Origin of the sequence: Arcobacter suis CECT 7833 (assembly GCF_003544815.1) — a bacterium.
GTDB lineage: Bacteria > Campylobacterota > Campylobacteria > Campylobacterales > Arcobacteraceae > Aliarcobacter > Aliarcobacter suis.
In genome coordinates, this window is sequence record NZ_CP032100.1 from 2,534,336 (window position 1) to 2,592,006 (window position 57,671).

Here is a 57,671-nt window from a genome sequence, read left to right on the forward strand (position 1 = left end):
GAAATTTTTGGAGATGATTTTTATTTAGAAATTATGAGACATGGAATTAGTGACCAACATTTTGTTGATGACCAAATTTTACGAATCTCAAAAGAGACAGGAATAAAAGTAGTTGCTACAAATGACACTCACTATTTAGAGCAAAAAGATGCCGATGCTCACGAAGCTTTCATGTGTATTGCCATGAATAAACTTTATGATGATCCAAAAAGATTAAGACATAGTGTTCATGAATTTTATTTAAAATCACCAGAACAAATCGCAAAATTATATGCTGATATTCCTGAAGCGTTAGAAGCCACTCAAGAGATAGCTGATAAATGCAATTTGGAAATAAAACTAGGAAACCCAACTCCTCCAAATTTTAAATTTACAAGACAAAAATCAGAAATTTCAAATTTAGTTTTACCAGAACCAGATGTTGAATATTCCCTTGAAAATGACAAAATTTTATTTATTCATGAGTGCAGAATTGGTCTTGAAGATAGATTAAAAATTGTTCCACCAGAACATCATCAAGAGTATCGAGATAGACTTGAAGTAGAAATTGAAATCATAAATAATATGCGGTTTCCAGGATATATGCTTATCGTTTGGGATTTCGTAATTGTTGCAAAACAAATGGGAATTCCAGTAGGTCCAGGACGGGGTTCGGCGGCTGGAAGTTTAGTTGCTTTTTCTTTAAAAATCACAGATATTGACCCTATTCCTTATGGTCTGCTTTTTGAGAGATTCCTAAATCCAGAAAGGGTTTCAATGCCCGATATTGATATGGACTTTTGTCAAGCAAGACGGGGTGAAATTATTGATTATGTTGTTCAACAATATGGTCGAGCGAACGTTGCACAAATTATCACCTTTGGTAAACTCTTAGCAAAAGGGGTAATTAGAGATGTTGCAAGGGTTCTTGATATGCCTTATGCAAGAGCTGATGCGATGGCAAAACTTATTCCCGATGAATTAGGAATAAATCTAACAAGTTCTTATGAAAAAGAGCCAAAGATAAAAGAACTTTGTGATGCAGATCCACAAGCAGCAAGAGTTTGGGAATATGCTTTAGCGTTAGAGGGATTAAATAGAAATGCTGGAACTCACGCAGCGGGAGTTGTTATTTCAAATGAGCCTTTATGGAAAAAAACTCCGCTTTTCAAACCTTCAGGACTAGATACTCTTGCTACTCAATATAATGGAAAGTATGTTGAGGATGTGGATTTAATCAAATTCGACTTTTTGGGTTTAAAAACCCTAACAGTTATTGAAGAAGCAAATAAACTAATTGAGCAAAGACATGGAAAAAGAGTAGATTTTATCACAGCAGATGTGAATGACAAAGGTGTTTATGATCTGATTCAAACTGGAAATACAATGGGACTATTTCAAATCGAGTCCGATGGTATGCAAGATTTATGTAAAAGACTTAAACCTTCAAATTTTGAGGATATTATCGCCGTTCTTGCCCTTTATAGACCAGGTCCAATGGAATCAGGAATGCTTGATGACTTTATTGATAGAAAACATGGTCGTGCTGAAATAAACTACTTTTATGATGAATTTGATGCACCTTTAAGACCAATTCTAGAAACTACCTATGGAGTTATTGTTTACCAAGAGCAAGTTATGCAAATCGTTCAAACTATTGGAGGTTTTTCACTTGGAGGCGCTGACTTAGTTAGACGGGCAATGGGTAAAAAAATCAAAGAAGAGATGGATAGACTAAAAGGTGAATTTGCAGATGGTGGAGTTAAAAAAGGTTATCAAAAACCTCACTGTGAAGAGTTATTCGACCTAATCGTAAAGTTTGCTGGATATGGATTTAACAAATCTCACTCGGCAGCTTATGCACTAGTTACTTTTTATACTTCATATCTAAAAAAATATTATCCATCAGAATTTATGGCAGCACTTTTAACTCTTGAAAAAGATAATACAGACAAAGTTGTTAAATATGTGGATGAAGTAAAAAGATTGGGACTTGACCTATTCCCACCTGATATTAATAAATCTGATTTAGTATTTTCAGCAAAAAAAATAGAAGATAAAGAAGTTGTAATGTTTGGAATGGGTGCCATAAAAGGTGCAGGTGATGTTGCAATTAACTCTATTTTAAAAGCTAGAAATGAAGGTGGATTATTTACAGATTTACCAGATTTTATCTCAAGAATTGATGGAAGTAAAGTAAATAAAAGGGTAATTGAATCTTTAACAAAAGCTGGAGCTTTTGATGGTTTTGGATATTCAAGACAAGCTTTACTTAATCAAATAGAAAAAATAGTTGAAACAGTTGGAAAAGCTGCCGTTGCAAAAAAAATGGCAACAGGTTCACTTTTTGGAGATAGTGATGAACTTACAAAAATAGATATTGAACTTGAACATCTTCCCGAATTTGAAGCAAAAGAGATTCTTGAACTTGAAAAAGCCTCTTTAGGATTTTATGTATCTGGGCATCCGCTTGATGAATATAGGGAACAACTTGATAAGATTAATTATACTTTATCATCTCAAATTGATGAACTTGAAGATGGAAGCCAAGCTTTATTTGTAGGAAAAATTGAAAATATCACTGAAAGAATTTCAAAAAAAGGTAATAAATTTGGAATTGCAACTATCATGGATTTTCACGGAACTATCGAACTTATGCTTTTTGAAGATAGATTAAAAGAATTAAAAGATGATTATGATTTAAATGAACCAATAGCTTTTAAAGTAAGAATTTCAAAGGATGAAAACTTCACAAGAATGAATATTCTAAAAATTGAAAGCATCAAAGAAGCAAAAAACGAAAAAATTAAAACAAAACAAAAAGAAGTTGTTGAACCACCACTAACAATAGCAATACCTTTTTCGAATGACGAAAATTTGATGTACAAATTATTTGATATTGTGGCAAATAATCAAGGAAAAAGAGAATTAAAAATTTTGATTAAATCAAAACTTGCTGATTTAGAACTAGAAACTGGATTTAAAGTAACTTCTCAAGTGGAAAATTTAATACAACAACTAGAGGGAGTATATATAGTAGCATGAAACATATCCTACTAACAAATGATGATGGTTTTGATGCAGTTGGATTAAAAGCCTTAATTGAGGCCTTAAAACCAATTGCTAAAATAACAGTTGTTGCACCAGCACGTAACAAATCTGCTTGTGGTCACTCATTAACTTTGGATAAACCATTAAGAATGGTTTGGGTTGATGATGATTTTTATAAAGTTGATGATGGAAGTCCAACGGATTGTGTATTTATTTCAATAAGTGATTTATTCAAAGAAGGAAATATTCCTGATTTAGTAATTAGTGGAATAAATATTGGTGCAAATATGGGTGAAGATATTACATATAGCGGAACTGCCTCAGCTGCAATGGAGGCTGTAATTCATGGAATTCCTGCAATTGCAATCTCTCAAGTATGTAATGATAGATGTCAAGATATACAAAATAATTGGGATTTTGAACTGGCAAAGAGTGTAATTGAGGAACTTGCTAGCAAAATATTAGATAAAAATTTCCCATTAGATGAAAGAAAGTTTTTAAATGTTAATATTCCACCTATAAAAGCCAAAGACTGTAATGGTATAAAAGTTACAAAAGCAGGATTTAGAGAGTATGGAAATGATACTCATAGGCATCTAAATCCAAGAGGTGAAGAGTATTATTGGATTGGATTGCATCCATTACTTTGGAAACCATCAGAAAATAAAGATTGTGACTTTGAAGCAATAAAAGCTAATTATGTATCAATTACACCGATTATGCTTGATATGACTTCTTATAATGATATAAAATCAGTTGAAAACTGGTTAACTAAATAAAAGGAAACAGATGAATTTTACAAACTCTTTACTAAAACATATTGACAAGTTAGTTGGTACGTTAAGATCAGATGAACAATTACAAGAGATATTAAAAAGAAAATTTACAAAAAAAGAGTATAAAATTTTTGTAGCTTTTGAAGAAGGAAAATCTATTGAAGAGATTAAAACTCTTGTAAAAGATGATGAAGAAACAATTGAAAAACACTATAAAGTTGCTTGTAAAAAATTAAATCAAGAAAAATTTAAACAAGAATTAGTATCTTACGAATAAGATACTAATTAATTATAAAACCATTTTAATATTAGAATGGTCACCTAACATTTTATAAATCTCTGTTCTATCATCGTCATTATGAACCAAAAGTTCAAGAGTATAACTTTTATATTTACCTTTACTACTAACTTTTGACTCTTTAACTTTATGTTCTCTACTTGAAACAACTTCTTTTACAGTTACATGTATATCAATATGTTCTAAAACAACTAGTTTATATTCCCAAGAACATGGATAATTTAGAACTAATTTTTCTTTGCTTAAATCAATCATTATTTAAATCCTCTCTAATAAAATCACCACTTTTACCACCTGATTTTTTCTCTAATTGCACATTAGAAATAACCATAGATTTATCAATTGCTTTTACCATATCATAAATAGTCAATAATCCAATAGAAACACCTGTTAAGGCTTCCATTTCAACACCAGTTTGTCCATTTAGTTTAGCTGTAACAATTAGTTTAAAGCCTGGTAATTCAGCTTTTTCTTCAACATCACAATTTATTCCACTCAATAACAAAGGATGACACATAGGAATTAAATCACTTGTTTTCTTCACACCCATAATTGCGGCAACTACAGCTGTTTGTAAAACTGGACCTTTTTTTGTATTATTTGAAATAATCGCTTCAAATGCATCTTGTGACATAGAAATTTCACCACTTGCAATTGCAACTCTTCTAGTTTCATATTTATCAGAAACATCAACCATTTTAGGTCTGTTATTATCATCTAAGTGTGTTAAATTCAAAATATTCCTTTGTATTAAAAGTCAATTATATTCTAATATTTGTTAAAGTTAAATAAGGATTAAGTAAACTTTAAATATAATGCAAACCTAAAATTTTAAAAAGAAAGTGGGTGATTTTAGTGCCAGGCATAAAAGTTAAAGATAGCGAATCTTTCGACGAAGCTTATAGAAGATTTAAAAAACAATGTGATAGAAATCTTATTGTTACAGAAACTAGAGCTAGAAGATATTTTGAACCAATGACAGAAATTAGAAAAAAACAAAAAATATCTGCTAGAAAGAAAATGTTAAAAAGATTATATATGTTAAGAAGATACGAATCAAGATTATAATATTTTGATTTGTAAAAGCAAAACTCTATTTATAGGGTTTTGTTTCTTACATAAGCTAAAAAACAAAATTCAAATTGAAGATTTACTTCAACTCAAACTGAGAAATATACTCTTTTCCCCTATAAATTATTTTAAAATCCCATTTACCATTTTCTCTACCATCAATATATCGGTAATCATATGCAGAACTATCACCTGCTGGAATCAACATTTCTCTTGTTCTTGAAATTTCACCAGTTGGACTAACCCAATGAATTATAATTTGTTGCTCATTTTCATCTCTAATTATTTCAAATTTACATATAATTGAATTTTCATCTTCTAAAATTAAACAATCCACATTAGGATTGTAAGGAATATTTCCACTTACTTCTTGTTTATTTAATAAATTATCTTCTGCAAATAGTACATTAATAAGTAATAAAAAAGAAACTATATACTTAGTCATTTTTCTCTCTTTCTTTTATATTTATATATTTAATAAAATGTTGTCATTAATACTATTGTTAATGTTGAGCCATTAAAAAAATTGCTCTTTAGTAAATTTTACTAAGTAATAGCTAATAAACTACGAGATTATAACACAAAATATTCTACTTACTATAAACTCTATATTATAATTTATTATTTTCCCAAATTGATGTTTCATTAAGAGTTGGTCTATTCTTTAATATCTCAAAAGGAGAATACGCCTCTTTATATCCCATAGAAAAATGATCTTTTATCCAATATCCTAAATATATATATGGAATATTTAACTCTTTTGCAATTTTGATTTGTGCAAGAATAGAAAATTTACCTATTGATAAATCACCATAAGAGTGATCATAATAACAATAAATTGCTGAAATTGAATTTGGCAAAATATCAACCAAAGCAACACCTATTAATTTATCATCTTTAATATACAAAAACTCTTTTGCATACTCTTCTTTTGCTTCCACATAAGACTTCATATAATCATCTGGTTCAATTGGAGTATAGGGCCAATCTTTTTTATCATTCATGAATCTGTGATATTTATCATAAAGATTTAGATGTTCCATTGTAAGAGATGGTGGTCTTATATAAAGTTTTGTATCTTTATTTTTTGCTATTACTCTTTTTTCTGATTTTGAGAATTTATAATTCTTTACATCAATTCTCATCGAAACACATTTATTACAAGATTTACATTCTGGTACAAAATGCATTCTACCAAATCTTCTCCAACCTCGCTCTAACATATCTTGATAACTTGAAGTTGAACAAGAATAAATATATCTATATCTAATATCAGATATTTTATCTTCAAAATAAGAACAGTTTCTATTCTCTTCTAAAAATTCAATATCTGGATTCTGTATTTGCATAATTATTCGTTTATTTTTTCTTTTATTTCTTTTGCAACGCAAGAGATTTTTTTAATTTTTTCATCATTTGATAAACTATCATCAATTATATGTTTTACAAATGCACTTCCAACAATTACTCCATCAACACCCATAACTTTTTCTTTACAACTGTTTTCATCAACACCAAAACCAATATATAAAGGTGTGTTAGAATATTTTCTTATATTTTCAATAATTTTTGATAAATCTTCTTTTTGTCCACTTCCAGTAATTCCAGCATAAGCAACCATATAAATAAACTTTTGTGACTCTGTAACAATTTGTTTAATTCTCTCTTCACTATCAGTTGGTGCAACAAAAGAAACATTTACTTTATTATATTTTTTAAATAAATCTTCAAAATTTTGAGCCATTTCATAAGGTAAATCAGGAATTATTGTTCCTTTTATCCCAAACTCTTGCGCTTTTTGTAAGAATTTTTCCATTCCATAATGATAAAATGGATTTAAATATCCCATCCATAAAGTATCTATATCTTTAGCTATTTTTGAAGAAACTTCAAATAAATCTTTTAACTTAAATCCATTATTTAAAGCTATTAGATTTGCTTTTTCAATAACAGGACCATCAGCGACTGGATCTGAAAATGGAATTCCAAGTTCAAGTGTATCAACTCCAGCTTCTTTCATACTATATGCTAAATCTATTGTAAAATTATTATTTGGAAAAGATGAAGTGATATATCCAACTAGCTTTTTATCATTTTGTTTCATTAAAAAAAATCCTATTTTATATTTGCTTTCTATTTTAACAAAATTCATCTTTATTTATAAAACAAATCCTTAGAATAACTTATATTTTGATATAATCAAGACTAAATACAAATAAATTTATTAAGGTTTTTAAATGAGTATTATAAAAAATGATTTTGAAAAGATGAACATCACAAAAATTAGAAATTCAAAAAATAATAAAAAACTTACAGTAATTACAGCATATGATGCACTTTTTGCAAAACTTTTTGAAGAAATAGCTGATATGATACTTGTAGGAGATAGTTTAAATATGAGTTTTGCAGGTCGGGAAGACACTCTTTCTGCAACTTTAAACCAAATGATTTATCACACAAATGCTGTTTGTACAGGCGCTCCAAAAGCCTTTGTAATTACAGATATGCCTTTTGGAACTTATATTAATAAAGATGAAGCTTTAAAAAATTGCATAGAAGTATATAGACAGACAAAAGCTGCTGCGGTTAAAATTGAAGGTGGAGCTGATAAAGCTGACATTATTAAACATCTAACTACAAATTCAATAGCTGTTATGGGACATATTGGACTAATGCCACAATATGTAAGAAGTGAAGGTGGATATAAAGTTAGAGGAAAAACTCACCAAGACGAAAAACAATTAATTGATGATGCAATTGCCGTTGAAAAAGCTGGAGCTTTTGCTATTGTTGTTGAAGGTGTAATGAGCAATGTTGCAAAAAAAATCACTGAAGCGGTAAATATTCCAATAATTGGAATTGGAGCTGGAAATGTAACTGATGGTCAAGTTTTGGTTTGGTCTGATATGTTAGGATTTTTTGAAGAGTTCAAACCAAAATTTGTAAGACACTATTTAAATGGAGCAGATCTTGTAAAAGAAGCTGTAAATCAATATAGAAATGATGTTCAAGATAGTTCATTTCCATCAGCAGAAGAAGAGTATTAACATGAAAATTTTAAGCGGAGCTTTAGTGTGGAGAGATTAGTAGAAGTTGAGTCAGTATCTTTTGAAGAAGAAAATAGTGAAGTAAGTCTGCGTCCTTCAAACTGGGATGATTATATAGGTCAAGAAAAAATCAAAAAAAATTTAAAAGTATTTATAGAAGCAAGTAAAAAAAGAAAAGAAGCCTTAGACCACATACTTTTTTATGGACCTCCAGGACTTGGGAAAACTACACTTTCTTATCTTATTTCAAATGAAATGAACACAAATATCAAAGTAACAGCTGGACCAATGATTGAAAAAAGCGGTGATTTAGCTGCAATTTTAACAAACCTTGAAGAGGGAGATATTTTATTTATTGATGAAATTCACCGACTTTCACCTACAGTTGAAGAGATTTTATATCCTGCAATGGAAGATTATAGATTAGATATTATAATTGGTTCAGGGCCTGCTGCTCAAACTGTAAAAATTGATTTACCAAGATTTACATTAATTGGAGCAACAACAAGAGCTGGAATGTTATCAAATCCTTTAAGAGAAAGATTTGGAATGCATTTTAGAATGCAATTTTATAATCAAGATGAATTATCAAAAATTATTCAAAAAGCAGCATTTAAATTAACTAAATCTTGTGAAAATGATGCAGCCTTTGAAATATCAAGAAGAAGTAGAGGAACTCCAAGGGTGGCTTTAAGACTTTTAAAAAGAGTAAGAGATTTTGCAGAAGTTGAAAATGAAAATACAATTCATCTTTCAAGATGTAAATATGCTCTAGATGAGTTAGGAGTAAATGAGAGTGGTTTTGATGAAATGGATATAAATCTTCTTGAATTATTAGTTTCAAATAGAGGAAAACCAATGGGACTTTCTACAATGGCAGCAGCTTTAAGTGAAGATGAGGGAACAATTGAAGATGCAATTGAACCATATTTACTAGCAAACGGTTATATAGAGAGAACAGCAAGGGGAAGAATAGCATCTTTGAAGACTTATGAAATGTTTAGACTTTCATATCCAGAAAGTCCAAAACTTGATGATGATTTAAACCAAGGAAAACTATTTTGAAAGCAGCTTATTTTTTAATTGCAATTGCAATTGTTATGATTTTTTTTATGGTAGAACTTTTTAATCCATTTTTAAAAGCAATTTGTGTATCACTTTTATTAGCTGTTGCAACAAGTTCTTTAACTTTATACTTAGAAAATAGATTGAAAAGCCGTTTTTTTGCTACATCAATTATGACAATAGCATTAACATCCCTATTCTTTATACCAATTTTATATTGTATATTCTCTTTTGCTGATTTTTTCAATAAAGTTGACCAAGTTTCTTTAATTAAAAATCTGGATGACATGAAAATATTTGTTCAAAAATCATTAGAAGATTTAAGATTTTTGAATGATTTATTAAATCAAATCATATCAAAATTTGATGTTGGTAAAACGGTTCAAGATATGCTAACATTTGGTGCTTATTTAGGTAAAAATTCCGCTAAGTTTATGATGGATATGATTATGATTTTAATATTCTTCTTTTTCTTTACACTTTATTCAACATCTATTTCAACTTTTATCAAAGAGTTATTACCAATAAAAAAAGATGATTCTATTATTTTATTTTATGAATCATCAAATGTAATGACTGTTGTTTTATATTCAATTCTTGTTACAGCAATTTTTGAAGGATTTTTGTTTGGATTTTTTTTAACATTCTTTGGTTATGATGGATTATTGTTTGGAGTTTTATATGGTTTTGCATCTTTAATTCCAGTAATTGGTGGAATTATAATGTGGCTTCCTATCGTAATATTTGAAGCAACTACAAATTTAACAAATGCTTTAATTATTGCAGTTTATTCTATTTTAGTGATTTCTATAATTGCAGATACTTTTGTAAAACCTATGATTATAAAATACATTAATCAAAAAGTAGTAAAAACACCTACAAATGTAAATGAACTTTTAATTTTCTTTTCTATTGTTGCTGGTCTTTCAACATTTGGTTTTTGGGGAATGATAATTGGACCTGCAATGGTGACATTTTTTATATCAATTATGCATTTACTGAAAAAATATTCTGATGATTTTAAAGATAATGTATCCTAAAAGGATACATTAAAATCAAATATCTCCTCTTTCTTTTTCACCACTATAAGATGAAATCCCATAATCTAAATTAGCAACTGATTTAAAACCTAAGTCTTTCATTATTCTTTGACAATAAGCACTTCTACTACCACTTAAACAATAAACAACTACTGGTGTCTTTCTTTGATTCATTATTCTCTCTAATGCATCATAAAATGATGTTGTAGGGATTAAGTAATCTGTTCCTTTGATTCTGTTAGAAACCCATTCCATCCATTCTCTTGTATCAACTAAATTAAAATTAATAAAACCTAATTCTCGTGCTTCTAATAAAGATTCTAATTCTATAGAATTTATTTCATCTTTTGTCAATATCTTCTCACACTCTTCTTTACTTAAGCCTCTTGAATGAGTTGCAATAGCATCATGTAAATTATTATCTTTTGCAAATTCTAAAGCTTTTTCATTAGTACAAAAAATTCCACAGTGACATGAACCTTTTGTTGGTATTTCATTAGTTAATGCAGGAGTGCATGGACAAAGTCTATTTTCAGTTGATTCTTGTTCCTGAGCAGTTTGTCCAACTACCATAAAACATGGACAAAACTTTTTCCCATAAATCATTTGATTTCTAGTAAGTCCCATTTGAATTGATTGATTTACTTCTGAATCTGGGTTGTAAACTAAATTATGATTAGAAATTACATCATCAGTAAATTTCTTTGTTATTTCTAATTCTTTTAAAAATTCTTCACTATTCGTATCTATTTTTCTTATCATTTAAAATCCTATATTATTATAAAAAAGAATAATAGTGTAATAATGATTAGATATGTATATAGTGAATTTTATTTAAGTATTGATAAATATAAATTTTCTACTTTTTTCCTAGCCCATGGTGTTTTTCTAAGAAAAGTCAAACTTGATTTTATTGATGGATCACTATAAAAACATCTTATATTAATACGATTAGATAATTCATCCCATCCAAAATGCTCAACAAGTGAATTTAGTATCATTTCTAATTTAATACCATGTAATGGATTATTTGGCTGTTCTATCAATTTTAATTCCTATAATATTTAGTTAATCTAGGATTATACAGAAAAAGACAAGAAAATACAAAGAAGTAAAAAAGAGATAATCAAAAGAAAAGGGGATTTAGTTTAAAGAAGTAAAAGGGTGGTGCTCACAATCGGAATCGAACCGATAACCTCTTCCTTACCATGGAATTGCTCTACCGTTGGAGCTATGCAAGCAGAATAAAAAGAAACATATATAAATAAAAGTATAAAAAACAATAAGATCAATTATAGCAAGATTAATAGGATAAAAAGCAAGCTAAAAACAAGCCCCAGAAAAAAGCGGAGCTAAAAAAAAAGCTTCTTCCTAAAAGAACTTGGAAAGTTCAGATAGGAAAAAGCTTAGTGTGTAAAAACTCAAGAGCTGGCAGCGGCCTACGTTTCCACCAGGGGACCCGGCAGTATTATCGGCGATGAAGTGCTTGACTTCCAGGTTCGGAATGGGACTGGGTATTTCCACTTCTCTATAGCCACCAGCAAAGTTGAGTGTAAAAAGTAAGAATAGGTACTCTTTACACTCAACTCAAACTAGAGTTAAGAAAAAATAATGTTAAAGTCTTTTGTTCTTTCTAAAAAAAAACACAATGTGTCTTAAAAATATATATAGTATATATTTAATAAGATAGTAAACCAAAGAATTGTTTTAAATAAGCCAAACGTTCTATTAGTACTGGTCAGCTAAACGACTTACATCGCTTACACATCCAGCCTATCAACCAGCTAGTCTTGCTGGGAACTTCAGGGAAAGTTAATCTTAGAGTTGGCTTCGAGCTTAGATGCTTTCAGCTCTTATCACATCCGTACGTAGCTACCCAACGATGCTCTTGGCAGAACAATTGGTACACCAGTGGTACGTTCATCCCGGTCCTCTCGTACTAGGGACAAATCTCTTCAACTTTCCTACGCCCACGGAAGATAGGGACCGAACTGTCTCACGACGTTCTGAACCCAGCTCGCGTACCGCTTTAAATGGCGAACAGCCATACCCTTGGGACCTACTTCAGCCCCAGGATGCGATGAGCCGACATCGAGGTGCCAAACCTCCCCGTCGATGTGAGCTCTTGGGGGAGATCAGCCTGTTATCCCCGGCGTACCTTTTATCCTTTGAGCGATGGCCCTTCCACACAGAACCACCGGATCACTATGACCGACTTTCGTCTCTGTTCGACTTGTATGTCTCACAGTCAAGCTAGTTTATGCCATTATACTCAACTGGCGATTTCCATCCGCCATGAACTAACCTTTGTAAGCCTCCGTTACTTTTTAGGAGGCGACCGCCCCAGTCAAACTACCCACCAGACATTGTCCTGATACAAGATAATTGTACGCAGTTAGTAACTCAAATATTCAAGGGTGGTATCTCAAGGATGGCTCCGACTCTACTTGCGTCTAGTCATCATAGCCTCCCACCTATCCTGCACATGAATATCCAAGCTACAGTGTCAAGCTGTAGTAAAGGTGCACGGGGTCTTTCCGTCTTTCCGCGGGTAGGAGGAATTTTCACCTCCACTACAATTTCACTGGATCCCTGGTTGAGACAGCTCCCATCTCGTTACGCCATTCATGCAGGTCGGTATTTAACCGACAAGGAATTTCGCTACCTTAGGACCGTTATAGTTACGGCCGCCGTTTACTCGGGCTTCAATCAAATGCTTCGCTTGCGCTGACATCATCAGTTAACCTTCGAGCACCGGGCAGGCGTCACACCTTATACATCCACTTACGTGTTAGCAAAGTGCTGTGTTTTTGGTAAACAGTCGGGAGGGACTCTTTGTTGCAACCTCTCTAGCTTTTTGGAGCAAGTCCATATACCAAAGTAGGCACACCTTATACCGAAGATACGGTGCTAGTTTGCAGAGTTCCTTAACCAGGGTTCTTCCACGCGCCTTAGAATACTCATCCCACCCACCTGTGTCGGTTTACGGTACGGGCAACATACAATATACTTAGTGGCTTTTCTTGGCACGACAGTATCATCGATTCTCCATCTCCTCCGAAGAGTGTCAAGAGCCTGTAAGATCTCGGTCTTATGATACCCGGATTTGCCTAAGTATCAACCTACGTCCTTCGACCCACTATTCCATCAGTGAGCTCGATTAACTCTATGCGTCCCCACATCGCGCTTGTATGTTGGTATTGAAATATTAATCAATTTGCCATCGTCTACCCCTTTCGGACTCGACTTAGGACCCGACTAACCCTACGATGACGAGCATCGCGTAGGAAACCTTGGGTTTTCGGCGTTGAGGATTCTCACCTCAATTATCGCTACTCATGCCTGCATGCTCACTTCTATCCGCTCCAACGCTCCTTGCCGGTACATCTTCAACGCTGAATAGAACGCTCTCCTACCACTCGAATAAATTCGAATCTAAAGCTTCGGTGCACATCTTAGCCCCGTTATATTTTCCGCGCAGAATCACTAGACCAGTGAGCTGTTACGCTTTCTTTAAAGGATGGCTGCTTCTAAGCCAACCTCCTGGTTGTCACAGTAACTCCACATCGTTTTCCACTTAGATGTGACTTAGGGACCTTAGCTGTTAGTCTGGGTTGTTCCCCTCTCGACGGTGGATTTTATCACCCATCGCCTGACTCCTGTGATTCCACATATAGTATTCATAGTTTGATAGGGTTTGGTACCGCGGTAAGCAGCCCTAGCCCATTCAGTGCTCTACCCCTATATGCTACAACACAAGGCTATACCTAAATATATTTCGGAGAGAACCAGCTATCACGAAGTTTGATTGGCCTTTCACCCCTATCCACAAGTCATCCGGAGACTTTTCAACGCCTATCGGTTCGGTCCTCCACTGGCTCTTACACCAGCTTCAACCTGCTCATGGATAGATCACTTCGTTTCGGGTCTGCAGCATCTGACTAATTCGCCCTATTAAGACTCGCTTTCGCTACGGCTTCGTACTTGACTTAACCTTGCCAGACACCACAACTCGCAGGCTCATTATGCAAAAGGCAGTCCATCACCCTGATAAATCATAGGGCTCTGAATGATTGTAAGCTAATGGTTTCAGGTTCTATTTCACTCTCCTCGCTGGAGTACTTTTCACCTTTCCCTCACGGTACTTGTTCACTATCGATCTGTAAGTAGTATTTAGGATTGGAGGGTGGTCCCCCCAGTTTCAGTCAAAATATCACGTGTTCCGACCTACTCAGGATACCATTAGAGCTATTGAAAATTTAAATTACAGGAGTTTCACCTTCTATGCTACACTTTTCCAAGTATTTCATCTATCTTCTTTAGTCTCACGTTATGGTCCTACAACCCCCAATGCAAGCATTGGGTTTGTCCTAATCCGCTTTCGCTCGCCGCTACTGACGGAATCTCGTTTGATTTCTCTTCCTCTGGCTACTGAGATGTTTCACTTCACCAGGTTAGCTCCCCGTAGGGTAATATAGCTCTCACTATACTGGGTTGCCCCATTCAGAAATCCCCGGATCAAAGCTCTTTGGCAGCTCCCCGAGGCTTATCGCAGCCTAATACGTCTTTCATCGCCTCTTACAGTCTAGGCATCCACCATTAGCCCTTAATAGCTTATTAATAAACAGAATTAAATTCTGTCGCATTTTTGATAATATTCTTTGGCTACTATCTTATTAAACATATTATTTAAAATATATCAATAAAATAAGTTGTGTTCTATCTATTTCTAGATAATTAAAATTTTTGTTTTTAATTATTAGTTCTACTTTGAATAAATTCTCATAGTTCTTTTAATTAAACGAAAAAATTAAAGACTTTAACATTATATTTTTAAATATCATTTTGATTCGAAAATCAAATATAAATTCAAACTCTATTTGAACTTATATTTAACTTTTTTTCAAGTTTCTTAATTTTAATTATAAACTTCTAAACTATTTAAAGGTGGTGGAGAATAGCGGGATCGAACCGCTGACCTCCTGCGTGCAAAGCAGGCGCTCTCCCAGCTGAGCTAATTCCCCACACTGATTAATCTTTAAGATTATTTAATGGTGGGCCTATCAGGACTTGAACCTGAGACCTCACGATTATCAGTCGAGCGCTCTAGCCAGCTGAGCTATAGGCCCTTAAACCTATTTTAAATAATCTTTATAAACCGAATATAAAATCTCATATATTTTTTAGTTTTAAGTTAAGAAACAAATCTTAACTTAATTCTCTGAAAGGAGGTGATCCAACCGCAGGTTCTCCTACGGTTACCTTGTTACGACTTCACCCCAGTCGCTGAATCCACTGTGGAAGGTAGCTATTTTAGCATCCCCGCTTCGAATGAGTTCAACTCCCATGGTGTGACGGGCGGTGAGTACAAGACCCGGGAACGTATTCACCGTAGCATAGCTGATCTACGATTACTAGCGATTCCAACTTCATGTAGTCGAGTTGCAGACTACAATCCGAACTGGGAGATATTTTTGAGATTTGCTCCACATCACTGTATTGCGGCTCTTTGTATACCCCATTGTAGCACGTGTGTAGCCCTGGACGTAAGGGCCATGATGACTTGACGTCGTCCTCACCTTCCTCCTACTTGCGTAGGCAGTCTCATTAGAGTTCTCAGCCGAACTGTTAGCAACTAATGACGAGGGTTGCGCTCGTTGCGGGACTTAACCCAACATCTCACGACACGAGCTGACGACAGCCGTGCAGCACCTGTATATAAGTTTCTGCAAGCAGACACCAATCTATCTCTAGAAAGTTCTTACTATGTCAAGTCCAGGTAAGGTTCTTCGTGTATCGTCGAATTAAACCACATGCTCCACCGCTTGTGCGGGTCCCCGTCTATTCCTTTGAGTTTTAATCTTGCGACCGTACTCCCCAGGCGGCACACTTAATGTGTTAACTGCATTACTGCAAGGTCTAGCCTCACAACAACTAGTGTGCATCGTTTAGGGCGTGGACTACCAGGGTATCTAATCCTGTTTGCTCCCCACGCTTTCGCGTCTCAGCGTCAATAATGTTCCAGTAGATCGCCTTCGCAATCGGTATTCCTTCTGATCTCTACGGATTTTACCCCTACACCAGAAATTCCATCTACCTCTCCCACATTCTAGATATACAGTTTCAAAAGCAGTTCAATAGTTAAGCTATTGGATTTCACTTCTGACTTATATATCCGCCTACACGCTCTTTACGCCCAGTGATTCCGAGTAACGCTTGCACCCTCCGTATTACCGCGGCTGCTGGCACGGAGTTAGCCGGTGCTTATTCATATGGTACCGTCATTATCTTCCCATATAAAAGGAGTTTACGCACCGAAATGTGTCATCCTCCACGCGGCGTTGCTGCATCAGACTTTCGTCCATTGTGCAATATTCCCCACTGCTGCCTCCCGTAGGAGTCTGGACTGTGTCTCAGTTCCAGTGTGACTGATCATCCTCTCAAACCAGTTAGGCGTCATAGCCTTGGTGAGCCATTACCTCACCAACAAGCTGATACCATACAGACCCATCCTCAAGCACTAAAGCGTTTCCCTTGCATACTTATGTATTAAAGGCATATAGGGCATTAGCAGTCGTTTCCAACTGTTATTCCTTTCTTGAGGGCAGGTTATCTATATATTACTCACCCGTGCGCCACTTAGCTGACAATTATAGCAAGCTATAATCCGTTCTCGTTCGACTTGCATGTGTTAAGCACGCCGCCAGCGTTCACTCTGAGCCAGGATCAAACTCTCCATAAATTGAAGTTTTTGAACTTGACTTTTTCTGTATTATTTTACTAACACAAAATTATCACTCATTGTTATAGACAAGATTTCTATGTTTTACCATTTCTCTCTTGTTATATGTATATATTTTATATTAACATTTATTCTTATTTTACATCTGTAATAAACAACAGATTATATTACAAGAATTCTATATTCGGTTTATAAAGATTACTTCACAAACGTTTATAATTATTTTTAAAGATCATCCTAGCTTCGATTACAACGTCTCTCATCATTCTCTCGTTTGATGCGTTCCAGTCAAATTGGACGGGAATTATAATAGATTCTTTTGGCTTTGTCAAGAGGTTTTTTCCCAAATTTCTAAATTTGTAAGTTTTTTACTTCTTTTCCTCTATTTAACTATAATTTACATGTATTTAGATTAGAAATCTTCATTTTAATTCTTAATTTGATAATTTTTATCCCACATATTAATCTTTTATTTACTTTTTTACTATATTATAATGTTTATATCGTCATATATAAGAATACAACTTCTTATATAATGACGAATTAAAAAATATAAAAGGAAAAGTATATGTACAATAGAGATTATTTATCAAATCAATCTTCACAATATACACAAGAATCATCGCAAGTTCAGTTAATGAGCTTTTTAAAAGCTACTTACCAACTATTTGCTGGTTCTTTATTAGCTGCAACTGCAGGATCATATATTGGATTAGGAATTGTTTCAATATTAATGGGTCCAGTTAAATGGGTTTTATTTGCTGTTGAACTTGCATTAATTTTCTTTGTTATTCCGAGAGTTAAACACACTCCTGGTGTTAACTTAGCTGTATTATTTGCATTTACATTTATAACAGGGTTAACAATTGCTCCATTATTAACTTCAATTTTTGCAATGCCAGGTGGTGCTTCTATTGTTGGTCAAGCATTTTTAATGACTTCAGTTGCATTTGGTGGAATTTCAATGTTTGCAATGACAACTAAAAGAGATTTCTCTTCTATGGGTAAATTTTTGTTTATTGCTTTAATTATTATGATTGTTGCTGGTATTTCAAATATCTTTATTCAATCTTCAATGATGCAATTAGCAATCGCAAGTGTTGGTGCTTTATTATTTTCTGCGTTCATTTTATATGACACACAAAATATAATTAAAGGTGCTTATGATTCTCCAATTGAAGCAGCTCTTGCTTTATATTTAGATTTCTTCAATTTGTTTATATCTTTATTACAAATTTTAGGAATTATGAATAGTGGAGATAAAGAATAAAACTAACTCGAAAGAGTTAGTTTTAAACTAGAATATTCTATGAATGAAAACTACTTAAGACTTATTGATGCAAATTTAAATAGACTACGAGAAGGAATTCGAGTTGTTGAAGATATTTTTAGATATGTTTATAACGATAAACAAACCGCTACTGCACTAAAAGAACTTAGACATTTATCAAGATTAGAAAACTATATTGAATTGCTTGAAACAAGAGATGTTAAAAATGATGTTTTGAGAAGTTCTATAAAAAGTGAACAAAACCGAACTGATTTATACTCAATTTTAATAGCTAATTTTAAAAGAGCCCAAGAAAGTTCAAGAGTTCTTGAAGAATTTTGTAAACTTATATCTATTAAAGATAGTGAAAACTTCAAATATGTTAGATATGAACTTTATAATTTAGAAATTGTTTTAACAAAAATAACTTCAAATTCTAAATAATTCAAATTATACTCTTTATATAGTTTTTTAGCATCCTTAAAATCTAAAGAAGATTCTCCACTTACACCTGATTTTTTAATGTAATCAAATAAATCTTTTTTATTATCAAACTCTAATTTATACATTATTGTTTCAAATTCACAAGTAAAATATTTTGAAAATGCTTCTTTTATAGATAATTCATCTAAAATTGGAGATTTTGTATTTGTGATTTTTTGTATTGTTTTAAAAGTATTTGATGTAAATAAAACTGCATTTATTTCATTTGTATTAAATGAAAGATGTTCTATTATTTTTGATAAATCCTTTGACCACTGTAAAGCAGAAGATGATAAAACAATATCATAGCTATTATTTTTTATTTCATCTAAAAACTCTTGTGTATCAAAATCAAAACATTTTACTTCTATATTTTCACCCTTTGGATGCAATTCACACATTGAAGGTGAAAAATCAATTGCTTTATAAAATTCTATTTCCCATGGAATATGATTGTAAACTTGTCCTGAACCACAACCTAACTCTAAAATTCTTTTTGGTTGAAATTTCAATTCTCTTACAAGTGATTTTGCAACAATTTGTTGAATGATATTGTGATTTTTATACTCTTTTGCATATTTCGAAAATTGGTTTTTAACTGACAAATTTACTCTTTATAAAATTTCTTTGGAAGTGCTTTAATATCCATTTTAACTTATTCTTAATAAGTTTTAGATAAAATAACTACCATTTTTAAAAAAGGAAATAGATAATGACATCTACACTTTTAATCGTTCAGTTTGTATTAGCAATTTTACTAACAATAATAATCTTACTTCAAAAAAGTTCAAGTATTGGTCTTGGAGCTTATAGTGGAAGTAATGATTCATTATTTGGGGCAAAAGGTCCTGCAAACTTTTTAACAAAAGCTACAATGGCTTTAGGTTTGATTTTTGTTATAAATACTGTTGTTTTAGGTTATTTATATAATGAACAAAGAAATCAAAGTGCTGTTGATTCAGTTAAAACAGACTCTTTAATTCCGGCAAATCCTGTAACGAAAACAGAATCACAAGCGCCAGCTGCTCCTGTAACAGCACCGGTTCCTACAACACCTGTAAGTAAATAAAAATCAAATAGAAGTAAATTTTTTACTTCTATTTATCTTGTTTTATTTATCAATTTAAATAAAAATTACTAATCACAATAAAGGAGAATAAATGTTAGAAGAAATATATGCTCAAACAAAAGATCATATGGAAAAATCTATTGAAGCATTAAAAAAGGATTATAAATCTTTAAGAACTGGAAAAGTTAATGTTAATATTTTAGATGGAATTAGAATTGATTATTATGGAACACCAACTGATTTAAGTCAAGTAGGTTCTGTTTTAGCTCCTGATGCAACTACAATTGTTATTAATCCTTGGGAAAAGAATCTTTTAGGAGCAATTGATAAAGCTATTCAATCTGCAAATATTGGAGTTAATCCAAATAATGATGGTGTTGTAATCAAATTATTTTTCCCACCAATGACTGTTGATCAAAGACAAAATACTGCAAAACAAGCAAAAGTTATGACTGATAGTGCAAAAGTTGCAATTAGAAATATTAGACAAAATGCTAATACAAAAGCAAAAAATCTTCTAAAAGATAAACTAATCACTGAAGATGAGAATAAAAGAGCTCAAGATGAAATCCAAAAGATAACTGATTCTTATGTTATTAAAGCTGATGAAACTTTAAAAACAAAAGAAAAAGAAATATTAACGGTTTGATTATGAATGTAGAACAAATATATAAAGACGCTTCTGCCCTACTAGAAGGTCATTTTAAATTAAGTAGTGGAAATCATTCAAAGTTTTATTTACAATCTGCAAAAGTTTTAGAAGACCCAAAAACTGCAAAATTATTAGCTGAAGCATTGGCAGAGCAAATTAAAAACTCTGGTATTAAAGTTGATGCTGTTTGTTCACCTGCACTTGGTGGATTAATAGCTGGGTTTGCCCTTGCAACTGCTTTAGATGTAAGATTTATTTTTGCAGAACGAGCTGAGGGTGAAATGGTTATTAGAAGAGGTTTTGAAGTTAAAGAAGGTGAAAACTACATTATTTGTGAAGATATTATCACAACTGGTGGAAGTGCACTTGAAGCTGCAAAGCAAGTTGAAAATGCTGGTGGAAAAATAGTTGCTTATGCAGCACTTGCAAATAGAGGATTTTGTTCTAGAGTTGGAAGTACAGTAGAAGCTAAAGACAACTGTAAGTTGCCACTTGATAAACCACTTTTTGCACTTGCAGATTTTACTTTTGAGATGTATGCACCAGATAATTGTCCTATGTGCAAAGAAGGAAGTGTAGCTTATAAACCAGGAAGCAGAGGAAACTAATGGCTAAATGGAGAGATGTTAAACAAAATAGAGTTCAAGAAGAAAAATCTAATAGGCTTAAAAATAAATTCTCAAAAGATAATTTAGCATCTCTTCCATCAAGACTTAAAGCTTTTTTAACCGATACTTTTTTAATTACTACTCCTATTTTTTATATAGTTATCTATTTAATTATGGGAAGTGGTGAAGAGTTTGCACAAAATAGAATAATGGGCTGGGGAATAATATTTGGTGTTCATGCAGCAATTATTTTAATCTTTTGGCTAAAAAATGGTCAAACGCCAGGACTTAAAGCCTACGATATAAAACTTGTAGATAATATGACAAAACAAGGAGTTTCTGTAATACAAGTTATTGTTAGATACTTAACAACTTTGATTGCTGTTGTATCAATTTTTTTACTTTTTATTCCTTTTTTTAATAAAGATAAAAAGACCTTTCAAGATATTCTTTCAAACACAATTATAATCAACGACAAATAATGCTTTTTTTCAATCTATCTGCATTTTACTTTTTTTATTTTGCAGCTGTTGGAGTTTATGTAATATTTTTACCAAAGGTACTTCACGATATTGGATATGGTACTTTTGATATAGGTATTATTTTAGCGCTTGCACCATTAATGAGATTCTTAACTCCTTTTATGTTTTTAAAACATATTAAATTAAATCAAAAAATGTTCAAAACAGCTCTTTATTTATCTATTGTTTCATCTGCATGTTTTTATTTAACTATTGAGAATTTTTATTTATTTATGATTAATAATACTTTTTTAGGAGTTTGTTTATCTTTGATTTTACCTTATTTGGAAGTTACAGCTATTTCAAATCTTGGAAAAGAAAAATATGGAAAGTCAAGACTTTATGGCTCAATTGGTTTTATGATTATCTCTTTAGTTTTAGCGAAGTTTCTAACTCAACCTTATGTTGCAATTCATTATTATTTAGTTTTAAATATTTTAACTGTTATTTTTGCTATTTCTTTACTCAAATATGATATTGAACATAAAAATGAAGAAAATAATGAACCATTTTCTTTTTTAAAATATTGGCCTTTTTGGATGAGTTTATTTTTTATGCAAATAAGTTTTGGAGCATTTTATAATTTTTTTACAATATACGAAACTCAACATGGAATGAGTTTAGAAATGACTTCATATCTTTGGTCTTTTGGAGTTATTTGTGAAATCCTGATGTTATATTTTCAAGCTCCACTTTTGAAAAACAATCTATTAACAATCATAAAATTCTGTGTTACAATTACAACTTTTAGATGGGTGCTATTATATTTATATCCTGATTCATTGGGTGTTACATTTTTAACTCAGTCAATTCACGCCTTTTCATTTGGACTTTATCATAGTGCTGTAATTATTTATTTATATAGTTTATATGAAAATAAGAAATTAGCTCAACAATTTATGTATGGAGTAGCTTACGGTCTTGGTGGATTTGTGGGAGCTGTTGTTGCAGGTGCTGTTTATGGAGAGTTTTTATTTATTTTTAGTGCTTTATTTTCACTATTATCTTTAATTGCACTCTATTTTGTAAAAAACAAAAATTTAATTTAATAAAAAGAGAGAACATGAGAATTATATTCTTATTTATATTTTTAATATCTACATCATTTGCATTAAGCATTGATAAAAGTTGGTATGAAAATGGTACTAAAGAAGGCTTAGAGAAGTTATATCTTGACCAAACAAAAAAAGTTACTTCAATCAAAAACGATTTATCTCCTGAAGATAAAGAACAAGTTGAATATCAACTTTTATTACTAAAAAAACTTCAATCAATAATAAAAGAAGAAAATACTTTCATTTTCAAAAATATAGAAGAAATAACTTCTATTGATTCATATATTGAACAAGTAAAAGAGTATTTAAAAAGTATTGATAGTTATAATTCAGTAAAAAATGAATTTAATGATAACAACAATAAAATGAATCTTTTGGAAGAACAAATAGAAAAATTGACCAATAAAGAAGAAATTGTTGCTATTAATTCGCAGTTATTATATTCATATTACAAACTTAAAAATATACAAAATAAATCTACTATTGATGAATATGAAAAATATCAAGATAGTTTTAGAAAAATATTATTAAATAGTTTAGAAAGTGTAAAATTTACTATTAATCCAAATCTTAAAACTAAAATTGAAAAATCTTTTGAAAATTTTAATGAACTTATTAAAGAAGAAAGAAGATTAACTCTTTCATATGATAAAGCAAAAATTACTGAAAATGAAATAAAAATAAAAGCTCTTGATTTACAAATTGAACAATTAAAACTTGATAAATCAAAATTAATAAATCAAATTGTTTATTCAAAAATTGAAGAGTTATTACCATTATTAAAAGAAAAAAAATCTGCATATTTTGATTTGTATAATCAATTACAAATATTTATAGAAGATAATCAAGCTAATTATGAATCACTAAATGAGCTTTTCAAATATCTATCTAGAGAAAGATTAGGAGTTACAAAAACAACTTTTGCGGATACAAAACAAAGTTTTATTGATATTATTAAATTTGGTTGGACAGAGATAAATAATCCTATTATCCCAATTGGCGATGGAATATCTATTTTAGCTATTACTAAATTCTTTTTAATTTTTATTATTGGTTTTTCAATAGCAACATTTTATAAAAAGAAAATTTCAAATGCAACTACTCATTATTTAAGAAATACTTCTATCGCTACAAGAACAATGTTGGCAAATCTTGGTTATTACTTTTTGGTTGCTATAACTTTTGTATTTGGCTTAAATTCTGTTGGAATTGATTTATCCTCACTTACAATTCTTGTTGGGGCATTATCAGTTGGTATTGGGTTTGGTTTACAAAATATTGTTTCAAATTTTATTTCAGGGATTATTTTAATTTTTGAAAAATCTATTCAAGTTGGAAATATAATAGAAATTGGAACAGGATTAAGAGGAAAAGTAAATCAAATAAATATGAGAAGTAGTGTTATTACGACTTTTGATAATATTGATATTATTATTCCAAATGCAACTTTAATTCAAAACAATGTTATAAATCTTACATTTTCTGATGATGTAAGAAGACTTCATGTTCCTTTTGGTATTGCTTATGGTTCTAATATTGAAGATGTAATTCAAATAATTCTAGATTCTTTAGAAAAAAGTGATTTAATTTATATAAAAACAAATTTAGAAAAATTACCAAAAGTAAGAATGACTTTAATGGGTCCTAGTTCAATAGATTTTGAACTTCTTGTTTGGATAAGTGAAAATCCAAATGAAAATGGAATTGGTTCTTCAACAATGTCTGATTTTTTAATTTTTATTTATAAAACTTTACAAGAAAACAATGTTGAAATGCCTTTCCCTCAAATGGATATACATATAAAACGACCAGTTTAATTTAATATTTTATTAAAGCCATTTTTTCTTTTTGAAAATATAAAATTGAGCACTTGTTACCATAACTAAGATTATTGAGAAAATATAAAATGCATTATCATTTTGGGCACCAGGAATTCCACCTATATTTATTCCTAAAAGCCCAGTCAAAAAAGTAAGTGGTAAAAATATCGCTGAAATAATAGATAAAATGTACATTTTTTTATTCATTTGATCACTTAATGTATTTGATAACTCTTCTTGGATTAAAGAAACTTTATCTCTTATGGTATCAAGTTCCTCAATATGCCTCATAAGTTGGTCATTTGTTTCTCTTAATTCTATTCTTTCATATTCATTTATCCAAGTGATTTTATCGCTGTACAGCTTGTTTAAAGCCTCTTTTTGTGGAAATAAATATCTTCTTAATATAATAGTTTCTCTTCTAATAGATAATATTTCATTTCTAAATTTTAAATCCACAGAATCCATTAAATTTTCTTCTAAAGAATCTGTTCTATCTTCTATTTGATTTATAACATCTTCCATTCTTGCTGTTATTCTATAAGTTAATTCAGTTAAAAATTCTGAAGAACTTTTTGGTCCAATACCTTTTTTTAAAATATCAACAATTTCTGCAACAGATAAAATATCTCTTTTTCTTGTACTAATTATCAAATCTGTAGAAATAAATAACCTAATAGAAACCATATCTTCAGGTTTTGAATTTTTATTTAGATTTACACCCCTTAAAGCAATCAATAATGAATCATTTAAAATAGTAGTTCTAGGTCGTGTTTCTTGGGTTAAAAGTGCATCAATAGCAATTGAGTCAATTCCACTTTTATTTGTAATCCACTCTATTGCTTCTGGACTTGAATAATCAAAATGAGCCCATAATATTTTCCCATTTGTATTTACATTATTTAGTTCTTCATAACTTAACTCTACTGCTCCACCTTTTTTATCAAGCAAAAAAGCTATTACTGGTTTTTTTATCATCTTTAACCTTTAAATAATTGAATATACAATTTCTGTTTTAATTTTTTGTTTTTTTATCTCTTCAATTTTTAGATTTTTAACTTCCATATTCATCAATTCATCAATAGTTTTAATATTATTTTGAGCTAGTAGTTTTAAAATAATTCCCCTATAAGCTTTCGCCCAATGACTTACAACTTTTCCATCTTTTATAAATTTCATGGTTGTATATGGTTTTTCTATTTTGTAAAACTTTTCATAAAATCCAGCTCTTAAATCAATAATATCTTCATCTTTTAAATATTCATCTAAAACTTTTGAGAAATTATCATTGTAAAACTTTTCAATTTTTAAATTAGAAAAAGTCTCTCCCTGTTTTAATTTATAATCAGGAAGTCCATTATCCCCTGCTTTTAAAACGCCAAAAAGGTTTGAAAAAATCAAAACATTTTCATCAATATAAGCTTTTTCATTTGATTTTAATTTTGAATATTCTAAATAATCAAAGGCAACTCCATCATATCTTTGAATTACTTTTGTTGTAGGTGTTTTAAATAAATCTTTTGAATATTGAGCTAATACATCTTCTTTTTTTGTTCCAAAAAGTTTTATCAACTCTTCTTTTGAAGCATTTGTAATAAAGTCATTATATTGTTTTACAATTTCCATTCTTTTCTCAAAAAGTTGCGGAAAAATAAAACTATTTTTATCAAAAGAGATTTCATCTCCACCTGCTATTTTTGTTTCACTTGGAGAAAATAGTATTTTCATTTTTGTCCTTCTTCTATAAATTGTCCATCAACATATTTCCAAATTCCCTCTGTTTTTAAAAATCTGCTTTTTTCAATAAACGAAATATCAGTTTTATCTTGAAATAAAGTAGCTTTAAATGTCACAGAACTTTCAATCTTATCATCTATAAACTCTAAAATCTCCAACTTTTCAAATCTTGTATTTTGTGAAAAATTCAAAATATCATTATTCCAAGATTTCAAATCTTGTGTAAAATCAGTGTTATTTGGGTGTGTTGTAAAAATTATATATTCACTATTACAAACTGCAAAGGCACAAAATCTTGATTTCATAAGCTCAAAAGCAGTTTTAGGAAAACTAATTTTATCGTGAAAAGGTTTGCAACATTTTTTATATTTTTTAAAAGAGCCACAAGGGCAAATATTATTTGGAGAGAACTTCAAAACAGAACCTTATCAAGAATTTTGAAGGATTCTATCATAAATGAAGTAAAAATCTAAAATGGGGAAATCCCCAAATCAGATTAGAATTTAGGTACGAAACTTGTAGCTTTTTCTATTTTTTTATCAACTGCGTCATTTAACTCTTTTTTCTTCTCTTCTTTTTTTTCTTCAACTTTTTTGTTTACATTTTCTTTTGAAACTGGATTTGCATCTTTTACATTTCCAACAATACTATCTCCAAAGCCTTTAATGTTTTTTAAATCTTCAGCAGTATTTATTGTGTTTGTTTTTCTGTATTCAATAATTTGCTCAGCTTTTTTCTCACCAATACCTTTTATACTCATTAATTCTTCTTTTGATGCTGTTTGTAAATTAATTTCTGCAAACAAAAAAGAACAACATAACATTAATAATGCAACTAATCTTTTCATTTTTTCTCCTTTTAGAATGATTCAGATGATTATAACAAAATAATTTTAAAAGATATTTATATAGTAGTAATATTTTCTACTTCTTCATAGTTATTATTTAACTTAGAAGTTTTAAATATCTAAGTATGATTTGAGTAGACGAATTAGATAATAGTTCTATTCTCCAATTTCTGATAATTCTCTTACTATTGTAAAAGCAATCATTTCAATATCAATAGGTTCATCTTCTGCATCCCAGTTAAATGCTGCAATTTCTAAATTTACTGCAATATCTTTTGCATAACTATATTTTGTTGTTGATATAGGAATACTATAAGATACTAATAATTTCTCATTATTATCTAAAATATCAATGTCATAATCAAAATGAGGTTTATTTAAAGCATTTCCGCCATAATTGTATCTTCTTTCATAATTTAATGTTATTCTTACTTTATATCTATTTTCAGTACTTCCTAACAGATCTTTTTCTTTTAATTTTTGATTAATAAATTGAACAAAAGAATCTTTTAATTCATTTTCATTTTTGAATGTTTTATTTTCTAGATTTCTTCCATGTCCATGAGATAATGTCAATTTAAAATCTTCTATTACATATTTAGCTTCCCCTTTTTTTATTGGAGTTGGTTCAACTTTATAGTTATATATAGAGCCACATCCAACAAAAAATGTTACTAATAAAGCAACAACTATATAACTCAAACTTCTTTTTATATTTTTCATTTTCTTTCCTTTTAATTTTATAAAACTATTTTCCAAACATTTCTAATCAACTTACACAACCTTATTAAATTAAAGTATCACAAAACTAACAATTACTATTGTTTGTATTTTCTTCTTTATTTTAGATTTCTTAATTGTTCTGACAATTTATTAACTTCTTTACTATTTCCCTCAGCTTGATATATTTTTATTAATTCTTGAATAGCTAAAGGATAATTATTATTTGCTGCTTTTATATAAAGTTCTTTTGCTTTATTAATATTTTGAGGGACACCTTCTGCATTTTTATACATTGCTCCTAAATCGTAAATTGCTGGTGTGTAGTTTGCATTTGAAGCTAATTCTAATAATCTAAAAGCTTCTTTATAATCAATATTTACACCATCACCTTTTAGATACATTAGTGCTAAAGTATGTTGTGCAGGAGTAAAGTGTTTTGCAGATAAATTTTTGAATATTTCTGAGGCTTCTTTAAAATTCTTATTTTCTATATAATTAAATGCCTGAACATATTGTTTGATTAGTTCATCATTTTTTACAGATAATCCAATTAAAATTGATTTCTCAGTTAAAAAAGATTCTTTCACAAATGCAGTAATTTCACCACAATTCTTACAACCATCCACATAGTTACCTTTTATTAAAAGAGTTGTATCAACATTAGCTGTAGGTGTTTTATAATAGTATTTATATATTGAGAAACTATTTGAACCATTAAGATTTATCGAATAAATAGCAGGTTCTCCTAATAAATCTATAACATCTTTTTTTGTGCTCTTTTGAACTTCTAATGTTTCAATTTGAGGTTTAGAGTTTATATATCCTTGTGTTAAAATTGAACAACCACTCATCATTAATAATATAGCTACCATTGCTATATATTTAAAAAGTACTTTACACATTTTTTTTCCTTTATATAAGTATTTGGGAATAATAGAGAAAAAGTCTTAATTTTGTTCCCACGCTCTAGCTTGGGAATACATACTTTTAGTAAAACAATATTCCAATTTATCTCACCTTTTTTTATCTGTATTCCCACCGAGAATATTGAGAACGAGCTAAAGAGACGTTATAAACTTCTCTTTATTCTATTTTTTAAAATATTTTATATGTTTTTCTAATAAGAAAACGCTTTAGCTCTTTTGAATTGTACAGTTTATCAACTATTCACATATTGGTATCCAGTTATCTTTTTCTAGTAATTCCAATATCCTATTACTTTCATTTTTAATTATATCAATAGAAGTTTCTGAGGCATATTTTTTAGAATATGAATAATTCACTAATCCTTTACATTTAGTATCACTAAATATTTTTTGTATACTTGTTTCAATATATGGGGTTTTCTGAGTTACAGGAAAAATAATTTGTACATAGGCTTGATTATTAACTATTTTTGTAAAATATGGTTTTGATCTACTGTTGTTGTTTAAAAATTCAATATACTCTTGTAAATTTGATTTACTGACATAATAAATACTTAATAACGTAGTCCAATTATCTATTGGTTCATTATTTGTTGTATATTCATGGATAGATTGAATTTTATCTGCACCTTTATACGCAACCATATAATTTAAATTATTAAAATTTATTTCATTCAATGGCATAAAAGGAGGAATTGTAAAAGGTTCTTTACCTGGACATTTATAAGGACTTTCTGATTTTAACTCTTCACCTGTTTTACTATCTTTTATTATTATGGTAGAACCAGGAAATGTTAAACAACTCCCATTTCTAGAGGTATATATTCCTGTTCCTTCTGCAATCATATTATAATTATTCAATTTCATCCCTTTTGAATTATAAGTATCAATTGTGTAATAACCTTTCATAGTACAACTTATAAACAACATAGCTAAAATAGCTACAAACAAATAAGTAAAACTTTTTTCTAATTTTTTCATTTCTTCCCTTTATATAAGTATTATGAATAATACATAAGATTATATAAGGTTTTAATTAATTATTTAATTATTCTAACATAATGAAATAATATTATTAAAGTCTTTCGAATTTATTCTAATTGTTAATTAAACTCTTTAATTTCAAATGATCTAAAATTTTTATATAACCTTTTTCATTTTGTATAATTTTTTCTTTTTTTAGTTTTGCTAGTTTTCTGGAGAATGTTTCGGGAGTTATATTTAGTATTTGTGCGATTTTTACTTGTTTTAAATTTATTAAGATTGATTCATTATCAAATAAAAATTTTGCTATTTTTTCTAAGCTATTTGAGCTTATATTATAATTTATAAAACTTTCTAATGCTTTTATCTTTTTTGTTAATGACTTAATAAAAAACATTGAAATTTCTGGTTTTAACAAAAATTCTTTTTTAAACTTTTCATAATCTATAAGTAAAACTTCCGCTCTTGTCTCAAATGAACAATTTGCGGGAAATCTCATCTCTTCATAATTTACAATTTCTGCGATTAAAGATGGAGCCATTAAGTTATGAATAATTACTTCATTATCTTTATGGTCGTAAGTATAAAGTTTTGCTACACCTTTTATTAATAAATGTAAATATTTTGGCTCATCGCCTTTATAAAATAAAATTTCATCTTTATTGAAATATTTTTTTACACTTATCTCTTTTAATCGAATAAGGTCTTCATTTTTTAAGAAACTAAAAAAGTAAAAATCTTCTAATCCTGTTTTTTCCATAATCTTTCCCTTTTATTGATTGTCATCAAGGTCTTATTTTGTATTTTATGCAAAAATATTAAAAATAAAGTTAAATAGGATATAAATAACCCTAATTTTGAAAAGAAGTGAAATTATGACTACTGAAAAATTTGAAATAGAAATAAATACTTTAAAAAGCTTTTTTGAAATCTATTGCAAAGATAAACATGAATATCAAGAAAAAAGTGAAATCAACCTTGAATATAAATCAAATCTTTTTACTCTTGAATTAAATTTATGTCAAGATTGTCAAAAAGCAATAAATTATTCATTTAATAAACTTCTATTTTGCCCCCATGAAATAAAACCAAGATGCAGAAAATGTCCAAAGCCATGTTATGAAAAACAAGAGTGGAAAAACATAGCAAAAGTTATGAAATATTCAGCAATAAAACTATCTTTAGGAAAAATCAAATCAAGTATTTTAAAAATCTTTGAATGATTTTTGATTATTTACCAGTTTATCTCTTTTTTTCCTAATTTTTTTAATATCTCATTTGTTTTTGAAAAATGTTTACAACCAAAAAAACCACGATAAGATGAAAGTGGACTAGGATGTGGAGCACTTAAAATATGATGTCTATTTTTATCTATTAATTTTGATTTAGAAATAGCTGGACTTCCCCAAAGTAGAAATACTACTCCATCACAATTGTCATTTATATATTTGATTATATTATCAGTAAAAATTTCCCAACCAAGATTATGGTGAGATTTTGGAAGTGATTCTTCAACGGTTAAGATTGTATTTAAAAGTAATACTCCATCTTTTGCCCAAGGAGTTAAATCACCATCTGTACAAACAGAATCTTTTTGTAAATCATCTTTTATCTCTTTTAAAATATTCATCATTGAAGGTGGATTTTTTATCTCTTTTGGAGTTGAGAATGATAAACCTTGAGCTTGACCAAAACCATGATAAGGGTCTTGTCCTAAAATTACAACTTTTAAATCTTCTATTTTAGATAAAGAAAAAGCTTTAAAAATATTTTTCTTTTCGGGAAAAACTCTACTGTTTTCATATCTTTTATCTATCTCTTCTTTTAATTTTTTAAAGTAATCTTTTTGTTTTTCTATCTCTATAATTTTTTCCCAAGCCATGATAGTTCCTAATATTTTAAATAAAAAAAGCTAAGGCTTTTAAACCTTAGCTTTTAGAGATTTTTTCGTTTAGATTATAAAACTGGTGATTTAATAACCATCATTTTTTCATTTGACATTTCTTCCATAGAATGAGGAATTCCACCCATTCCTAGACCAGAAACTCTAGCTCCACCAAATGGCATCCAATCAACTCTAAATGCAGTGTGATCATTTACCATAACAGCCGTTGCATTTAATCTTTTTACAGCTTTTAAAGCTGTGTCAAGATTTTTAGTGAAAACTGCAGCTTGGAAAGATACTTCTAAAGAATTTGCTCGTTCAATTGCTTCATCTAAAGTTTTATATGAGTAAATACAAACAACTGGTCCAAATACTTCTTTGTTTGAAACAATTGCATCGTCACTTGCATTTAAAATAACAGTTGGTTCAAAACAAGAAGCACCTATTCTTTTTCCACCAGTTAAAATTTTTGCACCTTTTGCAATTGCATCATTAACCCATTCTTCAACTCTATTTACTTCATCGTGATTAATAAGTGGTCCAACCTCAGTTTTTGGGTCTAATTGATCACCAACAACTAATTTTGAAGCAACACTTGCTAATTTATTTGCAACTTCGTCACAAATTGATTCATGTACATAAATTCTTTGAACAGAAACACAAACTTGTCCAGCATGATAAAAACCACCTTTTGCAAGTGCAGGAATCATATCAAATATATCAGCATCTGGCTCAACAATAACAGGTGCAACACCACCATGTTCTAAAGCAACTCTTGTTCCTGGACTTACTTTTGAGTTTAAGTACCAACCAACAGGACCTGAACCTATAAATGTTAAGAAATTTGTTTTAGGACTAGTCGCAAGTAATTCTCCACCTTTTCTATCACAAACAACAGCTTGTGCCCAACCTTTAGGAAGTCCAGCTTCTTCAAGAATTTCTACAAGTCTAATTGCACTCATTGGAGTTTGAGTTGCAGGTCTAATTATAACTGGACAACCAACTGCAATTGCAGGAATTACTTGGTGAACTGCTAAGTTAAATGGGTGATTAAATGCAGAAATTGCAGCAACTACACCAATTGGTTCTTTAAATGTATATGCCATTCTATTTGCACTTGAAGCTGTATGACCCATTGCTATTTCTTTTCCCTCATAAACACTTAGGTGTTCAATAGCAATTTTAATACCATTTATAGCTCTTTGAATCTCAACTTTTGAGTCAATATATGGTTTTCCACCTTCACTTGCACATAAAATAGTAAGCTCTTCAACTTGAGAAGACATGATTTTCATCACGTTTTCTAAAATTTCAACTCTTTTATATCTTGGTAACCAATTAGCTGTATCTAAAAAAGTTTTGTGTGCTAAATCAATGGCACCTTCAACTTCTTCAAATGTACTAAATTTTACTGATCCAACTACTTTTCCATCAAATGGTGATGTTACTTCTATTGTACTCATATTTTTCCTTTCAACTTTTTATATTAAACATTGTTTATTAGCTAATAAATCATTTAAAATTGAATGATTTAAAGAGTAATCAACAGCTAAGTCAATTAAATGAACACCTTTTCCATTTACACATTTTTCTAAAGTTGCTTCAAATTCTTCAACTGAAGTTGGTCTATGTCCAGTTGCACCATAAGATTCAGCATATTTAACAAAATCTGGATTTCCTAAATCTAAACCAAATGTTTCAAATCCCATTCCTGTTTGTTTCCATTTAATCATACCGTATGCGTTATCATTTAAAATAATTACAGTTAAATCAAGTCCTAATCTAACTGCTGTTTCCATCTCTTGAGAGTTCATCATAAATCCACCATCACCACAAACAGCAACAACTTTTTTATCAGGATTAATCATTTTTGCAGCCATACCAGATGGAAGTCCAGCACCCATAGTTGCTAATGCATTATCAAGTAATAATGTATTTGGTTGTGCACATCTATAATTTCTTGCAAACCAGATTTTATAAACACCATTATCAAGTGTTACAATATCTTCAGCAGCTAAAGTTTGTCTAATTGCACGTACTGCTCTTTGAGGTAAAATAGGGAATCTATTATCACCAAAATATTTAGATAATCTTGTTCTAACTTCATCAGCAACTCTTGCATAATATTCAAAATCCCAATGAGCTTGAGTAGTAATTGCTTCTGTTATTTCTCTAATACTTCCAGCAATATCACCAACAACGTCTAATTGAGGGAAATAAGTATCATCTACTTCTGATGGGAAAAAGTTAACATGAATAACTTTTGTTGCATCTGGAGTATTTTCCATAAAAAATGGTGGTTTCTCAATTACATCATGTCCAACATTGATAATTAAATCTGCTCTTTCAATTGCGCAGTGAATAAAGTCATCTTTTGATAATGCAGCAGTTGATAAACATAATGGATGATTTTCATCAATAACACCTTTACCCATTTGAGTAGAGAAAAATGGCATTCCAGTTTTGTTTACAAAATCACTTAAAGCCGTTCCAATTCTTGTTCTATTTGCTCCAGCACCAACAAGTAATAATGGTCTTTTTGCATTTTGAATCATTTCGATTGCGTCTGCTACTGCACCTTTACAAGCTGTTGGGTATCTAAATGGTTTTACTGGATAAATATTAAATTCAACTTCTTCAGCCGCAATATCTTCAGGTAATTCAATATGAACTGCACCTGGTCTTTCAGTAGTTGCGATTTTAAATGCTTCTCTAACCATTGATGGAATATTATTTCCATTAACAACTTGTTTTGCATATTTAGTCATAGGTTTCATCATACCAACGATGTCGATAATTTGAAATCTTCCTTGTTTAGATTTTTTAATTGGTTTTTGACCTGTGATCATCATCATCGGCATTCCACCAAGTTGTGCATAAGCTGCACTTGTTGCAAAGTTAGTAGCTCCAGGGCCAAGAGTTGATAAACAAACTCCAACTTTTCCTGTTAATCTTCCATAAGTAGCCGCCATAAATCCAGCACCTTGCTCATGTCTTGTTAATATTAGTTTAATATTTGAAGTTCGTAGTGCGTCAAGAAAATCAAGATTTTCTTCACCAGGAATTCCAAAAATATATTCAACACCTTCGTTTTCTAATGCTTTTACAAATAATTCTGATGCATTCATTTTATATACTCCATTTTGTTTTTTAAGAAAATTTATTGATAATCATATTCAACATCCATTAAAAAATTGTTTATATTTTATCGATTATCAAAAAAATAAAATTTTGTGTATGTTTTTACACAAAAGTGATTATAGTTTATTACTCCTTAATATAATAACCTTAAATTTTTAATACTTTATATCAAATTAATGATATTTTTTATACTATCTATAAATTTCCAAAAAGGTTGAATATGAAAAAAATTTTTATCTTAATTATTCTTATTATTTTCTCGTCTTTATTCTATTTAATTATTGCAAACTACAATAATATTCCAAAGCTTGATGAGAATGTAAATGAAAAATGGTCACAAGTACAAAATCAATATAAAAGAAGAGCCGATTTAATACCAAATTTAGTGGAAACTGTAAAAGCTTATGCTAGCCATGAGAAAAGCACTTTTGTTGAAGTTACAGAAGCTAGAAGTAAAGTTTCTGCTATGAATATAAATGCTGATAGTTTAAATAATCCTGAGCTAATGCAACAATTTTCAAATGCTCAAACAGGGCTTTCAAGCGCTTTATCAAAACTTATGATTGTTGTTGAAAAGTATCCTGAATTAAAGGCAAATCAAAACTTTATGGCACTTCAATCACAACTTGAAGGAACAGAAAACAGAATCACAGTTGCACGAAAAGATTTTATAGAAGCCGTAAAACTTTATAATTTAGAACTAAGAACAATGCCTGGAAAATTAATAGCAGCTATTGTTCATCCAGAAGCTAAAATCAAGGAGACTTTTAGTGCAAGTGTTGAAGAACAAAATGCACCAAAAGTTAAATTCTAATGATTTTAAGTGAAAAAGACAAAGAACTTATTTCAAAAGAGATAGAAAATCTTGAAAAATTAAGTTCTACAGAACTTGTAGCAGTTGTTACCAAACGAAGCGGAAATTATAAATTAGCTTCTTCTATGTTTGCAGTTTTTAGTTTATTTTTTATTTCATTTTTATTGTTACTTATTACTTACAAGTCTGCATTTGAATTAATTCAAATACAATTATTGGTATTTATTGGTATTTATATTTTTTCAGAAAGATTTAAAAGCCTTTTTTTGAAAATTCTTCCTAACGATTATAAATATCAAGTGGCTTCTAGAAATGCGCATAATCAATTTTATAATTTACAACTGCATAAAACAAAAAATAAACAAGTAATAATGTTTTTTGTAAGTTTTGATGAAAAATATGTGGAAATTATTGTAGATGATGAAATATCTAAACTTATTCCAAATAGCCATTGGCAAAGTATTGTAGATGAATTTATAACTGATATAAAAGAAAATCAACTCTTAAATGGTTATCTAAAAGCAATCGTAGCTTGTAGTTCTATTTTAATTGAGAAATTCCCAATTAAAGCAGATGATACAAATGAACTTCCAAATAATGTAATCGAGGTAAAATGAAAAAGATTCTATTAACTTTACTTTTTATTTTTAGTTTTTTAAATGCTGATATAACTCAATATTTTCCAAAACTAGAAGGAAGAATAATTGACCAAGTAAATTTATTATCACCTGCGATAAAAAATGATATAAATTCTATTTTAAAAGACCATGAAAAAAGAAAAACAAATCAAATCGTAGTTGTTATTTTAGATTCACTTCATGGTTATGAAATAGAAGATTATTCATATCAACTTGGTCGATATTGGGGAATTGGAGAAAAAGAAAAAAACAATGGTGTTTTACTTGTAATTTCAATGGCAGAAAAGAAAATTCGTATTGAAGTTGGTTATGGATTAGAAGGCGCGTTAACAGATAAAATTTCCCATGAAATTATAAATTATACAATAATGCCAAATTTTAAAGCAAAACAGTATGAACTTGGAGTTTTAAAAGCTGTTAATGAAATTATTTTATCTATTCAAGGTGAATACAGTCCAAAAGTAGATATAGGTGATTTTTCAAATACTAGTAAATTTGCTTTTTTGATTCCATTAATCTTTTTTGCTTTAATGTTTTTGTCAATGTTTGCAAATTCTATTTCAAAAAAAACAAAAAATCTATTTTTTTATAAAACTTCAAGATCACTAATGAATTCATCTTTTTTAGGATTTTTGTCTTTTTTAATTTCAAAAGGATTTACTGAATATTATTTAATAGTTTCAGTTGCTATTTTTGTAGTTGTTTTCTTAATTAGTTATATAAGTATAAAAAGTTTTAACAACCTTTTAATAAATGAATATTCAAATAAGGGTGTAAACTCTAAAAATCTTGAAGAGGTTTTAGATACAGTAGGAGATATTATGAAAGGTGTTAATTCAATAAATAAAGGGTTTTCAGGTCGTGGAGGAAATTTTGGAGGAGGAGGCGCAAGTGGTGGCTGGTAAAAAAACAATAATATTTGATTTAGATGGTACGCTAATAGATTCTTTAGAAGATATAGCTGTTTGTATGAATAAAGTTTTGGAGGAATTAAATCTTCCTATACACAAAATAGACGATTATAAATATTTTGTTGGAAGTGGTGTTAATGTTTTAGTGAATAATGCTTTAAAAGATTCTTCACAAGAGATAAAAAATGAAGTTTTAAAAAGATTTAAAAAAGAGTATGACCAACAACTTCATGCTAAAACAAAACCCTATGAAGGAATTTATGAATTATTGGATGAACTTAAAAAACTTGATTATAATTTAGCAGTATTATCAAATAAACCCCATGATTTTACAATTGCTTATGTTGATTATTTATTTAAAGATTATAATTTCAAAGAAGTTCATGGACAAAAACAAGAAGTTCCAAGAAAACCTGATCCAATTGGCGCAATAAATATAGCAAAAGCATTAAATATTCCTTGTTCTGAAATATTCTTTGTTGGCGATACAATGGTTGATATGCAAACAGCAAAAAGTGCAAATATGAAAGCAATTGGTGTTTTATGGGGATTTAGAGATGAAGAAGAACTCTTAACAAATGGAGCTGATTTTATAGTAAAACATCCTTTGGATATTTTAGAAATTGTAAATAGGTAATTGCAATTATTAAAAATTTATTGCAAAACCTATTTCCAAATTCGTTTTATCTTTATTTGAATTATATTTTTCTATATTAAAAAAAAGTTTTTTATTTTTATTAAAAAACAAACCCTGATTAAAAGAATATTTATCATAAATTTTATTTGTTTCCAAATAAAATTTTTCATAATTTATTATACTTTTCATATTTAGTATTTCATAAATAATCAAGCCTGTTTTGGGATTAATTATAAGCTTTAAATCATCATCTTTATTATAGTTTATTCCTGAATTTAATAAAAAATAGATATCCATATCATAGCTTAGTTTAAAATCGTAACCAATTCCACCATCAATTCTTGTATTATCAACATAGTTCATTTTTGCATCAAAATCTTTTTTAAATGCAATTTCAAACTCATAAGATAAATCATCTGCTAATTCAGAATAAGGTAAAAAAGACTTCATTCCATAAAGTGTAAATTCATCAATACTAACTTTATCTTCTTTTGCTAAAAGCGATAAATAAGCAATCTTCAATTCGCTCTCTCCAAAATATTCTCTATTATCATCACTTAACAAATGGGAAGCTGGTAGAAATGAAAATTTCGCGTACTTTTCATCTTCAATTTTTTGGTAAGATAATCTAAATTGTCTTTCATCTGGAATTTTATTTGGTGATTTATAACTTGATATATCAAAATATTCATTCTTCAACTCAATATTCTCATCTTTAAAATTTTCTTTTATCATTCTGTTTAGCCAGTTACTACTTGCTATTAATTGGCTTGTTTTTATTAGTTTATATTTATATAGATATTTTGTAATATCAAGTGGAGTAATCCATAATTTTTCATCATCATAAATTTCTGGTTTTATTAAACTTAGAGTATAAAATAAAACTGTTGAACAGTTATATTTTGTAAAATAATATTTCATATCTACATCTTTTAATTCCCAAATATGATAAGAAAGTAATTCTTTTTGATAACTACTTATATCTAACTCATATTCCCAAACATTTCTTTTTTCAATCTCAATATATCTATCTAAAGTCTCTTTGTATGGTCGTAAAACAAAAGTTCCTTCCATTCCTGAAATAAAGTTTTCATAAAATAATTCAATTAAATTAATTGTATTTATTGTTGTATAAAAAGAGATAGAATGAGCTTTTATCTCATTTTGTTTATTTTTTCCTTCAAACTTTAAAAAAGTATGTCCCATCATACTAGAAGGATTTTTTACATTCTCAGAAGTATAAACCATAAAAATTTTACTTGCTGGTGCTTTTTCTTTATATTCTTCAAATTTAGGACAATAAATTTGGGGGAATATATCATCTTTTAAATCAAGTTCATTTTTTATAAATAAAAATCTTGCAGGAAATTTACATTGATAATGTTCATTTATATTGTTATATTTTATTGCTGGTTCAAAAAAACCTTTAATTGTTTGTTCCATCTCATTTTTTAAAGAAAAATTATTACTACTTACTATAAATCTTTCATCTTTTATATTAAGTTCGTCTCTAAAATGAAGCAGAGATTTCCATTCATTTTTTTCGTAAATTTTTAATTTATTGGCAATAGAAATAACATTTAAATCAGAAGAGTATAAAAAAGAGGAAATAGCGATTAGAAGAAAAAATCTTCTAATCATTATTTACTTGAAAGGTTTACAGTTTCATCATACTTCCAAGCAGCACCACCTGCCATATCTGTAGTTGAACCCAATAGACCACCAATTAAAATATTACCCCAAAACCAACCATTCATATTTGATTTTTGAGTTTTTGTAGAAAATTCATCATTTTCACTTGATAAAATGATATCTTGACTTCTTCTATCTACATTTACTGTAGCAGGAGTTGTAAAATATTGTTCAGACTTACCATCAGCATAAACTAATTTACCTTTCATTGGTTTATCAGAATTTATACTAATCGTTTGTTGGTTTCCTCCACCTAATATAGTAGCGCACCCACTAAAGATTATTGCACTAAGAATAGGTAATGCAAAAACAACTATTTTTTTCATAAGGCTCCTTTATTTTTTGTAATTTTTATTATAATGATAAAGATATTGCTTATCAAATATAGACAAATAAAATAACTATTTTCTTATTTAATAGTTACTTTATTACTCAGTTATTATTATATAATTTTCACTGTTGTATTATTTATTGATTTATATATTAGAATTGAATCCAATATTAATCTCTTTAAAAGGTTGCATATGCAACTATTGCATATACAATTAAAGGATTATTATGTCTTACGAATTAGAAAGATCAATTGGTTTTAAAATCAACCAAACAGCAAATAAAATAAATAACAAATATACTCAAATGCTTCAACCTTTTAATATTGCACCTGAACAAAGGGCTGTTTTAGAGATTATAAAATATGAATCAGATGTAACTCAAACAAAAATTGCAACCATTTTAGGAAAAGATAAAACTACTATTTGTAGAACTTTAAATGCTTTAGAAATTAAAGGTTTTATTAAAAAATCGCAAAAAGACAAAAGAACAAATTTGATTGAAATAACACCAGAAGGTGAAAATATTTTGGATAAATGTTCAATTAGTGTAAAAGATTTTAGAAAAAATTTAAGCTCAAACTTAAAAGATGAAGAGTTAAAAGAACTCATTATTCTTCTTGAAAAAGTAGCTTTAAGCTTAGGAGAAGATTCATGAAAAAAAGTACTAATCACTTATATCTAATTATTCTTTTATCAGTTTTATCTTCAGTCGCTCCAATGGGAGTTGATACTTATATTCCATCTATTCCTGATATTGCAAATGCTTTTAATGTAAGTATTGAAAAAATAGAATTATCTTTATCTATATTTTTAATTGGGTTTTCCGTTGGTCAAATATTTGGTGGACCAATTTCTGATAAATATGGAAGAAAAATGAGTTCAGTTTTTGGACTTTTAGGATTTGCATTTTTTAGTTTTGTAATTATTTTTAGTAGTACAATTTATGAATTGTGGGTTTTTAGGTTTTTTGAAGCCTTTTTTGGAGGAATTGTAGTTGTAAATGCAACTGCTGCAGTTAGAGATAGATTTCATGGAGTTGAAGCAGCAAAAGTATTTTCACTTATTGGAATGGTAAGAAGTTTTGCTCCTTTGATTGCTCCTGCAATTGGTGCTTTTATAATTCACTTTTATTCATGGAAAGCTGTTTTTATATTTTTAACAATTTACGCTTTGGTTGTTGCATTTTTTATCTATAAAGATTTAGAAGAAAGTTATACATATTCAAAACAAAATGTGATTGAATCTTTTAAAACAGTATTAAGTCATAAATCAGCTTTAAAAATGATGCTTGTTTTAGGATTTAGTTTTGGTGGTTTTTTTATAGTTATTGCAAAAACATCATTTATTTATATAGAATATTTTAAGATTCCAACTGATTATTTTCCTTTCTTTTTTGGAATTAATTTTATAGTTTTAATGATTATGATTAAAGTAAATATAAATTTATTAAAAAAATATAATCCTATTGAACTTATAAAAATGGCAATTTTAATACAAATTATTTCAGCTGGATTATTTGCTTTAAGTTACGAAGATATAACACTTGTTTTAACTGTAATTTTAATAGCTTGCTACATGAGTATGATGGCGTTTATTTTTGGTAATTGTATGGCTTTAACCCTAGAACACTTTCCAAAAAATGCAGGAGTTGCTTCTGGTGTAATTGGAGTTTTACAATTTGGATTAGGGGCAATTATCTCTTCAATTGCACTTAGTTTTCATGATGAAACTTTTTTTCCAATTGGAACTGCTATTTGTTTAATTTCTATTTTGACTTATATTATAATGAGCACTTATAAAAATGTGTAAAAGAGTTAACTCTTTTACATATTTCTATATTTAATTGTTCGATTAAAAAATTCTTACTTAATTTTCAGTTACTATTCCTATTTTACTGCGCTAACCCCTATCTTTATTTTTTATGTCATTTTTCACATATTATTCTAAGATATAATAATTAGTTCCAATTTTTTTATTAAATGGAAGGATAATCCTTAAATTGTATAGATATTTTCTATTTATAATTTTCCTACCTTTTACCTTATTCTCTCAGAACACTTTTGGAAAAACGGTTTTACAACTTTCTTGGTTTAACCAATTTCAATTTGCAGGTTACTATATAGCAAAAGAAAAAGAGTTTTATAAAGAATATGGATTAAATGTTGAAATAAAAAACTATGATTTTAATATAAATGTCACAAAAGATGTCAGTGAAGGCAAAGTCGATTTTGGCATTGCAAGAGAAACTTTAATTTCAGAAAAACTCAATACCTTTCATAATATTGTAGCTCTTTATCCCCTATTTCAAATCTCTCCACTTATTTTAATCACAAAAAAAGATTCAAACATAAATTCTATAAAAGACTTTCCAAATAAAAGAATCATGTTAAGTGATAATGACTCTAGTCAAGCTTCGGTAAAAGCAATGCTTACTTCTAATAATGTAAATATGGGTTCATTAAGAATATTAAAACATACTCATCATTTAGAAGATTTAATAAATAACCATACTGACATTATGAGTGCATATATTTCAAAGTTTCCCTTTATTTTGGAACAAAAAAATATTCCTTTTAATACTTTCGCCCCCAAAGATTATGGTTTTGATTTATACAGTGATTTTTTATTTACAAATAGTGAACTTATTAAAAAAAATATAAACAAGGTAATAGCCTTTAAAAAAGCCTCTTTAAAAGGCTGGGAATATGCATATAACAATATTGATGAAACAATAGAACTTATTCTAAAAAAATATAATACTCAAAACCTAACAAAAGAAGAACTACTTTTTGAAGCTAAAGAACTAAAAAAATTATCCTATTATAAAAATAATACTCTTGGAAATATTGACAAAAATAAATTAATGAGAATTTACGATATTTATCGTCTTATGGGATATTTTGAAGGAAATGAAAATCCTTTAGACTTTATTTTTGATGAATATATGCCTACACTAAATGAAGAAGAAGCAAAATATATAAAAAATAAAGATACTTTAAAAATTTGTGTACAAGATAATTTTCTCCCATATGAAAGTTTTTTAAATAAACATCTTGTAGGAATAACTTCTGAATATATAAAAATCATAGAAAAGAAACTTGGAATAAATATAACTTTAGTACCTATAAATAGTTTAGAAGATGGTTTTGCAAAACTAAAAACATATAATTGTGATTTTATTTCATCTATTCAAAATAGAAATATGAAAAATAGTAATGCTTTATATACAAAATCATATTTAGAACTGCCTTTTGTTTTTGTTAGTTCCCAAAAGAATTCATTTATTACAAATTTTGAACAACTAAAAAATAAAAAGATATTTATATCAAATGATGAAAAATTAGCTTCAACATTAAAAGCTGATTATCCATATTCAAGAATCCATGAAACGCCAACAACAAGATTTGCTTTTCAACAAATATTGGCAAATAATGCAGATGGATATATTGGAAATATTGCAGAAGTAATTTACAATTTACAAAAAGATTATAATACAGACCTAAGTATTACAGGAAATTTCGATTATAAAACAGATATATCTTTTGCACTTAGAAAAGATGATTTTTTATTGGAAAAAATATTAAATAAGGTCATTGAAAATATTTCAAAAGAAGAAAAAGAACTTATACAAAATGATTATAGTACCTTTAAATATAAAGAGATTAAAAACCATAAATCTCTTATAATAATCGTTTTAGCTTGCTTTTTTGTTATTAGTTTACTCACCATTATTTATGTAAGAGAAAATATATTAAAAAACAAAATACAAAAACTAAATACAAATCTAGAAAAAAGAGTTTTGGAAGAGAGTCAAAAAAATAGAAAAAAAGATGAGATTTTATTTAAACAAGCAAAATTAGCTTCCATGGGAGAAATGATAAATAATATAGCTCACCAATGGAGGCAACCTTTAAATAGAATCAATTTATCAATTCAAGTAATAGATAATTTATTAAAAGAAAACTCTCATATTTTAGAACAAAAAGAATTAATTGATAAAAAAATATTTCATATCAATAAAAATATAAGTTATATGTCAAATACCATAGAAGATTTTATGCATTTCTTTCATCCAAATAAAGAAAAAAATAGTTTTTGTTTAGATACTTTAATCAAAAGAGCCATATCTTTAATACAAACTAGAGATAATAATATACAATTTGATATAGAAATAGATAAACAAATCAATATTTATACCTTTGAAAATGAGTTCTTACAAGTAGTTCTCATTCTATTAGAAAATGCAATTGATTGCTTTAAAACAGCAAATATTAACCATAAATACATAGGTATTTTTACTCAAAATCATAAAAATACAATTACTTTAATGATAAGAGACAATGCAGGTGGTATTCCACCAACAATTATTGATAAGATTTTTGAGCCATATTTTACAACTAAGTTTAAAGATGAAGGTTCAGGACTAGGATTGTATATGGCAAAAATGCTTATTGAAGAGAGTATTGGTGGGAAATTAGATGTTTCTTCAAAGAATATCTATACAAATTTTAAAATAACCCTAAGAAAGGAAAACACAAATGACAAATCTTAATTTACTTTACGTTGAAGATGATGAAGAGATTATTGAGGATATTGATTTTTTTTTAAAAAGACATTTTAATGAAATAATCATAGCTCAAGATGGAGAAAAAGCTTTTAACTATTTTGAAGAAAAAAATCCAGATATGGTTATTTTAGATATTAATATTCCAAAAATGAATGGTTTAAAATTAGCAAGCAAAATACGAGAAATAAATAAAAAAATTCCAATCATTTTTTTAACTGCATTTAGTGATAAAGAAAATTTATTACAAGCTATAAATCTTCATGCTTGTTCATATCTTATTAAACCTTTTAAAATTGATGAATTAATAAATGCCATCAACAAATGTAAAAGAGATTTTTTCCAAGAAAATCAAAATCCTCATTTAAAAATATTAAATGGAGATTTTATTTGGAATAAACAAAAAAAAGAACTCTCTTTTAATAATCAAAAAATTTCATTAACTAAAAATGAAATTACACTTATTGATTTATTTGTAGAAAATGATTTCAGATTTTTTACTCCTGAAGAGATAAGTGAATTTATATTTTTAAATAATGATATAAAAGATAACTCAATAATTCAACTTATATCAAGGTTAAAAAGAAAAATAACAAATCTTATTGGAAATAATAATTTCTTTATTGAGAACATTTATAATAAAGGTTATCATCTTAAATAATAAACTTGTATTTTTATGAAAAGTTACATTCTTTATATTATTACTTAATAATATGGTAAATATGCGTCAAATGTCATTTTTCATCTATAAAGCTACAATAAAATTCTAGTATTAAATATTTTAGGTATTTCCCATATGAAAAATTATTTTCTTTAGGAAATATTTTAAAAATAATTTTTGTGTAATGATAAATATTATTATACAACTTCTTACTAAGGATTATTTATGTTAAGAAATTTGAGTACAAAAAAGAAACTCTTTTTATTTCCCGTATTGTTTGTATTGATTGTGGTGGTTTCGGCTTTTATATATAAATATTATAGTAATTTAGCAAACACGAGAAATCATGTTGCAATTACTACTGATGAATTTATTCAAGATTTATTAAAAGGTAGAATTTCTATTTATCAATTCTTACGAAATCCAAATGAAGAAAATAAAAAGATTGTTCTTAGTAATTTTGAAGAATTGGACCATAATGTTATGGAACTAAAGAAAAAATTAGTTACAGAAAAAAATAGAAACTTAAGTGATGAAATTTTATCTTTTTCAAAAGAATATATTAATGATTTCAAAAACCTTTCAGAAAAAAGAATCGCAGATTTTAATGATGGTGTAATACTAGAATCAAGTGAAATGAAAAGCAAAATTTCTGAAATGGCTAAAACAGGTCTAAAATTAGAAGATAAAATCATTGAAATAAATAAAAGTGCAGTTGTTTTAAGGGATGAAGCATTTAGCTTGTTGGACAATACTTTAACAATTCTTGCTTTTATTGCTATTATAATTTTTATATTAATTTCAATATTTATATCAAATATCGTTGTTAATTCATTAAATTCATTTAAAGATGGTCTTCTTACTTTCTTTGGTTATTTAAACAGAGAAATTAATGATGTTTCTTTACTTGATGATAGTGCAAAAGATGAGTTTGGAGAGATGTCAAGAGTTGTAAATGAAAATATCTCTAAAACCAAAAAAGGCGTAGAGGAAGATAGAAGACTAATAGATGAAACAATTAGTGTTTTAGGAGAATTTGAACAAGGTGATTTATGCCAAAGATTAAACATCAATGTTTCAAATCCATCATTAATGCAACTAAAAGATGTTTTAAATAAAATGGCTGATAATCTTGAATCAAATATTGATAATGTTCTTCATGTTTTAGAAGAGTATTCACAATATCAATACTTAAATAAAATTTCAACAAATGATATAAAAGAACATCTTTTAAAACTTGCAGGTGGCGTAAATACACTTGGTGATTCTATTACTCAAATGTTGATTGAAAATAAATCAAATGGATTAACTCTAGATGAAAGTTCAAATATTTTATTAGGAAATGTTGACAAACTAAATATTAGTTCAAATGAAGCAGCTACAAGCCTTGAAGAAACAGCAGCAGCCTTAGAAGAAATCACAAGTAATATCAGACACAACACAGAAAGTATTGCGAAAATGGCAAGTTTTTCTAACAATGTTACAGAATCAGCAACACATGGTGAAAAATTAGCAAATCAAACAAATGTTTCAATGGATGAAATCAATGCTCAAGTTACAGCTATAAATGAAGCAATTACCGTAATTGACCAAATAGCTTTCCAAACAAATATTCTTTCTTTAAATGCAGCCGTAGAAGCAGCAACTGCAGGAGAAGCTGGAAAAGGATTTGCAGTTGTTGCAGCTGAAGTGCGAAACCTTGCATCACGTTCAGCAGAAGCTGCAAAAGAGATAAAAGATTTAGTTCAAAATGCAACTGTAAAAGCAAACTTAGGTAAAGAAATAGCTGGAAATATGATAAATGGATATAAACAATTAAATGAAAATATTTCTCAAACTATAAATCTAATTTCAGATATTCAAAATGCTTCAAAAGAGCAACTTTTAGGAATTGAACAAATTAACGATGCGGTAACTCAATTAGACCAACAAACTCAACAAAATGCTATGGTGGCATCACAAACTCATGATGTAGCAGTTTTAACTGATGAAATTGCAAAATTAGTTGTAAGTAGCGCAGATGAAAAAGAGTTTAAAGGTAAATATGAAGTAAAAGCCAGAAACATAGAAAAAAAATCCACTCATGATTTAACTTCTCAAAAAGACTTCTCAAAAAAACAAGAAAAAAAAGAAAAAAAAATAACATCTTCAAAACATGAAGATTCAACATGGGAGAGTTTTTAAACTCTTTCCCTGCATCAATAAATTAATTTACAAAGATAACAAATCAAATTAGGTTATCAAAAGAGGTAAAATACAATGTTTACAATAAATCATAAATTTGAAAATAAACAAAAATTAGAAAACTTTATCTTTGAAAATAAAATCAGAAATTCAAATAATCTTTTAATCCAAATTTTTTATTCAGAAAATGAATTAGAAACTATTAAAGAAATTAAAAATTTATTACAAAAGTCTTTATATAACAGCGCTATTATAGGTGCATCAACAGAAGGAGTTATATCAAATGGAGAAACAATTGATAATGAGATTATAATTTCATTTTCAATATTTGAAGCCTCTAATACTATTTCAAAAGGGTATAAAGATTCAAATATAAGTGATATTATAATCGATTTGTCAAAGAATCTAATACAAAACAACACTAAACTATTAATTATAATTACAAATCTTTTTACTTTTGACGCTTCAACTCTTCTAAAAGAAATCAATAAAATACATCCAACAATCGTAGTTGTAGGTGGAAATGCAGGAAATTATTATCCAAATAAACGATGTGATATTTTCTCAAATCAAACAGAAGATTGTGATTTAGTATTCGTAGCTATTAATTCAGATATTTTGGATGTTCAAACAAATTACTTATTTAATTGGGAACCAATAGGCAAAGAAATGCTTATTACAAAAGCAATAAATTCCACAGTTTATACAATTGATAATAAAAGAGCGATTGATGTATATAAAGAATATTTAGGAGACAATATTGCTGATAATTTAATTGAATATGGAGGCGAATTTCCACTTATTTATGAAGAAAATAAAGTACATATTGCAAGGGCATTAATAGCTTATGATGAGAAAGAAGGCTCAATTAACTTTGCAGGAGAAATTAAACAAAATGAAAAAGTTAAATTTGGTTTTGCAAATATTGATTCAATAAAAGAACAAAATAAACAAGAATTAATATCAAAATACCATAATGTTCAAGAGTCAGTTTTTATATACTCTTGTGCAGCAAGAAGACAAATGACTGGTTCTTTTTTTAATAAAGAAATTAAAATGTTAAATAACTTAGGAACTACTTTTGGGTTTATAGCTTATGGAGAATTTTTCCATAACAAAGATGAGTTTTCTAATAACTTATTAAATATCACTACAACTTTTGTGACTTTAAATGAAAATATTCAAAAAGAAAAACTTAAATTTGAAGATGATGATATTTTAGCTTCAAAAAAAGATATAAAACTAAATGCTCTAACAAAACTTATCAAAAAAACAAGTGAAAAACTCGATGAAAACAACTATTATTTAAAACAATTTAAAAATATTGTAAGTGAATCTTCTATTTATTCAACAGCCGACGAAACAGGTAAAATAACTTATATTAACAAAAATTTTGAAAAAGTAAGTGGTTATAAACAACAAGAACTAATAGGTAAAAACCATAATATTATAAGACATAAAGATAATGATAAAAATAAATATACTGAATTATGGGATACCATTCAATCAGGCAAAATCTGGCATGGTTTAATAAAAAATAGAAAAAAAGATGGTAGTGCATATCATGTTCTTTCTGATATAGCTCCAATTTATTATAAAAATGGTGAGTTTAGAGAGTTTTTGGGAATACGACATGATGTAACAGAACTTGAAGAATATAAAATTCTTTTAAAATATGAACTTGATAATACAAGTAAAACTTTAGATGATAATCTAAACTATACTAAACAATATGAAAATGCAGTTAATACTTCTGTGGCAATTATAAAAATAGATACAAACAACACCATTACTTATGCAAATAATAAATTTTTAAAACTAAGTGAATATGATAAAGATGAAATTATTGGGATGAACTGGGAAAAATTAATTGATCCAAAACATCAACAAAATGGTGATTGTGAAAAGATATCTAAACAATTAAAAGATGGGAAAAATACAAGTAATATCTTACATAATATAAGTAAAAAAGGAAAAGTATTTATTACAAGAACCAACTTTTATCCAATAATAAGAAAAAACAAAATCATTGAATATATCAATGTTTTAAACGACCTCACAGATATTATTAATCTAAATGAAGAGATTATTAATACTCAAAAAGAAGTTGTTTTTACAATGGGTGCAATTGGAGAAACAAGATCACAAGAAACAGGACTTCATGTAAAAAGAGTTGCAGAATATTCATATATTCTTGCTATTTTATATGGTTTAGATGAAAAAGAAGCAAATCTATTAAGACAAGCAAGCCCAATGCATGACATAGGAAAAGTTGGTATTCCTGATAATATTTTAAATAAACCAGGGAAATTAACTCCTGAAGAATTTGAGATTATGAAATCCCATGCACAACTTGGTTATGAAATGTTAAAACATTCAAAAAGAGATATTTTAAAAGCTTCAGCAATAGTAGCAAGAGAACATCATGAAAAATGGGATGGAAGTGGTTATCCAAGAGGTTTAAGTGGTGAAAATATTCATATTTATGGAAGAATTACTGCAATTGCAGATGTTTTTGATGCCCTTGCCCATGATAGAGTATATAAAAAAGCTTGGAATCTGGAAGAGATATATGATTTATTAAAAGAAGAAAAAGGCAAACATTTTGACCCTAAATTAATAGATATTTTCTTTAATAATTTGGATAAATTCTTAAAGATAAAAGAGCTTTTAAATGATTAATAAAATGATATAAAAGAGTCTCCTCTTTTATATCTCTAATTCAAAAAAACTCTCTTCAACTTTTTCATATTTTGCTACTGAACAAGTGATTTTTATTGCATTATCATAGTTTTTAAACTCTTCAATAAATAATTTTTGTAACTTCTCAACTTCAATAGCTCTAAAAATAAAATAACCTAAAACATCTGTTCCTCTTGAACCTGTTTTTTCTATTCCAAAACTATCAAATTTCCAGTCAATTCCCCTTGAAAAGAAAAAAACTTCTGTTAATCTTTTTTCTAACTCTTCCCTTACACTATTATTGTATGCTTTTAAATGTACGAAAAAAGCAACATTTGTATTAAATTGTGATTGTACTAACTTTTCTTGTTCCGGTGTCATTGGTTTTTCTATAATATCAATATTACTCATCTTAAAATGCTTCCTATTTTTTCATGTATTATAGTAAACTATCTTAAAATAAAGCTTGTATTAATAATTTAAATCTATAATAAAAGTAACGAAAAAAAATATTAAAGGCTTTCATGAACAGCAAATTAAATTCCAATTCAATAATTTGGAAATCGGAATACAATATCAATAATTTCAGAATTGATAAAGAACACCAAAAGCTTTTTACAATAGCAAGAGAAGCCATGAGTATTTCAAGACTAAAAGATGATGAAAAAGTTAAAAATAAATTAAAAGACGTTATCACAAAACTTTTTGATTATGTGGGAACTCATTTTTCGAATGAACAAAAATATATGGAAGAACTAGATTATCCAGAACTTACCAATCATAAACTTCTTCACAGAAATATGTTAAATATGCTTACAACTTTGATTTCAGAATTAAATAAATTAGAATTGCAAGAAATAGAAAAATCTCTTTTTACTTTTATTGAAGAATATTTTATAAGACATATTGTTTTAGAAGACAAAAAAATTCAACTTTGGAATACTTCACTTTCTGATTTGAAAAGAAATTTTGGTTGGAAAGAAATTTATAGTGTTGGAAATCCAAAAATTGATGCTGAACATAAAAAACTTTTTGATATTGCAGAAGAAGCGTTTATAGAAGTTGATGCAACTCAAAGAAATGTAAAAATAAAAGAAGTTTTAACTGATTTGTATGATTACATGAAAACACATTTTAAACATGAAGAAAAATTTATGCAAGAAATAGAATATCCTTCATTTGAAGAACATAAATTATTACATCACAATATAATTGAAAAAATAAATACTCTTGTTAAAAAACTTCCAACTATGGATGAAAATATTTTTGAAAAAGAGTTAGCAAAAATAATAGATATTGCCCTTGTTCATCATATAATTCAAGAAGATAGAAAAATCATCTCTTGGTCAAGATCAAATCCTCAAATTCAATAAAAAAGGAATTTTATGTACGCAGTAATTTTTGAAGTTTATCCAACAAAAGAAGGAAAGGAAGAGTATCTTAAAATTGCCTCAACTTTAAAAGATTTTTTACAAAATAGAGAAGGTTTTATTTCTATTGAAAGATTCCAAAGTTTAGTAAATGAAAATAAACTTTTAAGTTTATCATTTTGGGAAGATGAAAAATCAATAGAAATTTGGAGAAATTTATTTGAACATAGAATTGCTCAAGATAAAGGTAATGCTGGAATTTTTGAAGATTATCGAATAAGAGTTGCCAAAGTACAAAGGGACTACACAAAAACAGATAGAAATGAAGCGCCAAAAGATTCAAATGAATATAGAATTTAAAATTCCTAAATTCTACTTCATCTAACTTATTAATATTTTATTAATATAGATACAATACAATCTCTAAATTTATTATCAAGGTTGCATGGTGCTACAACAATCCAAACTCTTTATTTTCATAACAGCTTCATGGATAATTTTAAGTGGTTGTGAAGATAAAATCCCAACTACACAAGCTCCAACTATTGAAGTTGGTGTTATTACAATTCAAGAACAAGCCATTGCTTTACAACAAGAATTAACAGGTAGAGTTAAAGCAAAATTAGTTTCTCAAGTAAGACCACAAATTAGTGGGATTATAACCAAACAACTTTTTACAGAAGGAAGCCTAGTAACCCAAGGTGAAATTTTATATCAAATTGATTCAGCAACATATCAAGCTAGTTATTTTCAAGCGAAAGCTTCACTTGAAAGTGCAAAAGTAGATGCAAAAAATGCCAAAACAAAAAGTCAAAGATATGAAGAATTATTAAAATTTGATGGTACTTCAAAACAAGAAGCAGAAGATGCAAAAGCTATATATCTTCAAGCAGAAGCATTGGTTGAAGAAAAAAAAGCAAGTCTTGAAAGTGCTAAAATTGATTTAGAACGAACAAATATTAAAGCTCCTATTTCTGGATACATTAGTATTTCAAATGTAACAAAAGGTGCATTAGTATCACAAAATCAAACTGATGCGCTAGCTACTATTAGAGATACAAATAGTGTTTATGTAGATTTAAGTCAATCAAATACTCAACTTTTAGCTTTACGAAAACTTTTAAGTCAAGAAAATATTCAAAAGGGAAATGCTGAAGTATCTTTAACATTAAGTGATGGAAGTATTTATGAACATAAAGGTGAATTACAACTTCAAGAAATTGCAGTTGATGAAAGTACAGGTTCTGTAACTCTTCGAGCTTTATTTCCAAATGAAAAAGGTATTTTATTACCAGGAATGTTTGTAAAAGCAACAGTTCAAGGAGCAATTGATAATAAAGCATTTTTATTACCTCAACAAGCAGTTTCTAGGGATTCAAAAGCAAATCCTATTATTACACTTGTACAAGAAGATAACTCTATTAAAAAGCAAATGATTACTATTGAACGAGCCATTGGAAATAAATGGTTAGTTACAGGTGGAATTAACAATAATGATAAAATTGTTATTGAAGGTTTAAATAAAATCAATGAAAAAAGTAAAGTTAATCCTGTTGATGTAAGTAGTAAATATGTTCAAACTAAATAATAAAAATAGTTCTAAAGGCTTAAAATGTTAGCACAATTTTTTGTTCATAGACCTATTTTTGCTTGGGTTATTTCTTTAGTAATTATGATTGCAGGAACAGTTTCTCTTTATATACTTCCAATGGAACAATATCCAGATATTGCACCACCTCAAATTAATATTTCTGCAACTTATACAGGAGCATCTGCACAAACTGTTGAAAATAGTGTTACCCAAATTATTGAACAACAACTAACAGGTCTTGATGGAATGATTTATTTTTCATCAAGCAGTAGTTCTTCTGGAAATTCAAGGGTAAAAGTAACATTCCAACAAGGAACAGATCCAGATATTGCTCAAGTACAAGTGCAAAATAAAGTTGAACAAATTCTTTCTCGTTTACCTGATGATGTACAAAGACAAGGAGTTAGAGTCGTTAAATCACAAACTGACTTTTTATTACTAGCTTCATTGTATGACTCAACAGGAAAAGCAGATAAAACGGATATTGCTGATTATTTAATCAGTAATCTTCAAGATAGTATTGCAAGACTTGATGGGGTAGGAGAAGTTCAAGTTTTTGGGGGACAATATGCAATGCGTATTTGGTTAGATCCTACAAAACTTGAAGCATATAACCTAATGCCCTCAGATATAGAATCTGCAATTAGCGATCAAAATTCTCAAGCATCAGCTGGAAAACTTGGAGCTTTACCTGTTGTAAATAATCAACAATTAGCAGTAACTGTAACAGCAAGATCAAAATTTAAAACTGTAAATGAATTTGAAAATATTCTTGTAAAGAACAATACAAATGGTTCTTTTGTTAAATTAAAAGATGTAGCACGAGTTGAAATAGGTGCTCAATCGTATAGTAATGTTACAGGTCTTAATGGTATGCCTTCTTCTGGTATTGCTATTCAATTAGCTTCTGGGGCAAATGCTATAAAAACAGCTAATAGTATAAAAGAATTTTTAAATAAATATGAATCAAGTTTACCACAAAGATACAAAATAGAGTATCCAAGAGATACAACACTTTTTATTCAAGCTTCTATTAGTGAAGTAGTTAAAACCCTTCTTGAAGCAATTTTTTTAGTTGTTGTTGTAATGTATGTTTTTCTTAAAAGCTGGAGAGCAACACTAATTCCTGCTATTGCAGTTCCAGTTGTTTTACTTGGAACTTTTGGTATTTTAAATATTCTAGGATATTCAATCAATACTCTAACAATGTTTGGAATGGTTTTATCCATTGGACTTTTAGTTGATGATGCGATTGTTGTAGTTGAAAATGTTGAACGAAATATGAGAGAAAAACTACTTAGTGCAAAAGAAGCAACTATTGTTTCAATGAAAGAAATCACTAGCGCTTTAGTTGGTGTGGCAACTGTTTTATCAGTAGTTTTTTTACCAATGGCATTTTTTAGTGGTTCAACGGGAGTTATTTATAGACAATTTTCTGTAACTATCATTTCTTCTATGGTACTTTCAGTTATTGTTGCTTTGACTTTAACTCCTGCTTTATGTGCAACCATATTAAAACCTCATAATGAAAATGAAAAACAAAAAGGATTTACACATTGGTTTGGGCAAAAATTTGATGCTCTTACTCTTAGATATAAAAATAGAGTTAATAAAGTATTACAAATGCCTATTCGTTGGATGGTTACCTATCTTATTATTATTGGTTTATTAATTTTTGTTTTTATAAAACTTCCTACAAGTTTTTTACCAAAAGAAGATCAAGGTAGTTTAATGGTGCAATACACTCTACCAGTTGGAGCAATTACATCAAGAACTGTTGAAGTTGCAGAAAAAATAAAAGAGTATTTTTTAACCCAAGAAGCAAATAATATAAATAGTATTTTTACAATCTCTGGATATAGTAGTAATAGTAGTGGACAAAATGTAGGAACAGCGTATGTCTCTTTAAAAAGTTGGGATTTAAGACCTGATACAAATAATAACGCTGATGCTATTGGACAAAGGGCAGCTAAAACTTTTGCTGATCCAAAATCACCTTATTTTATTCGTGATGCAAGAGTTATTTCTATGAATCCTCCTGTTGTTCAAGGTTTAGGTTCAACGGATGGATTTGAATTTCAACTTCAAGCTGATGCTGGAACATCAAGAACAACATTAGCAGAAGTTAAAGAAAAAATATTGTTAGATGCAGCTCAAAATAATAAAATCAATTCTATTCGAGCAGATGGAACAGAAGACACTCCTCAATTAAAAATAGAATATGACACCGAGAAAGCACTCTCGTTAGGACTTTCTATGAATAATATTGATTATACACTTAGTGCTGCGTGGGCTGGTATTTATGTAAATGATTTTATTGATAGATCAAGAGTAAAAAGAGTTTATATTCAAGGTGATTCTCAATTTAGATCAAAACCTGAAGATTTATATACATGGAAAATCCGTAATGCAAGTGGAACAATGACTTCTTTTTCAGAATTTGCAACTACAAAATGGGAATATGGTCCAGAAGAATTGACTCGTTACAATGGATTTGCTTCATACCAAATTCAAGGTTCAGCAGCAAGTGGAATAAGTTCTGGAGTTGCGATGGACGAGATGGATAAAATAGCAGATAAACTCTCAAATGGAACTATGCATTCATGGAGTGGACTATCTTATCAAGAAAGATTATCAACTGGACAATCAGGGCTTCTTTATACGGTTTCTATTTTAATTATCTTTTTATGTTTAGCAGCTTTATATGAAAGTTGGTCTGTACCATTTTCAATATTATTGGTTGTTCCATTAGGTGTAATTGGAGCCGTTCTAGCTGTTTATTTTAGAGGTTTAGACAATGATGTTTATTTCCAGGTTGCCCTTTTAACTACTATTGGACTTGCTGCTAAAAATGCTATTTTAATTGTCGAGTTTGTGGATACCGCATATAAAAATGGAAAACCTTTATTAGAAGCTGCTATTGAGGGAGCAACACTTAGATTGAGACCTATTATTATGACTTCTTTAGCATTTATTGCAGGAATCATGCCACTAGCATTATCAACGGGAGCTGGAGCAAATAGTAGAATTTCTATTGGAACAGGAATTGTGGGTGGAACTTTAACCGCAACTATCTTTGCAATATTTTTTGTTCCTTTATTTTTTGTTTTAATTAAAAAAGTTTTTTCATCAAAAAAGGCAGGACAAAATGTTTAAAAGAACCATTTCAATAGCCCTTGCTTCAACTCTTTTTACTGGATGTATTTCCCTAGAGCCAAAACTAGAACCAAAAGATTCCAAAGTTATTCCCCTTGAATGGAATAATCCAGTTGAGGCAAAAACTCAAGAAGATTTAACTCAAATAAAACCTTCATGGGAAGATTTTGTTCAAAATGATACTTTAAAAAAAGTTGTTGACCTAGCCATAAAAAACAATAAAGACTTAAAAATAGCCCTTCTAAATATTCAATCAGCAAGGGCAACATATCGTATAACAAAAGCAGATAGTTTTCCAAATGTTAATGCAAATGGTGATGTAAGTCATGCAAGAAATATAAACTCTTCAAATGGAACTACAACTTCACATAATTATTCTGCAAATATATCAGCTTCTTACGAAATAGATTTATTTGGAAAAGTAGAGAGTTTAAATGAAAGTGCATTACAAAGCTATCTTTCAACACAATTTGCAGCAAATACAGTAAAAGTTAGTCTAATCTCTGAAACAATTAATGCGTGGCTTACATTAGCCACCCATAATGAACAATTAAAACTATCAAATCAAACAGTTGAAAATCTACAAAAGGCACATGAACTAACACAAAAAAAGTTTAATGCAGGTGTGATTTCAAAAGCTGATGTATTAGATGCAAGTGCCGCATTAAAAGAAGCACAAATAAATGTTATTTCATATAACACAATGATAAAACAAGATAAAAATGCTTTAGAACTACTAATTGCTCAACCTTTAAATGATGAGCTTTTACCAAAAGAGTTTATAAAGTATGAAAATTGGTTGATGATTGTAAAAGCTGGAATTTCATCAAAAGTTTTATTAACACGACCAGATATTATGGAAGCAGAACATAACCTAAAAGCAAAAAATGCAAATATAGGTGCGGCAAGAGCTGCATTTTTCCCATCTATTTCACTAACTGCAAATACGGGAATTGCTAGTAAATCACTCTCATCACTTTTTGATGGAGGAGCTCAAAGCGTATGGTCTTTTTCACCAAATATAACTCTTCCAATATTTAACGGTGGACAAAATAGTGCAAACTTGGATTATACTTATGCTCAAAGAGATATAGCCCTAAATCAATATGAAAAAACTATCCAAACAGCTTTTAAAGAAGTAAATGATTCACTGGCAACTAGAGCCACAATTAATGAGCAAATAAACAAACAAAAAGAACTTGTAGACGCTGTATCAAAAAGTTATGACCTCGCACTTGGAGCTTATAAAATAGGAACTGGTTCATATTTAAATGTTCTAATTTCGCAAAGAACTTTATATTCAGCCCAACAAAATTTGATTAGTAAATACCAAGAAGATTTAACAAATCGAGTAAGTTTGTATAGCACTCTTGGGGGAAATGAAGAAGTTGAAGAGATAAATAAAGAGAATCAATGAATATAGAGTTTAGATTTTTGCAAAAAGCGATTCTTGATAAAAACTATATTTGTTTTACTTACGAAAATCAAAGTTTTAAAAATGTTAAACCTTTAAAACTTGATTTTGAAAATAGACTTTTTTGTGATAAAGGTGTTTTTGAGTTTGGAAAAATTTCAAAACTCAAAATTTTAAAAGATAGATTTTAAAATCTATGCTTTTATAATAACTTTATCTTTTTTAAATAATCCCC

Annotated in this window: 55 protein-coding genes, 3 tRNA genes and 3 rRNA genes (2 of these 61 running past the window's edge); 32 read left to right on the forward strand and 29 right to left on the reverse strand. The window is 28.7% G+C overall.

What is annotated here, in order from left to right:
• The 3 genes in view from dnaE to ASUIS_RS13000 are tightly spaced (at most 10 nt apart) and all read left to right on the forward strand, a layout consistent with a single transcriptional unit that may run on beyond the window.
• On the forward strand, positions 1–3,024 hold the 3' portion of the coding sequence (gene dnaE / locus ASUIS_RS12990; protein WP_118887504.1) for a DNA polymerase III subunit alpha. The gene continues 522 nt to the left of window position 1, outside the view; 3,024 of the gene's 3,546 nt are visible here — the last part of the coding sequence; the start codon falls outside the window, past its left edge; its stop codon occupies positions 3,022–3,024.
• Positions 3,021–3,809: a 5'/3'-nucleotidase SurE gene (gene surE, locus ASUIS_RS12995; RefSeq protein ID WP_118887505.1), complete on the forward strand. Its 789-nt coding sequence runs from the start codon at positions 3,021–3,023 to the stop codon at positions 3,807–3,809. Before dnaE ends, surE begins: the two co-directional genes overlap by 4 nt.
• A 10-nt stretch (positions 3,810–3,819) precedes the next feature.
• Positions 3,820–4,083, forward strand: coding sequence for a hypothetical protein (locus ASUIS_RS13000; RefSeq protein ID WP_118887506.1), 264 nt, complete (start codon positions 3,820–3,822; stop codon positions 4,081–4,083).
• A gap of 12 nt (positions 4,084–4,095) precedes the next feature.
• Here ASUIS_RS13000 and ASUIS_RS13005 read toward each other — a convergent pair whose 3' ends face one another.
• Positions 4,096–4,359: an HP0495 family protein gene (locus ASUIS_RS13005; protein ID WP_118887507.1), complete on the reverse strand. Its 264-nt coding sequence runs from the start codon at positions 4,357–4,359 to the stop codon at positions 4,096–4,098.
• Positions 4,352–4,840, reverse strand: coding sequence for a cyclic pyranopterin monophosphate synthase MoaC (gene moaC, locus ASUIS_RS13010; protein WP_118887508.1), 489 nt, complete (start codon positions 4,838–4,840; stop codon positions 4,352–4,354). Before moaC ends, ASUIS_RS13005 begins: the two co-directional genes overlap by 8 nt.
• Positions 4,841–4,959: 119 nt before the next feature.
• Between moaC and rpsU the strand changes: the two genes are divergently transcribed.
• Entirely contained in the window at positions 4,960–5,172 is a 213-nt protein-coding gene (gene rpsU, locus ASUIS_RS13015; RefSeq protein WP_041655391.1) for a 30S ribosomal protein S21, read from the forward strand.
• Between the two features lie 82 nt (positions 5,173–5,254).
• Here rpsU and ASUIS_RS13020 read toward each other — a convergent pair whose 3' ends face one another.
• The 3 genes from ASUIS_RS13020 to trpA form a co-directional block, all read right to left on the reverse strand.
• Positions 5,255–5,620 carry a hypothetical protein gene (locus ASUIS_RS13020; RefSeq protein ID WP_118887509.1) on the reverse strand — a complete coding sequence of 122 codons (366 nt, stop codon included), beginning with the start codon at positions 5,618–5,620 and terminating at the stop codon, positions 5,255–5,257.
• 166 nt (positions 5,621–5,786) lie between these two features.
• Positions 5,787–6,524 (reverse strand): arginyltransferase, encoded by a 738-nt coding sequence (locus ASUIS_RS13025; protein ID WP_118887510.1) that lies wholly within the window; start codon positions 6,522–6,524, stop codon positions 5,787–5,789.
• Between the two features lie 2 nt (positions 6,525–6,526).
• Complete coding sequence (gene trpA / locus ASUIS_RS13030) at positions 6,527–7,279, reverse strand: tryptophan synthase subunit alpha (RefSeq protein ID WP_118887705.1); 753 nt, start codon at positions 7,277–7,279, stop codon at positions 6,527–6,529.
• Positions 7,280–7,412: 133 nt separating this feature from the next.
• Here trpA and panB point away from each other — a divergent pair, with 133 nt between their 5' ends.
• From panB to ASUIS_RS13045, 3 genes are read left to right on the forward strand one after another with little or no spacing between them, the layout of a single operon-like run.
• Positions 7,413–8,222 (forward strand): 3-methyl-2-oxobutanoate hydroxymethyltransferase, encoded by an 810-nt coding sequence (gene panB, locus ASUIS_RS13035; RefSeq protein ID WP_118887511.1) that lies wholly within the window; start codon positions 7,413–7,415, stop codon positions 8,220–8,222.
• A 27-nt stretch (positions 8,223–8,249) separates the two neighbouring features.
• Entirely contained in the window at positions 8,250–9,287 is a 1,038-nt protein-coding gene (gene ruvB, locus ASUIS_RS13040) for a Holliday junction branch migration DNA helicase RuvB (protein ID WP_118887512.1), read from the forward strand.
• Complete coding sequence (locus ASUIS_RS13045; RefSeq protein ID WP_118887513.1) at positions 9,284–10,327, forward strand: AI-2E family transporter; 1,044 nt, start codon at positions 9,284–9,286, stop codon at positions 10,325–10,327. The genes ruvB and ASUIS_RS13045 overlap by 4 nt, the downstream gene beginning before the upstream one ends.
• Positions 10,328–10,342: 15 nt before the next feature.
• On the opposite strand, the gene ASUIS_RS13050 is transcribed toward ASUIS_RS13045, so the two are convergent.
• The 8 genes from ASUIS_RS13050 to ASUIS_RS13085 all read right to left on the reverse strand — a co-directional run bounded on the left by ASUIS_RS13050 (position 10,343) and on the right by ASUIS_RS13085 (position 17,069).
• Complete coding sequence (locus tag ASUIS_RS13050) at positions 10,343–11,089, reverse strand: ferredoxin-thioredoxin reductase catalytic domain-containing protein (RefSeq protein ID WP_118887514.1); 747 nt, start codon at positions 11,087–11,089, stop codon at positions 10,343–10,345.
• A gap of 68 nt (positions 11,090–11,157) precedes the next feature.
• The gene (locus ASUIS_RS13055; RefSeq protein ID WP_118887515.1) at positions 11,158–11,373 is read right to left on the reverse strand and encodes a VF530 family protein; all 216 of its coding nucleotides are present in this window, start codon (positions 11,371–11,373) and stop codon (positions 11,158–11,160) included.
• A gap of 119 nt (positions 11,374–11,492) precedes the next feature.
• Positions 11,493–11,568: transfer RNA gene (locus tag ASUIS_RS13060), tRNA-Thr, on the reverse strand.
• A 185-nt stretch (positions 11,569–11,753) separates the two neighbouring features.
• Positions 11,754–11,869, reverse strand: a 5S ribosomal RNA gene (gene rrf, locus ASUIS_RS13065).
• Positions 11,870–12,034: 165 nt separating this feature from the next.
• A 23S ribosomal RNA gene (locus ASUIS_RS13070) occupies positions 12,035–14,947 on the reverse strand.
• A gap of 328 nt (positions 14,948–15,275) precedes the next feature.
• Positions 15,276–15,351, reverse strand: a tRNA-Ala gene (locus ASUIS_RS13075).
• Between the two features lie 28 nt (positions 15,352–15,379).
• Positions 15,380–15,456: transfer RNA gene (locus ASUIS_RS13080), tRNA-Ile, on the reverse strand.
• Positions 15,457–15,551: 95 nt separating this feature from the next.
• A 16S ribosomal RNA gene (locus tag ASUIS_RS13085) occupies positions 15,552–17,069 on the reverse strand.
• The 16S, 23S and 5S rRNA genes sit together here with 3 tRNA genes alongside, the layout of an rRNA operon.
• 568 nt (positions 17,070–17,637) lie before the next feature.
• Here ASUIS_RS13085 and ASUIS_RS13090 point away from each other — a divergent pair.
• Entirely contained in the window at positions 17,638–18,339 is a 702-nt protein-coding gene (locus ASUIS_RS13090) for a Bax inhibitor-1/YccA family protein (RefSeq protein ID WP_118887516.1), read from the forward strand.
• 39 nt (positions 18,340–18,378) lie between these two features.
• Positions 18,379–18,783 carry a thiamine-phosphate pyrophosphorylase gene (locus tag ASUIS_RS13095; RefSeq protein ID WP_118887517.1) on the forward strand — a complete coding sequence of 135 codons (405 nt, stop codon included), beginning with the start codon at positions 18,379–18,381 and terminating at the stop codon, positions 18,781–18,783.
• Here ASUIS_RS13095 and ASUIS_RS13100 read toward each other — a convergent pair.
• On the reverse strand, positions 18,735–19,427 hold the full coding sequence (locus ASUIS_RS13100; protein ID WP_118887518.1) for a methyltransferase: 693 nt from the start codon (positions 19,425–19,427) through the stop codon (positions 18,735–18,737). The two genes, ASUIS_RS13095 and ASUIS_RS13100, sit on opposite strands and share 49 nt — an antisense overlap.
• Before the next feature lie 107 nt (positions 19,428–19,534).
• On the opposite strand from ASUIS_RS13100, the gene secG reads away from it, so the two are divergent.
• The 6 genes from secG to ASUIS_RS13130 all read left to right on the forward strand — a co-directional run bounded on the left by secG (position 19,535) and on the right by ASUIS_RS13130 (position 24,544).
• Positions 19,535–19,891 carry a preprotein translocase subunit SecG gene (secG, locus tag ASUIS_RS13105; protein ID WP_118887519.1) on the forward strand — a complete coding sequence of 119 codons (357 nt, stop codon included), beginning with the start codon at positions 19,535–19,537 and terminating at the stop codon, positions 19,889–19,891.
• A gap of 91 nt (positions 19,892–19,982) precedes the next feature.
• Complete coding sequence (gene frr, locus ASUIS_RS13110) at positions 19,983–20,540, forward strand: ribosome recycling factor (RefSeq protein ID WP_118887520.1); 558 nt, start codon at positions 19,983–19,985, stop codon at positions 20,538–20,540.
• Positions 20,541–20,542: 2 nt separating this feature from the next.
• The gene (gene pyrE / locus ASUIS_RS13115; protein ID WP_118887521.1) at positions 20,543–21,151 is read left to right on the forward strand and encodes an orotate phosphoribosyltransferase; all 609 of its coding nucleotides are present in this window, start codon (positions 20,543–20,545) and stop codon (positions 21,149–21,151) included.
• The gene (locus tag ASUIS_RS13120; protein WP_118887522.1) at positions 21,151–21,633 is read left to right on the forward strand and encodes an RDD family protein; all 483 of its coding nucleotides are present in this window, start codon (positions 21,151–21,153) and stop codon (positions 21,631–21,633) included. The genes pyrE and ASUIS_RS13120 overlap by 1 nt, the downstream gene beginning before the upstream one ends.
• Positions 21,633–22,721, forward strand: a complete 1,089-nt coding sequence (locus ASUIS_RS13125) for an MFS transporter (RefSeq protein ID WP_118887523.1) — start codon at positions 21,633–21,635, stop codon at positions 22,719–22,721. The genes ASUIS_RS13120 and ASUIS_RS13125 overlap by 1 nt, the downstream gene beginning before the upstream one ends.
• A gap of 14 nt (positions 22,722–22,735) precedes the next feature.
• Positions 22,736–24,544 carry a mechanosensitive ion channel domain-containing protein gene (locus ASUIS_RS13130; RefSeq protein ID WP_118887524.1) on the forward strand — a complete coding sequence of 603 codons (1,809 nt, stop codon included), beginning with the start codon at positions 22,736–22,738 and terminating at the stop codon, positions 24,542–24,544.
• 12 nt (positions 24,545–24,556) lie between these two features.
• Here ASUIS_RS13130 and ASUIS_RS13135 read toward each other — a convergent pair whose 3' ends face one another.
• The 8 genes from ASUIS_RS13135 to ASUIS_RS13170 form a co-directional block, all read right to left on the reverse strand.
• A complete protein-coding gene (locus tag ASUIS_RS13135; protein WP_118887525.1) occupies positions 24,557–25,525 on the reverse strand; it encodes a zinc transporter ZntB in 969 nt (322 codons plus the stop codon).
• Between the two features lie 9 nt (positions 25,526–25,534).
• On the reverse strand, positions 25,535–26,275 hold the full coding sequence (locus tag ASUIS_RS13140; protein WP_118887526.1) for a YaaA family protein: 741 nt from the start codon (positions 26,273–26,275) through the stop codon (positions 25,535–25,537).
• On the reverse strand, positions 26,272–26,700 hold the full coding sequence (locus ASUIS_RS13145) for a YchJ family protein (RefSeq protein ID WP_118887527.1): 429 nt from the start codon (positions 26,698–26,700) through the stop codon (positions 26,272–26,274). The genes ASUIS_RS13140 and ASUIS_RS13145 overlap by 4 nt, the downstream gene beginning before the upstream one ends.
• Before the next feature lie 80 nt (positions 26,701–26,780).
• Complete coding sequence (locus ASUIS_RS13985; protein WP_118887528.1) at positions 26,781–27,131, reverse strand: ComEA family DNA-binding protein; 351 nt, start codon at positions 27,129–27,131, stop codon at positions 26,781–26,783.
• 156 nt (positions 27,132–27,287) lie between these two features.
• Positions 27,288–27,854, reverse strand: a complete 567-nt coding sequence (locus ASUIS_RS13155; RefSeq protein ID WP_118887529.1) for a hypothetical protein — start codon at positions 27,852–27,854, stop codon at positions 27,288–27,290.
• Positions 27,855–27,970: 116 nt separating this feature from the next.
• A complete protein-coding gene (locus tag ASUIS_RS13160) occupies positions 27,971–28,756 on the reverse strand; it encodes a tetratricopeptide repeat protein (protein WP_118887530.1) in 786 nt (261 codons plus the stop codon).
• Between the two features lie 261 nt (positions 28,757–29,017).
• Positions 29,018–29,761: a hypothetical protein gene (locus tag ASUIS_RS13165; RefSeq protein WP_118887531.1), complete on the reverse strand. Its 744-nt coding sequence runs from the start codon at positions 29,759–29,761 to the stop codon at positions 29,018–29,020.
• A gap of 115 nt (positions 29,762–29,876) precedes the next feature.
• A complete protein-coding gene (locus ASUIS_RS13170; protein ID WP_118887532.1) occupies positions 29,877–30,524 on the reverse strand; it encodes a Crp/Fnr family transcriptional regulator in 648 nt (215 codons plus the stop codon).
• Positions 30,525–30,639: 115 nt separating this feature from the next.
• Between ASUIS_RS13170 and ASUIS_RS13175 the strand changes: the two genes are divergently transcribed.
• Entirely contained in the window at positions 30,640–30,987 is a 348-nt protein-coding gene (locus ASUIS_RS13175; RefSeq protein ID WP_118887533.1) for a nitrous oxide-stimulated promoter family protein, read from the forward strand.
• Positions 30,988–30,998: 11 nt separating this feature from the next.
• On the opposite strand, the gene ung is transcribed toward ASUIS_RS13175, so the two are convergent.
• The 3 genes from ung to ASUIS_RS13190 all read right to left on the reverse strand — a co-directional run bounded on the left by ung (position 30,999) and on the right by ASUIS_RS13190 (position 34,777).
• Positions 30,999–31,646, reverse strand: coding sequence for a uracil-DNA glycosylase (ung, locus tag ASUIS_RS13180; protein WP_118887534.1), 648 nt, complete (start codon positions 31,644–31,646; stop codon positions 30,999–31,001).
• Positions 31,647–31,720: 74 nt separating this feature from the next.
• Positions 31,721–33,112, reverse strand: coding sequence for an aldehyde dehydrogenase family protein (locus ASUIS_RS13185; RefSeq protein ID WP_118887535.1), 1,392 nt, complete (start codon positions 33,110–33,112; stop codon positions 31,721–31,723).
• Between the two features lie 18 nt (positions 33,113–33,130).
• Positions 33,131–34,777: an acetolactate synthase large subunit gene (locus tag ASUIS_RS13190; RefSeq protein ID WP_118887536.1), complete on the reverse strand. Its 1,647-nt coding sequence runs from the start codon at positions 34,775–34,777 to the stop codon at positions 33,131–33,133.
• 233 nt (positions 34,778–35,010) lie between these two features.
• Here ASUIS_RS13190 and ASUIS_RS13195 point away from each other — a divergent pair, with 233 nt between their 5' ends.
• From ASUIS_RS13195 to ASUIS_RS13210, 4 genes are read left to right on the forward strand one after another with little or no spacing between them, the layout of a single operon-like run.
• Positions 35,011–35,604, forward strand: coding sequence for a LemA family protein (locus tag ASUIS_RS13195; RefSeq protein WP_118887537.1), 594 nt, complete (start codon positions 35,011–35,013; stop codon positions 35,602–35,604).
• Complete coding sequence (locus ASUIS_RS13200; protein ID WP_118887538.1) at positions 35,604–36,221, forward strand: TPM domain-containing protein; 618 nt, start codon at positions 35,604–35,606, stop codon at positions 36,219–36,221. Before ASUIS_RS13195 ends, ASUIS_RS13200 begins: the two co-directional genes overlap by 1 nt.
• Positions 36,218–37,147, forward strand: coding sequence for a TPM domain-containing protein (locus ASUIS_RS13205; RefSeq protein ID WP_118887539.1), 930 nt, complete (start codon positions 36,218–36,220; stop codon positions 37,145–37,147). Before ASUIS_RS13200 ends, ASUIS_RS13205 begins: the two co-directional genes overlap by 4 nt.
• On the forward strand, positions 37,137–37,790 hold the full coding sequence (locus tag ASUIS_RS13210; RefSeq protein WP_226799931.1) for an HAD family hydrolase: 654 nt from the start codon (positions 37,137–37,139) through the stop codon (positions 37,788–37,790). Before ASUIS_RS13205 ends, ASUIS_RS13210 begins: the two co-directional genes overlap by 11 nt.
• Before the next feature lie 9 nt (positions 37,791–37,799).
• On the opposite strand, the gene ASUIS_RS13215 is transcribed toward ASUIS_RS13210, so the two are convergent.
• Both ASUIS_RS13215 and ASUIS_RS13220 read right to left on the reverse strand, forming a co-directional pair.
• Entirely contained in the window at positions 37,800–39,431 is a 1,632-nt protein-coding gene (locus ASUIS_RS13215; protein ID WP_118887541.1) for an Lnb N-terminal periplasmic domain-containing protein, read from the reverse strand.
• Positions 39,431–39,808 (reverse strand): hypothetical protein, encoded by a 378-nt coding sequence (locus ASUIS_RS13220; protein WP_118887542.1) that lies wholly within the window; start codon positions 39,806–39,808, stop codon positions 39,431–39,433. Before ASUIS_RS13220 ends, ASUIS_RS13215 begins: the two co-directional genes overlap by 1 nt.
• Before the next feature lie 232 nt (positions 39,809–40,040).
• Here ASUIS_RS13220 and ASUIS_RS13225 point away from each other — a divergent pair, with 232 nt between their 5' ends.
• The 6 genes from ASUIS_RS13225 (at position 40,041) to ASUIS_RS13250 (ending at position 49,905) form a co-directional block, all read left to right on the forward strand.
• Entirely contained in the window at positions 40,041–40,469 is a 429-nt protein-coding gene (locus ASUIS_RS13225; RefSeq protein WP_118887543.1) for a MarR family winged helix-turn-helix transcriptional regulator, read from the forward strand.
• On the forward strand, positions 40,466–41,623 hold the full coding sequence (locus ASUIS_RS13230) for a multidrug effflux MFS transporter (RefSeq protein WP_118887544.1): 1,158 nt from the start codon (positions 40,466–40,468) through the stop codon (positions 41,621–41,623). The genes ASUIS_RS13225 and ASUIS_RS13230 overlap by 4 nt, the downstream gene beginning before the upstream one ends.
• Before the next feature lie 190 nt (positions 41,624–41,813).
• On the forward strand, positions 41,814–44,366 hold the full coding sequence (locus tag ASUIS_RS13235; RefSeq protein ID WP_118887545.1) for an ABC transporter substrate-binding protein: 2,553 nt from the start codon (positions 41,814–41,816) through the stop codon (positions 44,364–44,366).
• Positions 44,353–45,039 carry a response regulator transcription factor gene (locus ASUIS_RS13240; RefSeq protein ID WP_118887546.1) on the forward strand — a complete coding sequence of 229 codons (687 nt, stop codon included), beginning with the start codon at positions 44,353–44,355 and terminating at the stop codon, positions 45,037–45,039. The genes ASUIS_RS13235 and ASUIS_RS13240 overlap by 14 nt, the downstream gene beginning before the upstream one ends.
• A gap of 225 nt (positions 45,040–45,264) precedes the next feature.
• Complete coding sequence (locus ASUIS_RS13245) at positions 45,265–47,223, forward strand: methyl-accepting chemotaxis protein (protein ID WP_118887547.1); 1,959 nt, start codon at positions 45,265–45,267, stop codon at positions 47,221–47,223.
• A gap of 75 nt (positions 47,224–47,298) precedes the next feature.
• Positions 47,299–49,905 (forward strand): HD domain-containing phosphohydrolase, encoded by a 2,607-nt coding sequence (locus ASUIS_RS13250; RefSeq protein WP_118887548.1) that lies wholly within the window; start codon positions 47,299–47,301, stop codon positions 49,903–49,905.
• Positions 49,906–49,932: 27 nt separating this feature from the next.
• Here ASUIS_RS13250 and ASUIS_RS13255 read toward each other — a convergent pair whose 3' ends face one another.
• Positions 49,933–50,316 carry a hypothetical protein gene (locus ASUIS_RS13255; RefSeq protein WP_192894408.1) on the reverse strand — a complete coding sequence of 128 codons (384 nt, stop codon included), beginning with the start codon at positions 50,314–50,316 and terminating at the stop codon, positions 49,933–49,935.
• A 113-nt stretch (positions 50,317–50,429) separates the two neighbouring features.
• Here ASUIS_RS13255 and ASUIS_RS13260 point away from each other — a divergent pair, with 113 nt between their 5' ends.
• The 6 genes from ASUIS_RS13260 to ASUIS_RS13285 all read left to right on the forward strand — a co-directional run bounded on the left by ASUIS_RS13260 (position 50,430) and on the right by ASUIS_RS13285 (position 57,627).
• The gene (locus tag ASUIS_RS13260) at positions 50,430–51,278 is read left to right on the forward strand and encodes a bacteriohemerythrin (RefSeq protein ID WP_118887549.1); all 849 of its coding nucleotides are present in this window, start codon (positions 50,430–50,432) and stop codon (positions 51,276–51,278) included.
• Between the two features lie 12 nt (positions 51,279–51,290).
• Positions 51,291–51,635: an antibiotic biosynthesis monooxygenase family protein gene (locus ASUIS_RS13265; RefSeq protein WP_118887550.1), complete on the forward strand. Its 345-nt coding sequence runs from the start codon at positions 51,291–51,293 to the stop codon at positions 51,633–51,635.
• 88 nt (positions 51,636–51,723) lie between these two features.
• Positions 51,724–52,863, forward strand: a complete 1,140-nt coding sequence (locus ASUIS_RS13270) for an efflux RND transporter periplasmic adaptor subunit (protein ID WP_118887551.1) — start codon at positions 51,724–51,726, stop codon at positions 52,861–52,863.
• Between the two features lie 24 nt (positions 52,864–52,887).
• Positions 52,888–56,022, forward strand: a complete 3,135-nt coding sequence (locus ASUIS_RS13275) for an efflux RND transporter permease subunit (protein WP_118887552.1) — start codon at positions 52,888–52,890, stop codon at positions 56,020–56,022.
• On the forward strand, positions 56,015–57,439 hold the full coding sequence (locus ASUIS_RS13280) for an efflux transporter outer membrane subunit (protein WP_118887553.1): 1,425 nt from the start codon (positions 56,015–56,017) through the stop codon (positions 57,437–57,439). Before ASUIS_RS13275 ends, ASUIS_RS13280 begins: the two co-directional genes overlap by 8 nt.
• Positions 57,436–57,627: a hypothetical protein gene (locus ASUIS_RS13285; RefSeq protein WP_118887554.1), complete on the forward strand. Its 192-nt coding sequence runs from the start codon at positions 57,436–57,438 to the stop codon at positions 57,625–57,627. Before ASUIS_RS13280 ends, ASUIS_RS13285 begins: the two co-directional genes overlap by 4 nt.
• Before the next feature lie 11 nt (positions 57,628–57,638).
• On the opposite strand, the gene ASUIS_RS13290 is transcribed toward ASUIS_RS13285, so the two are convergent.
• On the reverse strand, positions 57,639–57,671 hold the final stretch of the coding sequence (locus ASUIS_RS13290; RefSeq protein WP_118887555.1) for a LysR family transcriptional regulator. The gene runs 789 nt beyond the window's last position; only the last 33 of its 822 coding nucleotides appear in the window; its start codon lies off the right edge, out of view — the gene reads right to left on this strand; its stop codon occupies positions 57,639–57,641.

Coding starts and splice junctions, on each gene's coding strand:
- ASUIS_RS13195 (WP_118887537.1), top strand. CDS start 35,011: ATGAAAAAAATTTTTATCTTAATTATTCTTATTATTTTCTCGTCTTTA.
- ASUIS_RS13230 (WP_118887544.1), top strand. CDS start 40,466: ATGAAAAAAAGTACTAATCACTTATATCTAATTATTCTTTTATCAGTT.
- ASUIS_RS13985 (WP_118887528.1), bottom strand. CDS start 27,131: ATGAAAAGATTAGTTGCATTATTAATGTTATGTTGTTCTTTTTTGTTT.
- ASUIS_RS13000 (WP_118887506.1), top strand. CDS start 3,820: ATGAATTTTACAAACTCTTTACTAAAACATATTGACAAGTTAGTTGGT.
- ASUIS_RS13225 (WP_118887543.1), top strand. CDS start 40,041: ATGTCTTACGAATTAGAAAGATCAATTGGTTTTAAAATCAACCAAACA.
- secG (WP_118887519.1), top strand. CDS start 19,535: ATGACATCTACACTTTTAATCGTTCAGTTTGTATTAGCAATTTTACTA.
- ASUIS_RS13265 (WP_118887550.1), top strand. CDS start 51,291: ATGTACGCAGTAATTTTTGAAGTTTATCCAACAAAAGAAGGAAAGGAA.
- panB (WP_118887511.1), top strand. CDS start 7,413: ATGAGTATTATAAAAAATGATTTTGAAAAGATGAACATCACAAAAATT.
- pyrE (WP_118887521.1), top strand. CDS start 20,543: ATGAATGTAGAACAAATATATAAAGACGCTTCTGCCCTACTAGAAGGT.
- ASUIS_RS13250 (WP_118887548.1), top strand. CDS start 47,299: ATGTTTACAATAAATCATAAATTTGAAAATAAACAAAAATTAGAAAAC.
- ASUIS_RS13165 (WP_118887531.1), bottom strand. CDS start 29,761: ATGAAAAAATTAGAAAAAAGTTTTACTTATTTGTTTGTAGCTATTTTA.
- ASUIS_RS13285 (WP_118887554.1), top strand. CDS start 57,436: ATGAATATAGAGTTTAGATTTTTGCAAAAAGCGATTCTTGATAAAAAC.
- frr (WP_118887520.1), top strand. CDS start 19,983: ATGTTAGAAGAAATATATGCTCAAACAAAAGATCATATGGAAAAATCT.
- ASUIS_RS13175 (WP_118887533.1), top strand. CDS start 30,640: ATGACTACTGAAAAATTTGAAATAGAAATAAATACTTTAAAAAGCTTT.
- ASUIS_RS13125 (WP_118887523.1), top strand. CDS start 21,633: ATGCTTTTTTTCAATCTATCTGCATTTTACTTTTTTTATTTTGCAGCT.
- ASUIS_RS13050 (WP_118887514.1), bottom strand. CDS start 11,089: ATGATAAGAAAAATAGATACGAATAGTGAAGAATTTTTAAAAGAATTA.
- ASUIS_RS13215 (WP_118887541.1), bottom strand. CDS start 39,431: ATGATTAGAAGATTTTTTCTTCTAATCGCTATTTCCTCTTTTTTATAC.
- ASUIS_RS13190 (WP_118887536.1), bottom strand. CDS start 34,777: ATGAATGCATCAGAATTATTTGTAAAAGCATTAGAAAACGAAGGTGTT.
- ASUIS_RS13200 (WP_118887538.1), top strand. CDS start 35,604: ATGATTTTAAGTGAAAAAGACAAAGAACTTATTTCAAAAGAGATAGAA.
- ASUIS_RS13090 (WP_118887516.1), top strand. CDS start 17,638: ATGTACAATAGAGATTATTTATCAAATCAATCTTCACAATATACACAA.
- ASUIS_RS13185 (WP_118887535.1), bottom strand. CDS start 33,112: ATGAGTACAATAGAAGTAACATCACCATTTGATGGAAAAGTAGTTGGA.
- ASUIS_RS13120 (WP_118887522.1), top strand. CDS start 21,151: ATGGCTAAATGGAGAGATGTTAAACAAAATAGAGTTCAAGAAGAAAAA.
- ASUIS_RS13005 (WP_118887507.1), bottom strand. CDS start 4,359: ATGATTGATTTAAGCAAAGAAAAATTAGTTCTAAATTATCCATGTTCT.
- ASUIS_RS13220 (WP_118887542.1), bottom strand. CDS start 39,808: ATGAAAAAAATAGTTGTTTTTGCATTACCTATTCTTAGTGCAATAATC.
- ASUIS_RS13245 (WP_118887547.1), top strand. CDS start 45,265: ATGTTAAGAAATTTGAGTACAAAAAAGAAACTCTTTTTATTTCCCGTA.
- ASUIS_RS13170 (WP_118887532.1), bottom strand. CDS start 30,524: ATGGAAAAAACAGGATTAGAAGATTTTTACTTTTTTAGTTTCTTAAAA.
- ASUIS_RS13240 (WP_118887546.1), top strand. CDS start 44,353: ATGACAAATCTTAATTTACTTTACGTTGAAGATGATGAAGAGATTATT.
- ASUIS_RS13025 (WP_118887510.1), bottom strand. CDS start 6,524: ATGCAAATACAGAATCCAGATATTGAATTTTTAGAAGAGAATAGAAAC.
- ASUIS_RS13275 (WP_118887552.1), top strand. CDS start 52,888: ATGTTAGCACAATTTTTTGTTCATAGACCTATTTTTGCTTGGGTTATT.
- ASUIS_RS13155 (WP_118887529.1), bottom strand. CDS start 27,854: ATGAAAAATATAAAAAGAAGTTTGAGTTATATAGTTGTTGCTTTATTA.
- ASUIS_RS13160 (WP_118887530.1), bottom strand. CDS start 28,756: ATGTGTAAAGTACTTTTTAAATATATAGCAATGGTAGCTATATTATTA.
- ASUIS_RS13135 (WP_118887525.1), bottom strand. CDS start 25,525: ATGATAAAAAAACCAGTAATAGCTTTTTTGCTTGATAAAAAAGGTGGA.
- trpA (WP_118887705.1), bottom strand. CDS start 7,279: ATGAAACAAAATGATAAAAAGCTAGTTGGATATATCACTTCATCTTTT.
- ASUIS_RS13140 (WP_118887526.1), bottom strand. CDS start 26,275: ATGAAAATACTATTTTCTCCAAGTGAAACAAAAATAGCAGGTGGAGAT.
- ung (WP_118887534.1), bottom strand. CDS start 31,646: ATGGCTTGGGAAAAAATTATAGAGATAGAAAAACAAAAAGATTACTTT.
- surE (WP_118887505.1), top strand. CDS start 3,021: ATGAAACATATCCTACTAACAAATGATGATGGTTTTGATGCAGTTGGA.
- ASUIS_RS13255 (WP_192894408.1), bottom strand. CDS start 50,316: ATGAGTAATATTGATATTATAGAAAAACCAATGACACCGGAACAAGAA.
- ASUIS_RS13205 (WP_118887539.1), top strand. CDS start 36,218: ATGAAAAAGATTCTATTAACTTTACTTTTTATTTTTAGTTTTTTAAAT.
- ASUIS_RS13260 (WP_118887549.1), top strand. CDS start 50,430: ATGAACAGCAAATTAAATTCCAATTCAATAATTTGGAAATCGGAATAC.
- ASUIS_RS13020 (WP_118887509.1), bottom strand. CDS start 5,620: ATGACTAAGTATATAGTTTCTTTTTTATTACTTATTAATGTACTATTT.
- ASUIS_RS13130 (WP_118887524.1), top strand. CDS start 22,736: ATGAGAATTATATTCTTATTTATATTTTTAATATCTACATCATTTGCA.
- ASUIS_RS13095 (WP_118887517.1), top strand. CDS start 18,379: ATGAATGAAAACTACTTAAGACTTATTGATGCAAATTTAAATAGACTA.
- ASUIS_RS13280 (WP_118887553.1), top strand. CDS start 56,015: ATGTTTAAAAGAACCATTTCAATAGCCCTTGCTTCAACTCTTTTTACT.